46 protein-coding genes, 2 tRNA genes, 1 pseudogene and 1 riboswitch (2 of these 50 running past the window's edge) are annotated in these 57,671 nt (G+C 71.7%); of the genes and pseudogenes, 21 read left to right on the top strand and 28 right to left on the bottom strand.

Annotated features, from left to right (window positions below; translation table 11 throughout):
- Together ACSLTV_RS11990 and ACSLTV_RS11985 are read right to left on the bottom strand one after the other, a co-directional pair.
- Window positions 1-450, bottom strand: partial view of a Bax inhibitor-1/YccA family protein gene (locus tag ACSLTV_RS11990; protein ID WP_432135470.1) — the 5' portion only. The gene continues 417 nt to the left of window position 1, outside the view; only the first 450 of its 867 coding nucleotides appear in the window; the start codon lies at window positions 448-450; its stop codon lies off the left edge, out of view.
- Between the two features lie 288 nt (window positions 451-738).
- A tRNA-Leu gene (locus ACSLTV_RS11985) sits at window positions 739-822 on the bottom strand.
- A 382-nt stretch (window positions 823-1,204) separates the two neighbouring features.
- Here ACSLTV_RS11985 and ACSLTV_RS11980 point away from each other — a divergent pair.
- The gene (locus tag ACSLTV_RS11980) at window positions 1,205-1,978 is read left to right on the top strand and encodes an ABC transporter ATP-binding protein (protein WP_432135471.1); all 774 of its coding nucleotides are present in this window, start codon (window positions 1,205-1,207) and stop codon (window positions 1,976-1,978) included.
- Window positions 1,978-4,506 carry an ABC transporter permease gene (locus ACSLTV_RS11975; protein WP_435612087.1) on the top strand — a complete coding sequence of 843 codons (2,529 nt, stop codon included), beginning with the start codon at window positions 1,978-1,980 and terminating at the stop codon, window positions 4,504-4,506. Before ACSLTV_RS11980 ends, ACSLTV_RS11975 begins: the two co-directional genes overlap by 1 nt.
- A gap of 141 nt (window positions 4,507-4,647) precedes the next feature.
- On the opposite strand, the gene ACSLTV_RS11970 is transcribed toward ACSLTV_RS11975, so the two are convergent.
- From ACSLTV_RS11970 to ACSLTV_RS11960, 3 genes are all read right to left on the bottom strand, one after another.
- The gene (locus tag ACSLTV_RS11970) at window positions 4,648-5,937 is read right to left on the bottom strand and encodes a class I SAM-dependent methyltransferase (protein ID WP_432135473.1); all 1,290 of its coding nucleotides are present in this window, start codon (window positions 5,935-5,937) and stop codon (window positions 4,648-4,650) included.
- Between the two features lie 393 nt (window positions 5,938-6,330).
- Window positions 6,331-7,719 (bottom strand): NAD(P)/FAD-dependent oxidoreductase, encoded by a 1,389-nt coding sequence (locus ACSLTV_RS11965; protein ID WP_432135474.1) that lies wholly within the window; start codon window positions 7,717-7,719, stop codon window positions 6,331-6,333.
- 677 nt (window positions 7,720-8,396) lie between these two features.
- Entirely contained in the window at window positions 8,397-9,353 is a 957-nt protein-coding gene (locus ACSLTV_RS11960; RefSeq protein ID WP_432135475.1) for a PRC and DUF2382 domain-containing protein, read from the bottom strand.
- 217 nt (window positions 9,354-9,570) lie between these two features.
- Between ACSLTV_RS11960 and ACSLTV_RS11955 the strand changes: the two genes are divergently transcribed.
- Together ACSLTV_RS11955 and ACSLTV_RS11950 are read left to right on the top strand one after the other, a co-directional pair.
- Window positions 9,571-9,843, top strand: coding sequence for a type II toxin-antitoxin system Phd/YefM family antitoxin (locus tag ACSLTV_RS11955; RefSeq protein WP_432135476.1), 273 nt, complete (start codon window positions 9,571-9,573; stop codon window positions 9,841-9,843).
- On the top strand, window positions 9,840-10,109 hold the full coding sequence (locus ACSLTV_RS11950; protein ID WP_435612086.1) for a type II toxin-antitoxin system RelE family toxin: 270 nt from the start codon (window positions 9,840-9,842) through the stop codon (window positions 10,107-10,109). The genes ACSLTV_RS11955 and ACSLTV_RS11950 overlap by 4 nt, the downstream gene beginning before the upstream one ends.
- A 37-nt stretch (window positions 10,110-10,146) precedes the next feature.
- Here ACSLTV_RS11950 and ACSLTV_RS11945 read toward each other — a convergent pair whose 3' ends face one another.
- The 12 genes from ACSLTV_RS11945 to ACSLTV_RS11890 all read right to left on the bottom strand — a co-directional run bounded on the left by ACSLTV_RS11945 (window position 10,147) and on the right by ACSLTV_RS11890 (window position 24,725).
- Window positions 10,147-11,100 (bottom strand): Ppx/GppA phosphatase family protein, encoded by a 954-nt coding sequence (locus ACSLTV_RS11945; protein WP_432156925.1) that lies wholly within the window; start codon window positions 11,098-11,100, stop codon window positions 10,147-10,149.
- Complete coding sequence (locus ACSLTV_RS11940) at window positions 11,097-11,627, bottom strand: DUF501 domain-containing protein (protein ID WP_435612085.1); 531 nt, start codon at window positions 11,625-11,627, stop codon at window positions 11,097-11,099. Before ACSLTV_RS11940 ends, ACSLTV_RS11945 begins: the two co-directional genes overlap by 4 nt.
- Before the next feature lie 53 nt (window positions 11,628-11,680).
- Window positions 11,681-12,157, bottom strand: coding sequence for an FtsB family cell division protein (locus ACSLTV_RS11935; protein ID WP_435612084.1), 477 nt, complete (start codon window positions 12,155-12,157; stop codon window positions 11,681-11,683).
- Between the two features lie 208 nt (window positions 12,158-12,365).
- The gene (gene eno, locus ACSLTV_RS11930) at window positions 12,366-13,646 is read right to left on the bottom strand and encodes a phosphopyruvate hydratase (RefSeq protein WP_432135481.1); all 1,281 of its coding nucleotides are present in this window, start codon (window positions 13,644-13,646) and stop codon (window positions 12,366-12,368) included.
- A 291-nt stretch (window positions 13,647-13,937) separates the two neighbouring features.
- On the bottom strand, window positions 13,938-14,648 hold the full coding sequence (locus tag ACSLTV_RS11925; RefSeq protein ID WP_432135482.1) for a transglycosylase family protein: 711 nt from the start codon (window positions 14,646-14,648) through the stop codon (window positions 13,938-13,940).
- 4 nt (window positions 14,649-14,652) lie between these two features.
- Window positions 14,653-14,819, bottom strand: a riboswitch (cyclic di-AMP (ydaO/yuaA leader).
- A 195-nt stretch (window positions 14,820-15,014) separates the two neighbouring features.
- Entirely contained in the window at window positions 15,015-16,133 is a 1,119-nt protein-coding gene (locus tag ACSLTV_RS11920) for a transglycosylase family protein (RefSeq protein WP_435612110.1), read from the bottom strand.
- 194 nt (window positions 16,134-16,327) lie between these two features.
- Window positions 16,328-17,563: a cytochrome P450 family protein gene (locus ACSLTV_RS11915; RefSeq protein ID WP_432135484.1), complete on the bottom strand. Its 1,236-nt coding sequence runs from the start codon at window positions 17,561-17,563 to the stop codon at window positions 16,328-16,330.
- A 252-nt stretch (window positions 17,564-17,815) separates the two neighbouring features.
- Window positions 17,816-18,964: a nucleoside triphosphate pyrophosphohydrolase gene (locus tag ACSLTV_RS11910; protein WP_435612083.1), complete on the bottom strand. Its 1,149-nt coding sequence runs from the start codon at window positions 18,962-18,964 to the stop codon at window positions 17,816-17,818.
- Window positions 18,965-19,089: 125 nt separating this feature from the next.
- Entirely contained in the window at window positions 19,090-19,737 is a 648-nt protein-coding gene (locus ACSLTV_RS11905) for a SurA N-terminal domain-containing protein (protein ID WP_432135486.1), read from the bottom strand.
- A 502-nt stretch (window positions 19,738-20,239) separates the two neighbouring features.
- The gene (locus ACSLTV_RS11900; protein WP_432135566.1) at window positions 20,240-21,736 is read right to left on the bottom strand and encodes a protein kinase domain-containing protein; all 1,497 of its coding nucleotides are present in this window, start codon (window positions 21,734-21,736) and stop codon (window positions 20,240-20,242) included.
- A gap of 38 nt (window positions 21,737-21,774) precedes the next feature.
- Complete coding sequence (locus tag ACSLTV_RS11895; RefSeq protein ID WP_435612082.1) at window positions 21,775-22,431, bottom strand: hypothetical protein; 657 nt, start codon at window positions 22,429-22,431, stop codon at window positions 21,775-21,777.
- A gap of 188 nt (window positions 22,432-22,619) precedes the next feature.
- Window positions 22,620-24,725, bottom strand: coding sequence for an N-6 DNA methylase (locus ACSLTV_RS11890; protein WP_432135488.1), 2,106 nt, complete (start codon window positions 24,723-24,725; stop codon window positions 22,620-22,622).
- 244 nt (window positions 24,726-24,969) lie between these two features.
- Between ACSLTV_RS11890 and ACSLTV_RS11885 the strand changes: the two genes are divergently transcribed.
- Window positions 24,970-25,674, top strand: a complete 705-nt coding sequence (locus ACSLTV_RS11885; RefSeq protein ID WP_432135489.1) for a hypothetical protein — start codon at window positions 24,970-24,972, stop codon at window positions 25,672-25,674.
- Between the two features lie 215 nt (window positions 25,675-25,889).
- On the top strand, window positions 25,890-26,672 hold the full coding sequence (locus ACSLTV_RS11880; protein ID WP_435612081.1) for a hypothetical protein: 783 nt from the start codon (window positions 25,890-25,892) through the stop codon (window positions 26,670-26,672).
- Between the two features lie 268 nt (window positions 26,673-26,940).
- Here ACSLTV_RS11880 and ACSLTV_RS11875 read toward each other — a convergent pair whose 3' ends face one another.
- Window positions 26,941-27,669 (bottom strand): HNH endonuclease family protein, encoded by a 729-nt coding sequence (locus ACSLTV_RS11875; RefSeq protein ID WP_432135491.1) that lies wholly within the window; start codon window positions 27,667-27,669, stop codon window positions 26,941-26,943.
- Between the two features lie 194 nt (window positions 27,670-27,863).
- On the opposite strand from ACSLTV_RS11875, the gene ACSLTV_RS11870 reads away from it, so the two are divergent.
- Complete coding sequence (locus ACSLTV_RS11870; RefSeq protein ID WP_432135492.1) at window positions 27,864-28,049, top strand: antitoxin; 186 nt, start codon at window positions 27,864-27,866, stop codon at window positions 28,047-28,049.
- Window positions 28,050-28,300: 251 nt separating this feature from the next.
- On the opposite strand, the pseudogene ACSLTV_RS11865 reads toward ACSLTV_RS11870, so the two are convergent.
- Window positions 28,301-29,189: pseudogene (locus tag ACSLTV_RS11865) on the bottom strand (SCO6745 family protein).
- Between the two features lie 116 nt (window positions 29,190-29,305).
- Between ACSLTV_RS11865 and ACSLTV_RS11860 the strand changes: the two are divergent.
- On the top strand, window positions 29,306-29,995 hold the full coding sequence (locus ACSLTV_RS11860; protein WP_435612080.1) for a TetR/AcrR family transcriptional regulator: 690 nt from the start codon (window positions 29,306-29,308) through the stop codon (window positions 29,993-29,995).
- Window positions 29,996-30,231: 236 nt separating this feature from the next.
- On the opposite strand, the gene mfd is transcribed toward ACSLTV_RS11860, so the two are convergent.
- The 3 genes from mfd to ACSLTV_RS11845 form a co-directional block, all read right to left on the bottom strand.
- Complete coding sequence (mfd, locus tag ACSLTV_RS11855; RefSeq protein WP_435612079.1) at window positions 30,232-33,765, bottom strand: transcription-repair coupling factor; 3,534 nt, start codon at window positions 33,763-33,765, stop codon at window positions 30,232-30,234.
- A gap of 312 nt (window positions 33,766-34,077) precedes the next feature.
- On the bottom strand, window positions 34,078-36,657 hold the full coding sequence (locus ACSLTV_RS11850; RefSeq protein WP_432135496.1) for an ABC transporter permease: 2,580 nt from the start codon (window positions 36,655-36,657) through the stop codon (window positions 34,078-34,080).
- On the bottom strand, window positions 36,654-37,442 hold the full coding sequence (locus ACSLTV_RS11845; RefSeq protein WP_432135497.1) for an ABC transporter ATP-binding protein: 789 nt from the start codon (window positions 37,440-37,442) through the stop codon (window positions 36,654-36,656). Before ACSLTV_RS11845 ends, ACSLTV_RS11850 begins: the two co-directional genes overlap by 4 nt.
- 567 nt (window positions 37,443-38,009) lie before the next feature.
- Between ACSLTV_RS11845 and ACSLTV_RS11840 the strand changes: the two genes are divergently transcribed.
- From ACSLTV_RS11840 to ACSLTV_RS11830, 3 genes are all read left to right on the top strand, one after another.
- Window positions 38,010-39,695 carry an MFS transporter gene (locus tag ACSLTV_RS11840; RefSeq protein ID WP_435612078.1) on the top strand — a complete coding sequence of 562 codons (1,686 nt, stop codon included), beginning with the start codon at window positions 38,010-38,012 and terminating at the stop codon, window positions 39,693-39,695.
- Between the two features lie 192 nt (window positions 39,696-39,887).
- Complete coding sequence (locus ACSLTV_RS11835) at window positions 39,888-40,349, top strand: DUF485 domain-containing protein (RefSeq protein ID WP_435612077.1); 462 nt, start codon at window positions 39,888-39,890, stop codon at window positions 40,347-40,349.
- An 86-nt stretch (window positions 40,350-40,435) separates the two neighbouring features.
- Window positions 40,436-42,016: a cation acetate symporter gene (locus ACSLTV_RS11830; RefSeq protein WP_432135567.1), complete on the top strand. Its 1,581-nt coding sequence runs from the start codon at window positions 40,436-40,438 to the stop codon at window positions 42,014-42,016.
- 29 nt (window positions 42,017-42,045) lie between these two features.
- Here ACSLTV_RS11830 and ACSLTV_RS11825 read toward each other — a convergent pair whose 3' ends face one another.
- The 4 genes from ACSLTV_RS11825 to ACSLTV_RS11810 form a co-directional block, all read right to left on the bottom strand.
- Window positions 42,046-42,255 carry a hypothetical protein gene (locus ACSLTV_RS11825; protein WP_435612076.1) on the bottom strand — a complete coding sequence of 70 codons (210 nt, stop codon included), beginning with the start codon at window positions 42,253-42,255 and terminating at the stop codon, window positions 42,046-42,048.
- A 75-nt stretch (window positions 42,256-42,330) separates the two neighbouring features.
- Window positions 42,331-42,636 (bottom strand): hypothetical protein, encoded by a 306-nt coding sequence (locus ACSLTV_RS11820; protein WP_435612075.1) that lies wholly within the window; start codon window positions 42,634-42,636, stop codon window positions 42,331-42,333.
- Window positions 42,637-43,023: 387 nt separating this feature from the next.
- Window positions 43,024-46,287, bottom strand: coding sequence for an SUKH-4 family immunity protein (locus tag ACSLTV_RS11815; protein ID WP_435612074.1), 3,264 nt, complete (start codon window positions 46,285-46,287; stop codon window positions 43,024-43,026).
- A gap of 9 nt (window positions 46,288-46,296) precedes the next feature.
- Window positions 46,297-47,292 (bottom strand): SMI1/KNR4 family protein, encoded by a 996-nt coding sequence (locus ACSLTV_RS11810; RefSeq protein ID WP_432135503.1) that lies wholly within the window; start codon window positions 47,290-47,292, stop codon window positions 46,297-46,299.
- A 618-nt stretch (window positions 47,293-47,910) separates the two neighbouring features.
- Here ACSLTV_RS11810 and ACSLTV_RS11805 point away from each other — a divergent pair.
- Entirely contained in the window at window positions 47,911-48,375 is a 465-nt protein-coding gene (locus tag ACSLTV_RS11805; protein WP_432156972.1) for a YwqJ-related putative deaminase, read from the top strand.
- A gap of 225 nt (window positions 48,376-48,600) precedes the next feature.
- Window positions 48,601-49,095 (top strand): SUKH-3 domain-containing protein, encoded by a 495-nt coding sequence (locus tag ACSLTV_RS11800; RefSeq protein WP_432135504.1) that lies wholly within the window; start codon window positions 48,601-48,603, stop codon window positions 49,093-49,095.
- Between the two features lie 103 nt (window positions 49,096-49,198).
- Here ACSLTV_RS11800 and ACSLTV_RS11795 read toward each other — a convergent pair whose 3' ends face one another.
- Complete coding sequence (locus ACSLTV_RS11795; RefSeq protein ID WP_435612073.1) at window positions 49,199-50,587, bottom strand: sensor histidine kinase; 1,389 nt, start codon at window positions 50,585-50,587, stop codon at window positions 49,199-49,201.
- A gap of 177 nt (window positions 50,588-50,764) precedes the next feature.
- Between ACSLTV_RS11795 and ACSLTV_RS11790 the strand changes: the two genes are divergently transcribed.
- The 8 genes from ACSLTV_RS11790 (at window position 50,765) to ACSLTV_RS11755 (ending at window position 57,348) form a co-directional block, all read left to right on the top strand.
- A complete protein-coding gene (locus ACSLTV_RS11790; protein WP_435612072.1) occupies window positions 50,765-51,637 on the top strand; it encodes a hypothetical protein in 873 nt (290 codons plus the stop codon).
- Window positions 51,638-51,648: 11 nt separating this feature from the next.
- Window positions 51,649-51,719, top strand: a tRNA-Gln gene (locus ACSLTV_RS11785).
- 115 nt (window positions 51,720-51,834) lie between these two features.
- Entirely contained in the window at window positions 51,835-53,283 is a 1,449-nt protein-coding gene (gene glmU, locus ACSLTV_RS11780; RefSeq protein WP_432135507.1) for a bifunctional UDP-N-acetylglucosamine diphosphorylase/glucosamine-1-phosphate N-acetyltransferase GlmU, read from the top strand.
- Between the two features lie 133 nt (window positions 53,284-53,416).
- A complete protein-coding gene (locus ACSLTV_RS11775; protein ID WP_432135508.1) occupies window positions 53,417-54,397 on the top strand; it encodes a ribose-phosphate diphosphokinase in 981 nt (326 codons plus the stop codon).
- Window positions 54,398-54,585: 188 nt separating this feature from the next.
- Window positions 54,586-55,182 (top strand): 50S ribosomal protein L25/general stress protein Ctc, encoded by a 597-nt coding sequence (locus tag ACSLTV_RS11770; protein ID WP_432135509.1) that lies wholly within the window; start codon window positions 54,586-54,588, stop codon window positions 55,180-55,182.
- A 74-nt stretch (window positions 55,183-55,256) separates the two neighbouring features.
- A complete protein-coding gene (gene pth, locus ACSLTV_RS11765; protein ID WP_432135510.1) occupies window positions 55,257-55,859 on the top strand; it encodes an aminoacyl-tRNA hydrolase in 603 nt (200 codons plus the stop codon).
- A 72-nt stretch (window positions 55,860-55,931) separates the two neighbouring features.
- On the top strand, window positions 55,932-56,435 hold the full coding sequence (locus tag ACSLTV_RS11760) for a hypothetical protein (protein WP_432135511.1): 504 nt from the start codon (window positions 55,932-55,934) through the stop codon (window positions 56,433-56,435).
- A gap of 169 nt (window positions 56,436-56,604) precedes the next feature.
- Entirely contained in the window at window positions 56,605-57,348 is a 744-nt protein-coding gene (locus tag ACSLTV_RS11755) for an LPXTG cell wall anchor domain-containing protein (RefSeq protein WP_435612071.1), read from the top strand.
- 87 nt (window positions 57,349-57,435) lie between these two features.
- Here ACSLTV_RS11755 and ppc read toward each other — a convergent pair whose 3' ends face one another.
- Window positions 57,436-57,671 carry the 3' end of a phosphoenolpyruvate carboxylase gene (gene ppc, locus ACSLTV_RS11750; RefSeq protein WP_435612070.1) on the bottom strand. It continues 2,497 nt past the right edge of the window, so 236 of the gene's 2,733 nt are visible here — the last part of the coding sequence; its start codon lies beyond the right edge, outside the window; its stop codon occupies window positions 57,436-57,438.

The raw sequence follows: 57,671 nt of genomic DNA, 5'->3' as shown, positions 1-57,671 counted from the left end.
GCTGTTGAACATCTCGCTGATCACGCCGAGGAAGACGCCCTCGAAGGCGGCGTACGCCAGGATCAGCGCGGGGGACGCGGTCCGCTTGAAGGACTGCACCATCGCCAGGACGAACGCGACGATCGCGGAACCGATCGCCAGGCCGTAGCTGGTGGACGACACCGGCAGCAGGACCCACGCGAGGACGGCACCGAGGACGACGGTGCCGAGCGTGGAGGCCGAGCGCATGACGACGTCGTCCATCGTCATCCGGCCGGTGGTGGCCGGGGTCTGCGGCGGGGCGCCGTGCTGCTGGGCGTACGGGTTCTGCGCGTACGGGTTCCCCGCGGGCTGCGCGTACGGGTTGCCCTGGGTGCCGACAGTCCCGGCCTGCGGCGCGGTGCCGAAGCCCGCGTAGCCGTTGTCGCGGCTGAACCCCCGTCGCGAGAAGACCGGGTTGCTGCTCCTCATTTCACTCCTCCATGGCCGCACGTCGCGACCTTGGCTCAAGAGTAATGGAAAGGCAAAGGAATGACCCTACTACCTGCGGAGGATCTTTCCCTCGCCACGCTGGTCAACACGCTACGCGACCGGGTGATTCCCGCCACTGTCCCGCCCCACTCGTGACCGAACGGGAACCGCGCGGCGACATGGGAGGGGTCGGACCGGCCGGGAGGCAGCGAGGGTCGCGGGGAGTGAAGGGCGTGACCCCGGGCTCACCCCGCGCCGGGAGGAGGTGCGGGGCCGCCGGGGCGGGAGTGCCCAGAGCCGGACTTGAACCGGCACGCCCACGAAGGGGCAGCGAGGTTTAAGCTCGCCGTGTCTGCATTCCACCATCTGGGCAGGCCGAAGGCTCCGCATCGAGATCCCGAGCCTATCGGGAGGCGCTCCTCCAACAGCGGGGGGTAGACCCGATGTTGTCTTATTTTATTGGCGTCTGAGGGAGCATCAGCCTCCGGAACTCGCCATCCGCACTTGCCAACAGCCTTGCAAGTGACGGTCCCTCATGTATGCGGAATGACGGAATTTCACCGCTTGAACAAGGGTGGTCCACCGGTTCTGCGGTCAGGGGCGCGCGTCATCCCCAGGTATGACGGGGAGGCCTCCCGTGCGACCGGAGTCGCCCCCGGGAACCGGAACAGCGGCTGACTACATGCCGTGGTGCGGCCGGAACGATGGAGCACGTCCCCGATCCACACCGTCGTCCCGACAGGAGCACCCTCCCGTGACCACCAGCCCCCTCGCCGCCTCCCGGACCACCGCGGTGGCCGCCCACGCCCAGGAGCTGTCGAAGATCTACGGACAGGGCGAGACCCAGGTGGTCGCCCTGGACCGGGTCACCGTCGACTTCCGGCAGGCCGAATTCACCGCGATCATGGGCCCGTCGGGCTCCGGCAAGTCCACCCTGATGCACTGCGTGGCGGGCCTGGACACCTTCTCCTCCGGCTCCGTGCGCATCGGCGACACCGAGCTCGGCGCGCTGAAGGACAAGCAGCTCACCAGGTTGCGCCGCGACAAGATCGGCTTCATCTTCCAGGCGTTCAACCTGCTGCCGACGCTGACCGCGCTGGAGAACATCACCCTGCCCATGGACATCGCCGGCCGTAAGCCGGACCAGGGGTGGCTGGACACCGTCATCCGGATGGTCGGCCTGTCGGACCGACTCGGCCACCGCCCCTCGCAGCTCTCCGGCGGCCAGCAGCAGCGCGTGGCCGTCGCCCGCGCCCTCGCCTCCAAGCCGGACATCATCTTCGGCGACGAGCCGACCGGGAACCTCGACTCCCGTTCCGGCGCCGAGGTGCTGGGCTTCCTGCGCAACTCGGTGCGCGAACTCGGCCAGACGGTGGTGATGGTGACCCACGACCCGGTGGCCGCCGCCTACGCGGACCGCGTCGTCTTCCTCGCCGACGGACGCGTCGTCGACGAGATGACCCGTCCCACCGCGGACGGCGTACTGGACTTCATGAAGCAGTTCGACGCGAAGGGCCGCACCAGCTGATGTTCCGCACCGCCCTGCGCAATGTGAGCGCGCACAAGGCCCGGCTCCTGATGACCGTGCTCGCCGTGATGCTCGGCGTCGCCTTCGTGTCGGGAACCCTGGTCTTCACCAACACGATCACCGACGCCTACCAGAACAGCTCCGCCAAAGGCTTCGAGCAGGTGGACGTCGCCGTACAGCCCCGGTACCAGGAGAGCAGCGGCGACCGCGTCGGCCGGACGCCCGAACTGCCCGCGTCCCTGCTGGAGCGGACCGCCCGGGTGCCCGGCGCGGGCGACGCCATCGGTGTCGTCGGCGGCTTCACCGCCCTCGCCGACAAGGACGGCAAGCTGATCGGCGGCGGCTTCCAGTCCCGCGGCGGCAACTACTGGGGGACGAAGGACCCCCGCTACCCGTTGCGGGAGGGCAGGGCACCGCACGGCGCGGGCGAGGTCGCCATCGACGCCGAGACCGCGCGGCGCGCCGGCTACGCGGTCGGCGACACCGTGCGCCTCTCGGTCGACGGCCCCGTCCTCACCCCGACCGTCACCGGCGTCTTCACCACCGACGACGGCAACGTCGCCGCCGGCGGCAGCCTCGCCCTGTTCGACACCCCCACCGCCCAGCGGCTGTTCGGCAAGCCGGGCACCTACGACGAGATCGATGTGACGGCCGCGCCCGGCACCTCCCAGACGGCGCTGAAGGCCGCCCTGGACAAGGCGCTGCCCGCCGGCCTGGTGGAGACCACGACGGGCGAGCGGCTCGCCGACGAGCAGGCCGAGGCGATCTCCTCGCAGATGAGCGGGATGAAGCAGGGCCTGCTGGTGTTCGCGGGCATCGCGCTGTTCGTCGGCACCTTCATCATCGCCAACACCTTCACCATGCTGGTCGCCCAGCGCACCAGGGAACTGGCGCTGCTGCGGGCCGTGGGCGCCTCGCGCCGGCAGGTCACCCGGTCGGTGCTCGTCGAGGCGTTCGTGGTCGGCACCGTGGCCGGCCTGACCGGACTGGTGGCGGGGGTCGGCATCGGCGCCGGGATGCGCTCGCTGATGGGTGCGCTCGGCGCGACCGTCCCGGACGGGCCGCTGGTGATCTCACCGGGCACGGTCGCCACCGCGCTCGCCGTCGGGATCGTCATCACCATGCTGGCCGCGTGGCTGCCCGGCCGCCGGGCCGCGAAGATCCCGCCGGTGGCCGCGATGAGCAGCGTGCACGCCAAGGCCACCGCCCGCTCGCTGGTGCTCCGCAACACCCTCGGCGCGCTGCTCGCCGTGGCCGGCGTCACCGTCGTCCTCGCCGCGACCGGCATGGACGGCTCCACCGGGCAGGGCCCGATGGGGATCGGCGCGGTGCTGCTGATCATCGGTGTGTTCGTGCTGACGCCGCTGCTGTCGCGCCCGCTGATCGCGGCCGCCACACCCCTTCTCCGGCTGTTCGGCGTCTCCGGGAAGCTCGCCCGCCAGAACGCGCTGCGCAATCCGCGCCGCACGGCCGCCACCGCGTCGGCGCTGATGATCGGCCTCACCCTCATCACCGGCATGACGGTGATGGCGGGCAGCCTGCAGAAGTCGATCGACAAGATGGCGGCGGACGCCATCAGGGCGGACTACGTGGTGTCCATGGCCAACGGCAACGAGCTGTCCCCGGACGTCGAGAGGAAGATCGCCGCGACCGAGGGAGTCACCGCCAGCAGCGCGCTGCGCAACTCGCCCTCGCGCATCGGCGGGACGACGGAGTACCTGACGGGCGTCGACGCGTCCGCGTTCCCCCGGCTCACCGCGCTCACGTTCGACAGCGGTGCCTTCGAGGTCGGCGGCACTCACGTCGTGGTCGACGCGGACCGGGCGGAGGAGCACGGCTGGAAGACCGGCTCCGTGTTCACCGTGGCGTACGAGGACGGCGCGAAGCAGCGGCTCACCGTCTCCGGGATCTACCAGGGCAACGACCTGATCAGCGGCGTCATCGTGGACAACGCCACGCTCTCCCCGCACATCGCGGACCCCGCCGACATGTCGGTGATGGTCAGGACGGCCGACGGGGCGACCGGCACGATGAAGGACCGGCTGGAGAAGGCACTCGGCTCCAACCCGGCCATCCAGGTGCAGAGCAAGCAGGACATCTCGGACAAGATCGCGAGCATGTTCACCCTGATGCTCAACATGCTGTACGGCCTGCTCGCGATGGCCGTGATCGTGGCGGTCCTCGGGGTCATCAACACTCTGGCGATGTCGGTGTTCGAGCGCTCCCAGGAGATCGGCATGCTGCGCGCGGTCGGTCTGGACCGGCGCGGCGTGAAGCGGATGGTCCGGCTGGAGTCGCTGGTGATCTCCCTGTTCGGCGGGGTGCTCGGGATCGGGCTCGGGGTGTTCTTCGGCTGGGCGGCCGGCGAGTTGCTCGGCACGAGGATGCCGACGTACGAACTGGTGCTGCCGTGGGCCCGGATGGCCGTGTTCCTGCTGCTGGCCGGCGCGGTGGGCGTCCTGGCGGCGCTGTGGCCGGCGCGGCGCGCGGCCCGTCTGAACACGCTTCAGGCGATCAAGGCGGCGTAGGAGGCGCGGGAAGCGCGGGAAGCGCGGGAAGCGCGGGAAGCGCACGCAGGAGGCGCAGGAAGCGCCGGCCGGAGACGTGAAGGGTCCCCTCGTTCCGTATCCGTGGGCGAGGGGCCCCTTCGCGTGCGCGTCAGCTCCACGTCAGTTCCAGGTGCGGGTCCGCAGCGGCAGACCCGAGTCCCCCGATCCGGGGGTTCTCACGGCCAGCACCTGGTTGACGCCGAGACGGTTGCGTTCGAACGCCAGCGCGGAGGCGGCCATGTAGAGCAGCCAGACACGGGACCGCCCGGCACCGGCGAGCGCCACCGCCCGCTCCCAGCCCGCCTCCAGGTTGGCGACCCACTGGCGCAGGGTGAGCGCGTAGTGCTCGCGGATCGACTCCAGGTCGCGCACCTCGAAACCGGCCCGCTCCAGCTGGGTGACGGTGGTGCCGACGGGGGCCAGCTCCCCGTCGGGGAAGACGTAGGCGTCGATGAACGCGTCGACGTCGTACGCCGACTCGTCGCGTCGCGGGCGGCGGGCGATCTGGTGGTTGAGCAGCCGGCCGCCGGGTCCGAGCAGCCGGTGGAGGTGGCCGGCGTACTCCAGGTAGCGCTCGGAACCCACGTGTTCGGCCATGCCGATCGAGGAGACGGCGTCGTAGGGCCCGTCGGTGACGTCCCGGTAGTCCAGGACCCGGATCTCCACCCGGTCGGTCAGCCCCGCGTCGGCGACCCGCTTGCGGGCGTAGGCGGCCTGCTCCTGGGAGAGGGTGACGCCGACGGCGTGGACACCGTGTTCCCGGGCGGCGTGGATGACCAGTGAGCCCCAGCCGCAGCCGACGTCGAGCAGCCGCTGCCCCTGCGTCAGGGCGAGCTTGCGGCAGACCAGTTCCAGCTTGTCGCGCTGGGCGTCGGCCAGACCGGCGTCGGGCGAGGCCCAGTAGGCGCAGGAGTACACCATCGACGGGCCGAGGACGAGCGCGTAGAAGTCGTTGCCGACGTCGTAGTGGTGGCTGATGGCGCGCCGGTCGCTGCGGCGGGTGTGGAGATGGCGGGGGCGGCGGACCTCCTCGGGCGGCGGGGCGGGCGGCAAGGGCGGGCCGGCGAGCCGTAGCAGTCCCCGCACGGCGGCCCGTACGTGCGGCTCGCGCAGCGACCGCAGCAGGCCGGGGGCCTCCTCACCGCGCTCCCAGATCAGCGGGGAGACCAGGTCCAGCGCGGCGTACAGATCACCCTCGATCCCGACGTCACCGGCCACCCAGGCGCGGGCCAGACCGAGTTCGCCGGGCTTGAACAGCAGTCGGCGCACCGCGCGGCGGTTGCGGACCACCAGCGTCGGGGCGCCGGGCGGCCCAGCCTGCGAGCCGTCCCAGGCGCGGATACGGACCGGCAGCGGGGCTCCCAGCAGCTGTGCGAACAGGCCCTGCAGCCGCGACGCGGCGTCAGCCATGGCGTGCACCTCCGTGACAGGCGAACGTTGCGGATGTCCCGTGACCACGAAAGCACCGCAACGCGCGTCACAGTCCCGCATCGGGGTCATGGCAGCGCAAAATGACCGGCCGCTTACCACGCCCGGAGCAGTCGGCCGCTTTCCAAGGCCTCTCCCGGCCGTGCTCCCGCACCGCGCCGCCCTCGCCCCGGCGCAGTCTCGGCCTGACCCCGGCACCGCGTCGCTCTCGCCCCGGCACCGTGTCGCTCTCGCCGCGGGGCTGCCCGAGTGCGCGCCGGGACCGGCCGGGTGCGCGCCGGGACCGGCCGGGTGGGCGTCGGGACACGCCGAAGGGGCCGCCCGCACCACGGATGGCGGGCGGCCCCTTCGGGACGGAGTGACGGGGAGGGCCGGCTAGGAGGCCTTGGCCTTCTCCTCGGTCTTCACGACGGCCGGAGCGGGCTTCGGGGCCGGCTTGGCGGCCTCGTAGAACTCCTCGCGCGGGGTCTCCAGGGCGCCGAGGGAGACGACCTCGCGCTTGAGGAACATGCCGAGCGTCCAGTCGGCGAAGACCCGGATCTTGCGGTTCCAGGTCGGCATCGCCAGGCCGTGGTAGCCGCGGTGCATGTACCAGGCGAGACGGCCCTTGAGCTTGATCTTCATCTTGCCCATGACGATCATCGCGACGCCCTTGTGCAGGCCGAGGCCCGCGACCGCGCCCTTGTTGGCGTGGCTGTACTCCTTCTGCGGGAAGCCCCGCATGCCGGAGATCACGTTGTCGCCGAGGACCCTGGCCTGGCGCAGCGCGTGCTGGGCGTTGGGCGGGCACCAGGCGTTCTCGTTGCCCGCCTTGCGGCCGGCCAGGTCCGGGACCTGGGCGTTGTCGCCCGCGGCCCAGATGTAGTCGGTGCCCTTGACCTGGAGGGTCGGCTCGGTGTCCACGTGGCCGCGGGGGCCGAGGGGCAGGCCGTAGCGGGACAGCACCGGGTTGGGCTTGACGCCGGCCGTCCACACGATGGTGTTGGAGTCGACCTCCAGGCCGTTCTTGAGCACCACGTGGCCGTCGACGCAGGAGTCCATGGAGGTGGAGAGGTAGATCTCCACGCCACGGCTCTCCAGGTGCTCCTTGCCGTAGGCACCGAGCTTGGGGCCGACCTCGGGGAGGATCTTGTCGGCGGCGTCGACGAGGATGAAGCGCATGTCCTCGCGGGAGACGTTCTTGTAGTACTTGGCCGCGTCGCGGGCCATGTCCTCGACCTCACCGATGGTCTCCGCGCCGGCGAAGCCGCCGCCGATGAAGACGAAGGTGAGCGCCTTGCGGCGGATCTCCTCGTCGGTGGTGGAGTCGGCCTTGTCCAGCTGCTCCAGGACGTGGTTGCGCAGGCCGATGGCCTCCTCGATGCCCTTCATGCCGATGCCCTGCTCGGCGAGGCCGGGGATCGGGAAGGTGCGGGAGACCGCGCCGAGCGCGATGACCAGGTAGTCGAACGGCAGCTCGTACGACTCGCCGACCAGCGGGGCGATCGTCGCCACCTTGCGGTCCTGGTCGATGGTGGTGACCCGGCCGGTGAGGACCTCCGCCTTCGGCAGCACGCGTCGCAGCGGGACGACGACGTGGCGCGGGGAGATGTTGCCGGCGGCGGTTTCGGGAAGGAAGGGCTGGTAGGTCATGTACGACCGGGGGTCGACGACCGTGACGGTCGCCTCGCCGTAGCGCATCTTCTTCATGATGCGCCGAGCTGCGTACAGGCCTACGTACCCACCGCCTACTACGAGGATCCTGGGACGCTCCGTGGTGCTCATGCCATCGAGTATCCACCCGTTGCCGGGGGGTACTTCGTGCGCCCCTTCACAAGCTTCTGGGGAGTGTGTGCTATTCTCCGCGGCCCCCGTGATCCAGATCATGGACCGGGATGGGAACCAGCCCATCGGGCGACCCGTTGTCAATGCCGCGTGAGCTGCCTCTCCGGGCGTCGCAGACCCCTGTGAGGGGGCTAGGATCGGCGTACGGGGATCTCCGCGAGAGACCTTTGCCCCCAGCTTTTGAACATGTTCATACGGCGATCGCTCCCCCGAAAGGGCCAACCGGCCCCACTCCGGGGACCTAAGGCGCGGTTTTCCTTGTGAAGAACTTCACGAACTTTTCCGGCGGACCACTGGGGGGCGGTCCCGGGACCGCCCAGAAACGGCTCAGGACGCGCTCATGCGCCACCCCAGCCGCTCAGCGGAGGCCCGTTGACCGGCGAAGACCGGTACCGGCCGGTAGGGCCGTGGGAGGGGCGGTAGGGCGGGCTGCGGGGCCGTGGGCCGTGGCTGCCACCGGGCGACCTGTCGACCCTCCCCGCCCGAAGGGCGAGGGGCCAGAGCCGATAGCCGATAGCCGATAGCCGATAGCCGACGAGCGTCGACCGGGGGCGCACTCCGGTGCAACCCCCGGCCGGCGCCGGAGAACCAGCCCGGGCACGCTCCGGGCCAGGGGACTAGCCCGGGCGCTCCGTGCCGAAGCCGCCGGGCTCGTCGGACTCCTCGGCTTCGCCCTCGATGCGCTCCTTGCGGACCTGTCCGCGCACGGTCTCCTGCTCCGCCTCCTCGTCGACGGTCAGGCGCACCCGCTCCACCGGGACGGCCTCGGTCTCCACGACGGCACGCTCCTCGTGGAGCACCACCTCGTGCTCGGCCTCGGCGATCTCCGGCCCGGACAGCGCGGCATCCCGGTTCTCCTCGGTGATCGGCTCCCGTTCGACGCGCACCTCCTCGTGCCGGAGCGGAACGGTCCGCTCCTCCTCCTCGGTGACGACGTACTTGCGCAGCCTGGCCCGGCCTGCCTCGCGGCGCTCCACGCCGACGCGCATCCGCTCCTCGGAGCGCGTCATGGCGTCGTCGCCCGGCCCGGGCGCGCGGCCCTCACCGGTGTCGTACGCCCGGCCGGCGGCCCCGGCCATGCCGGCAGTCCCGGCGGCACCGGCCATGCCAGCGGCGTCGGCGGTACCGGCCATACCGGCGGTGTCGGCAGTTCCGGTGGTGCCTGCCGTGCCGGTGGTGCCTGCCGCTCCGGGGGCTTCGGCCTGGTAGGCCCAGCCGCCCTCGCCGGGCTGGTTGGCGCGGGACCAGGAGTCGTCCCAGTCGATGCCGTAGTGGGCGTAGAGGCGGTGCTCCTCGTCCTCGGACAGGTGGCCGCCGGCGTCGACGTCGACGTGCGGCGCGTCCTTGATCATGCCCCTGGAGTACGGAACCTCCGTGTGGTCTCTCACCATCGTGGCGTCACGGATGGGCACGAAGGACTCGCTGCTGCCGAACACGCCGGTCTTGACCGACACCCACTCGGGGCGCCCGGTCCGGTCGTCGAGGTAGATGTGCTTGGCGTCCCCGACCTTCTTCCCGCCCTCGTCGAGAACGGGACGGTCGAGTACGGCCGGGATCTGCTCTCTTGTGATCATGGTCCGTCTCAATCCTTCCGTCGTGGTGACCCCCTCACCGCTTGCACCACGACAAAACGGACGAAACGACTCAATCCTCACGTCGGCACCGAGACCACCGGGCCTCGACCCTCAGTCCGACTCACTCGCAGCGTAGTGAGCGATCCCGTCGAGCATCGCTCACGAACGCGACTCCCGACCGAGGTCGCGTGTACACGTGCGCGCGTACACTGTCCTCATGATTGAGAACACCGTGACCGTTCGGGAAGCCCGCGCACACCTCGCCGACCACATCAACCGGGCCGAGGAAGGCGTCCCGACCGTCATCACGCGCAACGGCGCCCCGGTGGCGGCGGTGGTACCGATCTCGGACTTCGAAGCATTGGAGAAATCCGCCGACGTGATGCTGGCGCGCGAGGCCGAAGCGGTGCTGGCCGAGGGAGGCAGCACCGTGACCATGGCGGAACTGCTGGCGGACCTGTTCACCGAGCGGGATGGCGAGGCGTCGTGAAGTACGCCTTCCGTTTCACCACGGCGGCGCAGCGGCAACTGCGGTTCATCAGCCGACCCGACGCCATGCGCATCCTGACCGCGCTGGCCTCGCTCGGTGACGACCCCTACCGCCAGGACGCCGACGTCAAGAAGCTCACCGGCCCGTCCGGGCTCTACCGGCTCCGGGTCGGAAGCTACCGGATCGCTTATCAGATCAACGACGGCGAACTCGTGGTCCTGGTCGTCAAGGTGGGCGACCGGCGGGACGTCTACCGCACCCTGTGACGCCCCGCCCGACCCCGAGGCCGCCGGGCACCGCCCCTCAACGCACCTCGCTCGCCGTGAAGTGAGCGATCCCGTCCAGGATGTCGTGCTCGCTCACGACGACCTCCGCCGCGCCGGTCCGCTCCATGATCGACAGCAGCACGAGCGCGCCCGCGCCGATCACGTCCACCCGGCCCGGGTGCATGGCGCCGATCGCCGCCCGCTCGGCGTGCGTGGAACGCAGCAGCCACTCGGTGATCTCACGGACGCGGCCGACGGGGATCCGGGAATGGTGGATCGCCGCGGAATCGTACTCGGGCAGTTCCTGCGCGATCGCGGAAAGGGTGGTGACGGAGCCCGCGAGACCCACCAGCGTGCGCGCCTCGCGCAGCGGGACGGTCTCCTCCGCGAGGTCGAGCGCTGCCGCGATGTCGGCGCGCATGGCCGCGATCTGCTCGGCGGACGGCGGATCGGTGACCGCCCCGTCGACCACCAGGTGCCGCTCGGTCATCCGCACGCAGCCGACGTCGACGGACCGGGCCGCCCGCACGTGGTCCTCGCCGACGACGAACTCGGTCGAGCCGCCGCCGATGTCCACGACCAGGTAGGGCTTTTCCAGGTGGTCGCGTCCGGCCAGCTCCCTGGTGGCCCCGGTGAAGGAGAACTCGGCCTCCTGCTCCCCGGTGATGACCTCCGGCTCGACACCCAGGATGTCCAGCACCCCGCGCACGAACACGTCGCGGTTCTCCGCGTCACGGGACGCCGAGGTGGCCACGAACCTGACCCGCTCCGCGCCGTGCTCCTTGATCACGGCCGCGTACTCCCGGCACGCGGCGAAGGTCCGCTCCAGCGCCTCGGGGGCGAGCCGTCCGGTCCGGTCGACCCCCTGGCCGAGCCGCACGATGGTCATCCGGCGGTCCAGGTCGACGAGTTCGCCGGTGCCGGGGGCGACGTCGGCGACCAGCAGCCGGATGGAGTTGGTGCCGCAGTCGATCGCAGCGACGCGGGTCACTTCTCGTCCTCCTTCGCCGGGTTGACGCAGGTGCCCTTGTCCCACCACTGCGGCAGCATCGCGAGCGCCTCGTCGCCGAGCGGGTTCACGCCCGGTCCGGCGGCCAGCGAGTGGGCCACCAGGACGTGCAGGCACTTCACCCGGTCCGGCATGCCGCCGGCGCTCGGGAAGCCGGTCAGCTCCTCGATCTCGTCCCGCCGCCGGATGTAGTCCTCGTGCGCGGCGCGGTAGGCCGCGGCCAGCTCCGGATCGCTCTCCAGACGGGCCGTCATCTCCTTCATCACGCCGTTCGCCTCCAGCGTGCCGATGGCGGAGTTCGCCTTCGGGCACGTCAGGTAGTACAGCGTCGGGAAGGGTGTGCCGTCGGGCAGGCGGGGGGCCGTCTCGACGACGTCCGGCTGACCGCACGGGCACCGGTGCGCGATGGCGCGCAGCCCGCGCGGCGGACGCCCGAGCTGCTGCTGGAAGGCCTCGACGTCGGCGTCGGTGGGCTCGGTGCGCGGTGTGGTCGGCGGGGGCGTGTGCATGCCTGTCTTTCTCTCGGTCGGTTCAGTGCCCGGTCAACGGGTGGGGAGGACCCCTAGCGGTTCGAGGCGTCGGCCTTGTCGACCCCGTCCCAGACGTTCGAGTACCAGGGACGGTCGGCGGCCCCCTGGTCGGCCCGGGCCCGCCGGGCCGCGTCCGGGTCGGTCATCACGAACCCGGTCTCGCCGGGCAGCACGTAGTGCAGCCGCAGCCGGATCTGCTGCTCGGCGTAGGCGTCGTCCTGCCAGCGCGCCTTGAGGTCGCGCAGCCGCTCCACCCGGTCCTCGGCCGCCTGCCGCTCGCGCTCCAGGTCGGCGATCTCGGCACGCTGGGAGACGTACTGGCGCATCGGGTACGCCAGGGCCACGATCAGCGAGCACAGCACCAGCGCGAGCAGCGCGGCCCGGCCGGTGAGCCGCGAGCGGCGGGCCTGCCGTCTGGTCTGGGAGCGGTAGACACGGGCCGCGGTCTGCTCGCCGAGCACCCGCAGCCTGGTCGCGGTGGAGAACCGGTCCCGGTCCTTCACGGCCATGTGCCCCGCCTCCGTTCACACGTGCGTACGTCCCCGCACACGGTACGGGACCGCGTACGGGGACGTACGGACGACGCTGCTCTCGGGGCGCTGGCGGTCCACGTGGACGCCGCCGGTCCGCGGGGGTGCCGTCAGCGCGCCACGCCCCGGAGTGCCGTCAGCGCGCCGCGCCCCGGGGTGGCCTCGACGCGCCGGGCGCCGGCGCCGCTCAGCCCTTGAAGCGCGGGAAGGCGCTGCGGCCGGCGTAGACCGCCGCGTCGTCGAGGATCTCCTCGATGCGCAGCAGCTGGTTGTACTTGGCGACGCGCTCGGAGCGGGCCGGGGCGCCGGTCTTGATCTGGCCGCAGTTGGTGGCGACGGCGAGGTCGGCGATGGTGACGTCCTCGGTCTCGCCGGAGCGGTGGGACATCATGCACTTGAAGCCGTTGCGCTGGGCCAGCTCGACCGCGTCCAGGGTCTCGGTGAGGGAACCGATCTGGTTGACCTTCACCAGCAGGGCGTTGGCGGCGCCCTCCTCGATGCCGCGGGCCAGGCGCTCGGGGTTGGTGACGAACAGGTCGTCGCCGACGAGCTGGACCTTGTCACCGAGCTTGGCGGTGATGGTCTTCCAGCCCTCCCAGTCGTCCTCGAACAGCGGGTCCTCGATGGAGACCAGCGGGTACGCCTCGACCAGCTCCGCGTAGTACTCCGTCATCTCGGTGGCGGAGCGCTCCTTGCCCTCGAAGGTGTAGGAGCCGTCCTTGTAGAACTCGGACGCGGCGACGTCCAGCGCCAGGGCGATCTGCTCGCCCGGGGTGTAGCCGGCCTCCTTGATCGCCTCCAGGATGAGGTCGAGGGCCTCGCGGTTGGAGCCGAGGTTCGGGGCGAAGCCGCCCTCGTCGCCGAGGCCGGTGGACAGGCCCTTGTTCTTCAGGACCTTCTTCAGGGTGTGGTAGACCTCGGTACCCCAGCGCAGGGCCTCGGAGAAGGACTCCGCGCCGATCGGGGCGATCATGAACTCCTGGATGTCCACGTTGGAGTCGGCGTGCGAGCCGCCGTTCAGGATGTTCATCATCGGCACCGGCAGCAGGTGCGCGTTCGGACCGCCCAGGTAGCGGAAGAGCGGCAGGTCGCTGGCCTCGGAGGCGGCGTGGGCGACGGCGAGCGAGACACCGAGGATGGCGTTGGCGCCGAGCGAGCCCTTGTTGTCGGTGGCGTCCAGGTCGAACATCGCCTGGTCGATCAGGCGCTGCTCGGTGGCGTCGTAGCCGACGAGCTCCGGGCCGATCTGCTCGATGACCGCCAGGACGGCCTTCTCGACGCCCTTGCCCTGGTAGCGGTTGGGGTCACCGTCGCGCAGCTCGATGGCCTCGAAGGCACCGGTGGAGGCGCCGGACGGGACGGCGGCACGACCCGTGCTGCCGTCGTCGAGGCCGACCTCGACCTCGACCGTGGGGTTGCCTCGGGAGTCCAGGATTTCCCGGGCTACGACGACGTCGATGGACGGCACGAGCATCTCCTTCTTGGGATGTGACGCTGAAAGTGCGGGGCCACGTGGGCCGTGCGACTAGAGCCTAACCGTCTCCGGGCCATCGGCCAGCCGACCGACCGTCCCGTGGACAAGGTCTGACGGTACCCATTGTTCCCACCCGGAACAAAGGGGGGGTGAACAGGGAGTCAAATAGGAGGGTGAGCCGGGGCGAGGGGCGGGCGCGCAAAACCCCGCCCCGGCGCGTACGGGGGATGACGCGCCGGGGCGGGGAGCCGGGACGAGGTGCGGGGCCGCCCGGGCGGCCGCTCGTCACTTCAGGTGGAGCTGCTGACCCGGGTAGATCAGGTCGGCGTCCTCGACGATGTCCTTGTTCAGCTGGAACAGCTTCTGCCAGCCGCCCTCGACGTGGTGCTTCGCGGCGATGCTGCTGAGGGTGTCACCCTTGACGACCTTGTACTCGCCGTCGCCCTTCTGGACCTTCTTGCCGGTCGGGGTGGTGACCGTCTTGTGGCTCTTCTGGGTCTTGGGGGCGCTCTTGGGCTTCGGCGCGGGGCGCTCGGCGGAGCGGGAGGTGCCCTGCTCGCCGGTGGAGCGGGTGGTGCCCGCGCTGCTGCCGGTGCCCGAGCCGGAGTCGCCGGTGTAGGAGGCACCGGACAGGCCGACGCCGCAGACCGGCCAGGCGCCCTTACCCTGGCCCGCGAGGACCTTCTCGGCGACGGCTATCTGCTGGGACTTGGTGGCGAGATCGGCACGCGGGGCGTACTGCGTGCCGCCGTACGCGGCCCAGGTGGAGGAGGCGAACTGCAGGCCGCCGTAGTACCCGTTCCCGGTGTTGATGGACCAGTTGCCGCCGGACTCGCACTGGGCGACGGCGTCCCACTCGGAGGCGGTGGCGGCGGAGGCGCTGCCGGCCGCCATCAGCGGGGCGGCCACGGCGGCGGCGCCGGTGACGCCGACGACGGCGATGGCACGAGCGGTCTTGGACGGACGGCGGTGCTTGCCCTTGCCGGAAAACAGCATGGATCGATCCCCTCACCGACGCCTGCGAGGTGAGCTGTCGGGTTCGGGCCGGTTGAGTTGCCCGGCCGGGCCTCCTGGGAGGCTCGGCTCCACCCCTAGCCGCTCCGGCGCAACTGCCGGGCACGGCGCTTACCTTGGGTCCCCCGCTCCTGCCTGCGGCGCTTGACGCGACGACTGTTCCCGGGCAGCCGCTGGCAGGATTCGGCGTTGCGACGGCCGGGGCTCGGGTTGCCGAGCGGTCACGACCGTAGACAGGCGCTCGGCGGAATTTCAAAGACGATCAGCACTTCTGAGACTCATCCCACACTTTCACCAAACCGGACATTATGGAGTGAAGTGGGGCGTGAACTCCCTTGCGTTTTCGCCCTATTCGCTACCGACAGACAGGGTCTGACCGGGGACGATGTGACTCGGGTCGGGCCCGATGACGTCCCTGTTGCCGTCATAGAGCGCATGCCATCCGCCGGTGACCTCAAGGGAGTCGGCGATGGAGGCGAGCGTGTCGCCGTCGCGGACCACGTACGAGGATCCGTCCGCGGCGCCTTCGCCGGACTCCCGGGCGGCGCCCTGTACGGACTCCTCGGCGGGGACGCCGCGATGCCGCCCGGTGCCGATCGAGCCGGTGTCGACAAGGCTCCAGGTGCCCGCGTACTGCCCCGAGTTGTCCGGGTCGCCCCCATCCGGCGCGATCGAGGACGAGCCGTCGGACGCACGCCCGCCAGCGGCCCCGGGTTCACCAGAGGCGGACACATCGGACTCCGGGGAGTTTTCCGCCGTACCGGACGAAGAGCCCGAAGGTGCCCCATTGTCAGCGGAGGGGCCGGCCGACGAACCGGCAGCCGGGCCGTCGGACGGTGACCCCGACCCGTCGCCGGACACCCCGGCGGAGGTGGAGGAACCGGAGGAGCTGGATGAACCGGGCGTACCGGTCGAGCCGCTGGAAGGAGATGAAGCAGACGAACCGGATGAATGGACTGAGCCATCGGCATTCGATGACTTGCCTGATGAGCCAGACGAACCGGGCGAACCGGGCGAACTCTTACCGGAGTCCGACAGGCCGCCGGTCGAGGAGTCCGCGGCCACGCCGGTGTCCACGGAGACCGCGCCGTTCTGCTGGGTGAGCCCGGAGGTCAGTCCACAGGTGCCCCAGGCGCCGATCCCCTCGGCGGCGAGCAGCTTCTGCGCGACCGCGATCTGCTGGCTGCGGCTGGCCATGTCGGCGCTGGGCGCGTAGGCCAGACCGCCGTACGCCTCCCAGTCGTCCTGGGTGAGGCTGAGTCCGCCGTACTCGCCGTTGCCCTCGTCGGCACTCCACGAGCCGCCGGTCTCACACTCCGCCACCTTGTCCCACACCGTGCCGTCGGCCGCGCTGGCGCCGGAGGCGCCGAGCAACGGGATGGCGATGGCGGACCCGGTCACCCCGGCCGCGACGAGGAGGGCCGGAGCCTGGCGGGGGCGACGGTGACGACCGTTCCCGGAGAGCATGCGAAGGCCTTTCTCAAGACAGCGGTGACCCACGCGGCGGGTGCGCTGCCTACCCCGTCGCATTGACGAGTGAACGTATAGGCAGACGATCACTTGTCACAAGTTCATGCCGCGCAGATCACGTGAAGATCACAGCGGTGAGGGGGCGTCACGCTTGCGGACGCACCGGTACGGGCCCCTACGGTGACGTCCACTCAGATCTGAGGCGGCGTGAACCGCACCGGCAGTGTGCGCAGTCCCCGCATGATGAGCCCGCCGCGCCACCGCAGCTCCGCCGGGTCGGCGTCCAGTCGCAGGTCGGGCAGGCGGGTGAACAGGGTGGCCAGCGCCGTCTGGCCCTCCAACCGGGCGAGCGGAGCGCCGAGGCAGTAGTGGATGCCATGCCCGTAACCGAGGTGCTGGTTGTCGCGGCGGGACAGGTCCAGAGTGTCGGGGCCGGTGAAGCGGTCCGGGTCGCGGTCTGCCGCGGCCAGCACCACGAGAACCGGATCGCCGGGCGCGATGTCCTGCCCGCCGAGGGTCAGCGGCTCGGTGGCGAACCGCCAGGTGGCCATCTCCACCGGACCGTCGTAGCGCAGCAGCTCCTCCACGCCCGTCTCCAGCAGGGCGGTCTCCTGCCGCGCCAGTGACGCCTGCAGTTGGGCACGCTGCCCGGGGTGGGTGAGCAGGGCGTAGGTGCCGTTGCCGATGAGGTTGACGGTCGTCTCGAACCCGGCGAAGAGGAGGATGAACGCCATCGCCGCCGCCTCGTTCTCGGTGAGGTGCTCACCGTGGTCCGAGGCGCGGATCAGACCGGAGATCAGGTCCTCGCCCGGCCCCGGCTCAGCGGGCAGCGCGGCGCGCTTGCGGTGGATCAGGTCGGACAGGTATCCGCGCATCATCTTCACCGACCGCGCGACCCCGCCGCGCGGGCCCCCGCCGTGCCGGATCATCATGCCCGCCCAGTCCCGGAAGTCGTCCTGGTCCTCCCGGGGCACGCCCAGCAGGTCGCAGATCGCGTAGATGGGCAGCGGGAAGGCGAACTCGTGAATGAGGTCGGCGCTTCCCCGCGCCGCGAACCGGCCGATGAGCTCGTCGGTCAGCTCCCGCACCCGCGGCTCGAACTCGGCCACGCGACGCGGCGTGAACGCCTTGCTCACCAGCCGGCGCAACCGGGTGTGGTCCGGCGGGTCGATGTTGAGCAGATGCGTCATCAGCTCGGCCTTGCGCTCCCCCGGGATCCCGGTCTTGCCCTTGGCGTGCGCCGGCTCGTCATGGTGCGCCGGGTTCTTCGACAACCGCTGGTCCGCGAGCGCCTGCCGGGCGTCGGCATACCGGGTGACCAGCCACGCCTCCACACCGCTGGGCAGAGTGGTCCGGCGCACGGGCGCGTGCTCGCGCAGCCAGGCGTAGGCGGGGTACGGGTCGGCCGCGAACTCCCAACTGAACAACTCGGGTGCGGGGGCCGGGGGGTCCTGGGGGGCGCGGGTGGGGCCGCCGGGGGGAGGGGTGGGTCCAGGCCCGCCAGGGGTGGGGGCGGAAGCGGGGCCAGAGCCGCCAGGGGTGGAGGCGGAAGCGGGGCCAGGGCTGGGGGCGGGGTGGGGCTGGTCGGTCACGCCTTGACGTTATCGGGGCGGGTGGGAGGTCGTAGGTGGGTGGTGGCGACAGGGCAGGTGGTCGTGGTGGTGGGAGGCGCTCCCCGATCAGCGGGGACGGTCGAGGTCAGAAGCCGGTGGAACACTCCGGTCAGCGGGAGCGGGCGGGGTCGCGGACTGCTCGGCGGTCCGTATGGCGTCTCGGTAGGCGCGGGCGGCGGCGCGCAGGGCGGCCTCCGGGTCGATGCCCTCGGACTCGGCGCGGGCGGCCAGGGACAGCAGCTCGTAGCCGACTCCGGTGGCGGCCGGCAGCGCGACGTCGAGGCCGGCCGTCCGGACCCGGGAGGCCAGCTTGGCCGCGAGGGCCAGGCCCGGCTGCTGGAGCGGGATGCCCTCCGTCACCGAGGTGCGCCGCTTCTCGGCGGCCTTGCTGCGCAGCCAGTGCTCCTTGACCTCCTCCGGAGTGGTGGCCGTCGCGTCGCCGAAGACATGCGGGTGGCGGTGGATCAGCTTGTCCACGATGGTGCCCGCCACGTCGTCCACGGAGAACGGGGACTCCGTGTCCTCCTCCGCTATCCGCGCGTGGAAGACGACTTGGAGCAGGACATCGCCCAGTTCCTCGCGCAACTCGTCGCGGTCCCCGTCCTCGATCGCCTCGACCAGCTCATAGGACTCCTCGACCGCGTACTTCGCCAGGCCCTGGTGGGTCTGGCGCGACGACCACGGGCACTCGGCGCGGATTCGGTCCATGACCTGGACCAGGTCGAGGAGACGGGCGCCCGGCAGGTCGTAGGAGGCGGGAAGGAGCTCAAGCTCGGGCATGGCCACCCGGCCGGAGCCGGCCAGCCGGGCCAGGCCGTCGGTGAGGGCCGGCTCGCCCTCACCGGTCGCCACGACCACCACGGTCCGCCCGTCGGCGCATCGGGCGACCAGTTCCTCGGCCGTGGGGGACGCCTCCGTCACGGCTGTCCCCGCCTCCCGCAGATACGGCAGCTGCGGGTGGGCGCCGTCGGCGCACAGCACCTGGTCCGCCTCGCGCAGCGCCTGCCAGGCGGGCCAGGACAGCAGGCCGGGAGCGACACGGTGACTGGTGGTGAGCAGGATGATCCGACCGGCGGCGGGGGCGTCGGGAGCGGTGCCGGGGTGGGCCGGGGAAGCGGGCGCGGAGCCGGGGCGAGCGAGGTCGGAGCCGGAGCGGGCAGGTTCGGAGCCGGGGCCCGTGCCGGTGGAGCCGTTGGGTGGGGTCACGTCGTTCACATCTCGAACGTAACGCACTCCCGCCGCCGGGCCCGTGGGTTATCCACAGGCCCGGATGCGCGGTCGTATTTTCAGATCGAATATGAGGTGCGGGCCCTGTCCGGCTGTCCGCAGGACCTCGTGGATCAGGCCGTCTGCTGGGTCCCGGCGGCGGTGACCTCGCGTACCCACGGCGTCGGCGCGTCGACCCGGCCGACCTTTTGCACGTCCCAGTTGCCGTAGCGGGGGTTGAGGTCGACGCCGAGTTCCTGCGACGCCTCGGACAGGGCGGTCCAGAACTCGGGCCGGTTCGTGTCGGTACCGAGTGCCTGCGCGAGCTTACGTGCCTGCAGCTGGAGGCGGAGGTTCTCGTCGAGGCGCTGCGGCGGGACGCCGTACTGCTGCAGCCAGGCCATCTCCAGCCCCTTGGCACCGCCCGCCTGCTGTTCCAGACCGGCCCGCATCTGCTGGATCTCCTTGCGGCTGACCGTCACCCCCGCGTCGTCGGCGGCCCGCTGCAGCACCTGATCGAGGACCATGCCGTGCAGGGTGTCCCGGGTGAGGCTGCCGGTCTGGGCGACGGCCTGCGCGTACTGGGCGTCGTCCGTGACGGCCGAGCGCTGCGCCGCGCGCACCTCGTTGACCCGGCTCTCCAGCTGCGCGACGGTGATCCGCTCGTCGCCGACGACGGCCGCCGCGCCGGGATGCGCATCGTTTCCGCAGGCGGTGAGGAGGGGCCCGGCCGCGACAATCGCGGCGGACAGCAGAAGCGCGGTGCGGCGACGGCGGTGCAAGGGAGCCTCCCGAGGAGATTGTGCGGCGGTGCACAAAGTCTTGCGGTGATCGATGGTAGGCAGTGGGGCGCCTGTGGCCAACCCATTCGACCAACGATTCATCTCGACTTCGGGCATCGCCGCGCCCGCCGGGCAGAGAGGCGGGGCCACGGCAACCGCAGCAGCCGCTTGCGACGCACCATTCGGGACGCTCGCACCGGCCGCCGCTCTCGGGTCGTCCTGGGCGCCCTCGCTGTCAGCCCCGCAGCGTCCCACGGGGAGAGCCCGAGCTGCCCGGCGCGGAGGAATCGTCTCCGGGCCTCAGGCTGCCCACCCCACAGGGGTCGTCGCCTCGGACGGGCGCGGCGGCGACCCTCGGGAGTCACTCTCCTCGGCTCGGACGGGCGCGCCGCCGGCCCGCGGGAGTCACGCTCGTCGCCTCGGACAGGCGCGCCGCCGACCCCGCAGGAGACACTCCCGCCGCCTGCCGGCCCGCTCGGGTGTGAGCGCGACGCGAGGCGTCCTACCCGCGCACCTGTCCCAGCCACTGCAGCGTTCTGCGGACCTCCACCGCCAGGGGGTGGGCCGGGCCCTGGAAACGCTCGACGTCGTGCAGGAGCCGGACGAGGGTGTCGTGGGCAGCGGCGCGGTCCCCGACGGCGAGCAGCAGCTGGCCGATGCGCCGGCGCACGTCGTGGGCGAGCGCCGGGTCGCCGGAGACGTACTGGTTCTCGTAGTACGGCAGCAGCGCACGGTACTCGGCGAGCGCTGCCGCCGGTTCGCCGAGCTGCTCCAGGCATTGCGCGATGTCGTAGCGGAACCGCAGCGACTGAGGGTCGGCCTGGCCGGCCTCGGTAGCGCGTTCGTCGGCGAGGCGGCGCAGTTCCGGCAGCGCGCGCCGGTACTGGCCGTCGTCCATGAGCGTGGCCGCGTACTGCTTGCGGAGGGTGCGGACGACCGGGGAGTGCTCGCCGTGCTGTTCGGCGGCGGCCGGCAGGATCGCGCTGAGGATGTCGACGGCCTGGGTGATGCGGCCTGCGCCGAGGAGGCGCTTGACCTCGTCCACCGCGTCGGCGACGTCGGGTTTCCCGGCGCGGCCGGGCACGGGGGTGGCGGAGGCGGCGGGCTGGGGCGCGGGCGTGCGCGCCCGGTCCGGCCAGGGGGCGTGGGGCCGCGCGAAGGGGCGCGTCGGGTCGAGAGGCGCCCCCGTGGGCGCCCCGCGCGCGGGCAGGAGCAGCGCCAGGTCCTCGTACACCTCCTGCGCGGACCCGGGCCGGTGCTGTGGATCCTTCGCGAGCAGGCGCAGCACCAGGGACTCCAGCGCCTCCGGCACCTCGGGGCGGAGGCGGCGCACCGGCACCGGGGGCTCGTACAGATGCCGGTGGAGCACGCCGAGCGCCGTGGACCCGGAGAAGGGGACGTCGCCGCTGAGCAGTTCGTGGATGAGCACGCCGAGCGCGTACAGGTCGGTGTACGGACCGACCGCGCCACCCATCGCCTGCTCGGGCGCCATGTAGGCGGGGGAACCGATGGGGGACCCGGTGTGGGTGAGGCGCGTGGTGTCGCTGTCCATGACGGAGGCGACGCCGAGGTCGAGAACCGTGACCGTGCCGTCCTGCTTCACCATCACGTTCCGTGGCTTGAGGTCGCGGTGGACGATCGGCACGGCGTGCACGGCGCTCAGCACGGCGCACAGTTGCGCGGCGACCGCGACGGCCCACTGCCACGGGTAGGGGTCGTGTTCGGCGAGGTGGTCGGACAGGTCCGCGCCGTCGACGTACTGCATGACGAGGAAGAGTTCCTCGCCCTCGCTGCCCGCGTCGTGCACGGTGACCAGCCCGGGGTGGTCGACCTGGGCGGTCACCCGGCACTCGCGCAGGAAGCGGCGGCGCAGCTCGTCGGCCTCCGCGCCGGCCACCTTGTCCGGGCGCAGCAGCTTGACGGCCACGCGCCGGTCGAGCCGGCGGTCGTAGGCCGTCCAGACCTGGCCCATGCCGCCCTGGCCGATGAGGGTGGCCAGTTCGTACCGGTCGGCGATGACGCGCCCCTGCGCCACGGTCACCTACCGCTCTCGTGGTCGCCCTCGGAACGTCCCTCCTGCTTGCGCAGGAAGTCGCTGAGTTCGTCGAGTTCGGCCCGCACCTGGTCGATGCGCGCGGGCGCCGGGCGCTGCGTCGGCGGGACGGGGCCCGGCGGCGTCGGGTGGGCGGGCGGCGGCCCGGGGACGGGCGTGTGCGAGCCGGAGCCGATGGTCGTCCGGTACGGGGATGCCGGCGGTGTCGGGTGCATCGGCTGGGCGGGCTGCGCCACGGGCGGGTAGCCGTAGGGCTGCTGCACGGGCGGCGGAGCGGGGGCGGCCGCCTGGGGCGGGGCGTAACCGGCGGGCTGGCGCCGTCGGCCGCCGAGCTGAACGTCCACGGTCAGGAAGTAGGCGGCGCTCGCGGCGCCGAGGATCAGCACCGTCGCCAGGGCCACGTCCCCGCGCGCGTCGTCCTCGGGTACCGAACCGACCACCGCCAGCGCGATGATCGACAACGGCAGGCTCACCCAGGCCGCCGCCCAGTCGTACCACCGGCCGCGCAGGTGGGCGACTCTGAACAGCGGTACGCACGCGAGCAGTCCGCACGACAGGAAGCCGGCGGCGGCGAACAGCACGCGCAAGGTGATGACGGTTCCCTCATTGCGGGAGGGCGGCACCGCGCCGTGGCCGTACATGACTGCTCCTGGACCGGGTGAGTTCTGACTGGCGGATCGAGCGTATAGGCCGACAAGGACAACCGGTCCGGGTTGTACCGAACCGTTGCCGCACTGATCGCTTTCCGCGGCGTGGCAGCGCTGCCGGAGACGGGACGCCCGGTGGGTGCGGGGCACCCGGGGGGTGCACTTCGCGCCGGGGTGACGGGTCAGTCCGGGGCCACCGTGCCGTCGGCCAGGCCGTCGTACATGCCGCGCACGAGTTGGTCGCCGAGCCGGCTCGCATGCCTGAGCGCCCGCTCGAACTCGTCGAGTGCGCGGAATCGCGCGCCGTAGCGCCGTTGTTCGTCGAGCGGGAGCCGGGGGAGCTGCAGTCGGCGCACGTCCAGCCGCGTGGCCGTGGACGCGTAGCTGCTGGCCTGGCGGGTGTTGGCGGTACCGCGCAGGAACCCGGCGAGGAACCACGGGTCGAGCGCCGCGGGATCGGGGCGCAGGAGAACCAGGTTGCGCCCCAGGGCGGCGCCTCCCGTCGCCTCGTCGATCACCCGCGCCATCGCGCCCCCGCCGAGCACCGGCACGACGATGTCGCCCGGCTCGGTGAGCACGGCCTCCTCATCGCTCTCGGGAAGCGTGCCGGAGGGCGCCGCGCCGGCGAGCACGTCGTGATCGGTGAGCACGGGCACGCGCGCGGGTCCGCCGCTTCCGCCGGTGCGAAGGGTGAGCGCGCCCCCGCGTGCGAGTTCCCCGACGGTGGTGAGGGGCCATCGCACGGGCTGTGCGGAGGCGGCAGGCGGGGGCGTGAGCCGGGTGGTCAGGCGCAGGGTCTCGTCCAGGCGCGCACGCACCGACGCGAGCGCCTCCGCGCCGTCGGCCACCGCCGGGGGCGGCAGATGGCGGGCGGGGGCCAGGTCCACGTCGTCGTCGAGGAGTTCGACGACGGGCACGGTGCGGGCCAGGCCGGGCCGTTCGTCGAGGGCGCCGGTGCGGTCATAGGTCCGCCAGGCGCCCAGGGCAGCCTCGCGCACGGCCTCCCAGTCGGGGCCGCCGCGCCCCTCCCCCGCGTACTGGCCCGTGTCGGCGAGCAGCACCTCGGCCCGGGACGGCGCCGTGCCGGGCCGGCGCAGCACCCAGAGGTGGAGAGCGATGTTGTTCGGGGGTGCCGCGCCGACCGGCAGCGCGATCACCGCGCGCAGCGCGCCCCGGCGCAGCAGGTCGGCGCGGATCCGGCGCCCGGAGCGCCGGGACGCGGAGGCGGGAGGCATGAGGACGACGGCGGTGCCGCCCTCGCTCAGCCGGGCCAGCGCGTGCTGCACCCAGGCCAGCTCGGACTCGGTGCGCGGGGGGAAGCCGTACTCCCAGCGGGCGTCGTAGGCGAGTTCGTCGTGGCCCCAGTTCCGCTCGTTGAAGGGGGGATGGCACAGGACGACGTCGGCGCGCAGTTCCGGGTGCGCGTCGGCGCGCAGGGTGTCGCCGACGGCGCCGTGCACGGCGGCCCGGGAGTGCAGGGCGAGCCGCAGCGAGGTGAGCGCGGCCAGTGCCGCTGAGCTGTCCTGCGCGTAGAACTCCTGGCCGGCGCTGGGGGCAACGGCGCGCAACAGGGCGCCTGTGCCGCATGCCGGGTCCACGACGGTGCGGGCGGGGCCGGCCAGCTCGGCCATGAGACGGGCGAGTTCGGCGGGGGTGAGCGTGTACTGGCGCGGGTTGGCGTCCAGGTGCCGCCCGAGGAGGAACTCGAAGGTCTGGCGCGCGCCCAGGTCAGCGGCGAGTTCGGCGACGCCGCGCAGCAGCGGGACGGAGGGCAGCAACTGCTCGTCGGTGGGCGCGTGAACGGCACAGGCTCCGGCGTCCGGGGTCCCGGCTTCTGCGGTCCCGGCGTGCGGAACCCTGGCGTGCGCCCCCCCGGCCGGCTCCTGGGCGCTCTTACCGAACCGCGGCGCGAGCACTGCCGCCAGTGCCGTGGGCAGCCGCTCCGCGAGACGCTCGTCCGGGTCCGCGCTCAGCTCCAGCCAGACCGTCGGCCGGTCGTGGATGAGCAGCAGAACGAAGCCCGCGTGGGTGAGCGCGGCGACCGGGCCCTCGGGGTGGCCTGCGAGTTGCTGCCAGACCCGTTCACGCAACGGCACCTCGGCGAGTTTGCCCTGCTTGCGCAGCCAGCCCTCCACCTCCATGAGGGCGAAGGAGGGGCTGGTCTCGGTGCCGCCGACCGGCTTGGGGAAGTCGGCGTGCCGACGGCGCCAGTTACTGACGGCGGCCCGGCCCACCCCCGCCATCCGGGCAATGCCGGCGGCGGTCACCTCTGTCGCGTTGTCCTGCACTCGCCCGCTCCCCTCGTCCGCCTCGTACCGAGGCCGCACACCCGCCAGGCCGACACGCACCCTGTGATGCCGAGCTGTGACGCCGAGCATACCGAGGCTCGCAAGAGCACCCGCTTCACGGCCGTGTACTCGACGACTTCCGTGAACAATGTTGACTCGGTTCACAGGCCATGCTCTGATTGACCCAGCGGAACGGCGGCGGCCACAGAGAGGCCGTCACCACGCACGGGGAGGGAATCCAGCCATGGGCATGAAGACGAAGATCGCGGTGGGGGCCGTCGTCGGGGCCGTCGTCATCGGAGTCGTCTCGGCGACCGCCGGCGACGACGGCGACGGCAGCAAGGACAGCGCCGGCAAAGGCACCACGTCCTCCGCGGCTCCGACGCCCGGCAAGAAGAAGGACGCGGACGGCGACGGCAAGAGCGCCGGCCAGGACAAGACCGGGACCGCGCTCTCCGGGGACGGCGACTACGAGGTCGGCATGGACATCAAGCCCGGCACGTACCGCTCCACCGGCAACACCGACGACCTCTGCTACTGGGAGCGAGCCAAGGACTCCTCCGGCGAGGCGGACTCGATCCTGGCCAACGACAACGTCACCGGCACCAGCTACGTGACGATCAAGCCCACCGACAAGCTGTTCAAGACCAGCGACTGCTCGGACTGGGAGGCCGTCGACCCCAAGGTCAAGGGCACCGGCAACCCGGCGACGAAGATGGCCGGCGAGGGCGGCATGTTCAAAGTGGGCGTCGACATCGCCCCGGGCACCTACAAGTCCACCGGGAACAGCGACGACTCCTGCTACTGGGAGCGGTCCAAGGACGCCGAGTACGGGGACGAGTCGATCATTGCGAACGACAATGTGAACGGCTCCGCCGTCGTCACCCTCAGCGCGTCGGACGGCTACTTCACCACGTCCGGCTGCCAGGACTGGGTCAAGACCGGCTGACCAACCCACCGGCCCCGGCCGGCCGAGGGGCTCAACGTCACCCATGCCGGGGGCCGAGCGTCTCTCACACCGGGGTGAGCGCCCTTGACCTTCAGCGCTCACCCCGTCCTCACACCGTCCTCATCCCGCTCACCCCCGCACCGCCGGGCCCCCGCGCCCCCCGCACCGCTCGACTCACCCACAGCACAAGATCACACCCCCATTCGAGGAACCCCATGCGCCGTACCGCACTCGCCGCTCTCTGCGTCGCCGCCGCGACCGCCACCACGCTGACCGCCTGCCAGTCCGACAAGGGCGACACCGTCAGCACCTCGGACAAGTCCACCGGCGCCACCGCCTCGGCCACCACCACACCGGAGAGGGACCCGTTCGCCGGGCTCAGCGGTGGCGAGATCGCCGACCGCGCGCTGACCGCCACCAAGGGCACCTCGTCGCTCCGCGTCAAGGGCGACATTCCCGACGATGAGACCGGCGACGTCATCACCATCGACATGGCTCTGAACAAGAAGGGCGAGTGTGCGGGCACCCTGAGCATGGGCGGTGGCAAGACCGACCTGATCCGGACCGGCGACACCGTGTACATGAAGTACAACGAGGCGTTCCTGCGCGCGCAGAGCAAGGGCGAGTCGCCGGACGAGGCCGATTCGATCGTGACCATGCTCGCGGGCAAGTGGACGAAGACCACCGCCACGGGCGAGGACGCGATGGACCTCTCCGAGTTCTGCGACCTGAACTCCCTGCTCGACGACACCGACGAAGGCCGCCCGGTGGCCACCCGGGGCAAGACGACCACCGTCGACGGCACGCCCGCCGTCACCGTCACCGAGAAGGACGGCAAGGACGTCTACACGGTGTACGTCGCCACCGAGGGCAAGCCGTACGTGCTGCGCATCGACAGCACCTCCGCCGAGGACCCGGGCACCATCTCCTTCAGCGACTTCGACAAGCCGGTGCAGGCCCGGAAGCCCAGCGGCGACATCATCGACCTGGACAGCTGACCGGGGCGGCAACGGTCATCGGGGCGGGCGCGATCCGCTCGCCCCGTCGCCCCGGTAGGGGCACGCAGACGCAGTCACGGATGGCACGCAAGTCACGGGTGGCACGGCAGCCGGTCCGACCGCGCGTGGCGGGTCAGCCGCATCGGGCGGATGGCCCCCGCCGGTACGGCCTCATCGGCGCGGACGGCTCCCTGCGGCCCGGGCAGGATCTCCTCAGCCGACGACGCCCCGGCCGGTCCGGTCGCCCCGGTTGCCCCCGTCGGTCCGGTCAGTCCGCATGGAAGCGCTCCGGTGCCCGTGTCGGGTTGCCGCCCGACGGGAGCTTCTGCTCCGGACAGGCGGACAGCACCTTCACCATCGCGGCCTTCTCGGCCGCCGTCACCCACAGCCCGTACTTCTTCTTCACCGCGACCTGCGCGGCAACGTAGGGACAGCGGTACGACTTGTTCGGCGGGAGCCAGGTCGCCGTGTCGCCGTCCCCCTTGGAGCGGTTGGTGCTCGCGTCCACGGCCAGCAGGTTGAGCGGGTCGTTGGCAAGGGCTATGCGCTTGCTGCCGTCCCAATACTTGGCGCCCTTCTGCCAGGCGTCCGAGAGGGCGACGACATGGTCGACGTCGACCTGGCTGCGACCCCGCCGGTAGGTGACCGCCTTGCCCGAGTAAGGGTCCGACTCCAGCACTCCGTAGGACACCTTGCAGTCACCGCCGGTGAACTTCACCCGCTCCAGGTCGCGCTTGAGGATGTCGTCGCGGGTGTCGCAGCCGTTGGAGTCCGTGTCGGCCCACGGTGTGCCGAACCTGTCGCGGTCGTACCCCGTCTTGGGCGCCCGCCCCTTGACCGTCAGCTCCTTCGCGGCGGTCAGAGCGGCGCCTCCGGCGGCGGCGGAGGAGGGGTTCGTTCCTGGGGTTCCGGGGCCGGTGACGCCGTCCGTGCACCCCGCCGTCACAGCGCATATCAGTGCCGCGCCGACCGCCGCCCCGCCCTTCAGCCGCTTCACGTCTGCCCACCCCTCGGTCTGACTCCCGTTACCGTTCCGCCCAGGGCGGTCTTCCCCCGGCGGATGCGCCTACACCGTAACGAGGGGGCGCACAGTGGCTGTCGGGAGGTTCGGGCGGCACCTCCCTCCAGGTGGGCATTCTTCTTGATTCCGACATATGGTCGATGGTGAGTCGTCTCCGGAAGGAGCTCTGGATGGGCATCTTCGACAGGTTCAAGAGCAACCGCCACATGCAGGACAAGGGCAGGGACATGTCCGACGCGGCGGAACGGAAGGCCAACGAGAGGACCGACAGCAAGTACGAGGATCAGGTCGACGCTGCGCAGCAGAAGATGGAGGACCGGCTCGGCATGGACCGCGACCGGCCGGAGCAACCATAGGACTTCACCGCTGCCCAGCCCGGCCCGCGGCCCGTCACAGACGACTCACGGACACCGCCGCGGAACGGAGCCGCCCGCGGATCACCTGCCGCGGGCGACTCCGCGCGTTCCGCGCCACTCGTCCGGCCCTGCTGTGCGCCCTCCGCTGACGACCCGCTCTACCGCCCGGCTCTGACGCTTCGGAAGCCCCCGCCTCTCGCCTTCCGGCACCCGGCGCCCGCCGGGTTGCCCCTCTGCCCCGTCGGCCGAGTTCAGACCTTGCCTATCCCCAAGGTCGTCTCCGATGGCAGCAGGCCTGAGCCGATCACCGCCACCCAGTAGTCACCGAGGAGGTCAGAGAGGCGGTCCGCGGCATCCTTGCCGAGGGTCTGCCAAGGCCCCAGGGCGAGGCGGTCGGTGTCCTGCTCGACACGGCGGCGCAGGTCACGGCCGGCCTGCGTCGCCGCGCCGTCCCGCTCGTCCACCAGGCCGCGGTCCGCCAGGCGGGCTCGGGCGGCCGCCCACTCGTCGGCGGTCCAGCCCCGGCTCTCGAATCGGCGCTCCGAGGCCGCGCCCGTCACAGCGAACGACACCAGGGCCTCCACCGGGTCCAGTCCGGCGAGGAGCAGGGCGGCGAGATGACCGTCGCCGCGGTGCTCCCGCAGGATCGTGGCCGCCTGCCAGAGCTGGAGATGGGGCTGCTCCGGCCACGCCAGTGCGGCGTTGGCCGCGGCCAACGGCCGGCCGGCCGGATCCGCCGCCTCGGCGGCCCGTCGAGTCAGGGCGGCGGCCTCCGCCAGTTCGGAGCTGTTCACTCGGTCACCGAAGAGCGCGCGGTACGCACGGTCCACCCCCCCGCAGTCGCGCCGCCAGCACCTCCTCCGGACTCGCGGTCTCCCACGCCCCGGCCATGCAGGTGGCGACCATGACGGGACTGAAACTGTAGAACGCCGAGGCGACGACACCATCGGCGACCGGACCCAGCGGCGCGGAACGCAGCGGGAAATAGCTCAGCCATCGCTCCCGCGTGTCGTAGCCGAGCCCGGCCGCCTCTTCGAAGACCTCCGGCGCGAAATACAGCACCGAGTGCAGTGGCTCCAGCAGATGCCAGAGCCGGCGCGCCCGGCCCGGCTCGACCGTCTCCTCGTTCACCTCGGACATGCGCATCCCCCTCGTCACGGTCAGCCCGCACGGCCGCCTCAGTAACTAGTCACTGACAAGATTGCACCGACCCCATCGAACTTGTCAATGCCTAGATCTGGCGTACGCTGCTGTCCATGAGTGCAGAACCCCCCGCCGTGCCTTCCCTCGACGCCTCCCGCCGCCCGTACCACCACGGTGATCTCCGGCGGGCGATCCTCTCCGCCGCGCTCGACGTCATCGCCGCCGACGGGCCGTCCGCCCTCAGCCTGCGCGACCTGGCCCGCCGCGCCGGCGTCTCCCACGCGGCACCCGCCCACCACTTCAAGGACCGCACCGGCCTGCTCACCGCCATCGCGGCCGAGGGACATGGGCTGCTCGCCCAGACGATCGCCCAGGCGACGGACCTGCGGGACGCCGGAGTGCGCTACGTCCGCTTCGCACGTCGGCACCCCGCGCACTTCCAGGTGATGTTCGCTCCCGAGTTGCTCCGCGCCGACGACCTCGAACTGATCACCGCCCGCGCCCTCTCGGCCGCCGCGCTCACCGACGCGATCGCCGCCCGGGACTCCGACGGCTCGACCAGCCCGGACGCCGGTCTCGGCCGCGAGCCGGGTTCCGTTCCCGGGCACGAGCCGGGTTCCGTTCCCGGCGCGGACCACGCCGGGTCTCCCGCCGACCCCCGCCTCTCCCGCGTCGCCGTCTGGTCACTCGCTCACGGTTTCGCCACTCTCCTCCTCAGCCACAACCTCGACACCCTCATCGGCGAGGACGACCCAGAGGACGTGCTCCGTGCACTGCCTTTCACCCTGTTCCCGGCGCGCTGACAACGCGACACCGCCGTCCGGCGCGACGAGGAGCGGGCACGTCGCTCAGGGCCGGCATCACCGAAGACGACGGCTCCCGGCAACTCCCACCGCACGACGTACCGGCGCTACACGCCCGACTGGTACTACGACGCCCTGAACCGCGCCACTGCGCGCCCGCCGCACCGCCCTCACGCCCGCCGAGCCACCGCTCCCCCGTCGAACCGCGGCCCGGCGCGCCGAACCGCGGCGCCGCCCTACGACCCCAGCACGGACGCCAGGAACTCTCCGACCCAGCCGAGCAGTTCCCGCCCGACCAGTGGCTTTCCGCCGACCTTCGCGGTCTTCGGCCGCGGCACGAGCACCTGGTGGACGGCCGGCTTGATGACCGTCCCCGGGTAGAGACGCTTCAGGCGCAGCTCCTGGGACTCCCGCAGCTCCACGGGCGCGAAGCGAATGTTGGTGCCCTGGAGGACGATCTCGCCGACGCCGCACGCGCGGGCCAGCATCCGCAGGCCGGCCACCAGGAGCAGGTTCTCCACCGGCTCGGGCAGCTTGCCGTAGCGGTCGGTGAGTTCCTCCCGTACGGCCTTGATGTCCTGCTCGGTGTTGGCGGAAGCGATCGAGCGGTACGCCTGCAGGCGCAGGCGCTCGCCGGGGGCGTAGTCGTGCGGGACGTGCGCGTCGACGGGCAGCTCGATCTTGACCTCGAGCGGCGGCTCCTCCTGGATCTCGCCGGTCTCCAGCTGCCGTCGGTAGTCCGCGACGGCCTCGCCGACCATGCGCACGTACAGGTCGAAGCCGACGCCCGCGATATGGCCCGACTGCTCGCCGCCGAGGAGGTTGCCCGCGCCGCGGATCTCCAGGTCCTTCATCGCCACGTACATGCCCGCGCCCATCTCCGTGTGCTGGGCGATGGTGGCGAGCCGCTCGTGTGCCGTCTCCGTCAGGGGCTTCTCCGGCGGGTACAGGAAGTACGCGTACCCGCGCTCGCGTCCTCGTCCGACACGACCGCGCAGCTGGTGCAGCTGGGACAGACCGAAGGTGTCGCCGCGCTCCACGATCAACGTGTTCGCGTTGGAGATGTCGATCCCGGACTCGACGATGGTCGTCGAGACGAGCACGTCGAACTTCTTCTCCCAGAAGTCGACGACGACCTGCTCCAACGCCGTCTCCGACATCTGCCCGTGCGCTGTGGCGATGCGGGCCTCGGGGACGATCTCACGCAGTCGCGCGGCCGCGCGGTCGATGGACTCGACCCGGTTGTGGATGTAGAAGACCTGGCCCTCGCGCAGCAGCTCGCGGCGGACGGCGGCGCCGATCTGCTTCTCCTCGTAGGGGCCGACGAAGGTCAGCACCGGGTGGCGCTCCTCCGGCGGGGTGGTGATCGTGGACATCTCGCGGATGCCGGTGACCGCCATCTCCAGGGTGCGGGGGATGGGTGTCGCGGACATCGTCAGGACGTCGACGTTGGCGCGCAGCTTCTTCAGCTGCTCCTTGTGCTCGACGCCGAAGCGCTGTTCCTCGTCGACGATGACCAGGCCGAGGTCCTTGAACTTCGTCTCCGAGGAGAACAGCCGGTGGGTGCCGATGACCACGTCCACCGAGCCCTCGCGCAGGCCCTCCAGGACCGCCTTGGCCTCGCCTTCGGACTGGAAGCGGGACAGTGCCTTCACGCTCACCGGGAACTGCGAGTAGCGCTCGGAGAACGTGCCGAAGTGCTGCTGCACCAGGAGCGTCGTCGGTACCAGCACGGCGACCTGCTTGCCGTCCTGGACGGCCTTGAAGGCCGCGCGGACCGCGATCTCCGTCTTGCCGTAGCCGACATCGCCGCAGATCAGCCGGTCCATGGGGACCGACTTCTCCATGTCGTCCTTGACCTCGGCGATGGTGGTCAGCTGGTCGGGGGTCTCCGCGTACGGGAACGCGTCCTCGAGCTCGCGCTGCCAGGGCGTGTCGGTGCCGAAGGCGTGGCCGGGGGCCGCCATCCGCGCGCTGTACAGCTTGATCAGGTCGGCCGCGATCTCCTTGACGGCCTTCTTGGCGCGCGCCTTGGTCTTGGTCCAGTCCGCGCCGCCCAGGCGGTGCAGGGTGGGTGCCTCGCCGCCGACGTACTTGGTGATCTGCTCCAGCTGGTCGGTGGGAATGTACAAGCGGTCGCCGGGCTGGCCGCGCTTCGCGGGCGCGTACTCCACGACCAGGTATTCGCGCGTGGCGCCCTGGACGGTGCGCTGCACCATCTCGATGTAGCGGCCGACGCCGTGCTGCTCGTGGACGATGTAGTCGCCGGCCTCCAGGGTGAGCGGGTCGATGGTCTTGCGGCGGCGGGCCGGCATCCGGGTGCCGTCACGGCCGGCGGCCTTCTGGCCGGTCAGGTCGGTCTCGGTGAGGACGGCGACCTTGAGGGCCGGGTCGACGAAGCCGTGGTCGATCGATCCGCACGCCACGTGCACGACCGACGGGCTCAGCTCGCCGAGGTCGGTGTGCAGGCGGGCGGCGATGCCCTCGCCGCCGAGCACCTCCACGGTGCGGGCAGCCGGGCCGTGGCCCTCGGTGACGAACACGGTGCGCCAGCCGTCGGCCAGCCAGCCCTTGGTGTCGGCGAGCGCCCGCGCGGTGTCGCCGCGGTACGTCTCGGGCGCGTGCATGCCGAGCTTCAGCGTGTCCGCTTCCAGCTCCAGGTCCGCGGCGAACGGCGACACCGACCACCACATCATGTCGAGTTCGCGCGCGCGGTCGCGGACGTCGGCGATGGACCACAGGGAGGCCGCGCCGACGTCGATGGGCGCCTCGCCGCCGCCCGCCGTGGCCGCCCAGGACGCCTGGAGGAACTCCTGGCTCGTCGCCACGAGATCGGCCGCACGCGTGCGCACCCGCTCCGGGTCGCACACGACGGCCATGGCGCCCTTGGGCAGCACGTCGAGCAGCAGCTCCATGTCGTCGACGAGGACCGGCGCCAGGGACTCCATGCCCTCGACGGCGATGCCCTCGGCGATCTTGCCGAGCAGTTCGCCCAGCTCCGGGTGGTCCTCGGCGAGGGCACGCGCGCGCGTACGGACGTCGTCGGTCAGGAGCAGCTCGCGGCAGGGCGGCGCCCACAGGCCGTGCTCGGCGACCTCGAGGGAGCGCTGGTCGGCGACCTTGAAGTAGCGGATCTCCTCCACGTCGTCGCCCCAGAACTCGACGCGCAGGGGGTGCTCCTCGGTGGGCGGGAACACATCGAGGATGCCGCCGCGCACGGCGAACTCGCCGCGCTTCTCGACGAGCTCCACGCGCGCGTACGCCGCCGCGGCGAGGGCTTCGACGACCTCGTTCAGGTCGGCCGTCGAGCCGGACCTCAGGGCCACCGGTTCCAGGTCACCGAGCCCCTTGACCTGCGGCTGCAGCACCGAGCGGACGGGCGCCACGACGACCGAGACGGGCCCGGTCTCCGGGTCCTCCTCCCTGGGGTGGGCGAGTCGGCGCAGCACGGCCAGGCGGCGGCCCACGGTGTCGCTGCGGGGGCTGAGGCGCTCGTGCGGCAGGGTCTCCCAGGCCGGGTACTCCACGACGCCGGCCGGGGGCAGCAGCGAGCGCAGCGCTGCGGCCAGGTCCTCGGCCTCACGTCCGGTCGCCGTGACCGCGAGGACCGGCCGGGCCGACTCGCGGGCCAGCGCGGCGATCGCGAACGGGCGGGCCGCCGGCGGGCCGACCAGGTCGAGGTGCATGCGGTTGCCGTCAGCGGCCGCCTTGATCGCTTCCGCGAGGGCGGTGTCCTTGACGACGGCGTCGAGCAGACCGTGCAGGCTCATGGAGCGGCTTTCTCCAGGTGTGGGAAAGGTGTGGGCAACACGAAGGGCCCGACGCGGAACCCGCCGGGGGTGTCCAGCGTACGACTTGCCCGCGCGGCGTGCCGGGGCTGTGGACAACCCCGGGCCGCGGCGGGCACCGCGCCGGGCGGGCGGGTACGCGCGTTCGGAGGAAGCGATCCGCCACGCCGACGCACCCGGCGCCGGCGAGCCCCTGGGACTCGCCGGCGCCGGGTTCTTCCCCCGCAACCCCCGTGTGCGGTGGTCCTGCCCTCCGGGCGACCGTGTGCGCCGTGGTCTGCCCGCGGGACTCGCTCAGTCGGTCGCGATGGCGTTCAGGACGTTCATGCGGCCCGCGCGGAAGGCCGGGACCAGGGCGGCGAGCAGGCCCACGAAGGCCGAGCCGACGAACACGTAGGTGATCGTGGGCCAAGGGATGTCCAGGACATTCAGGCCCTCCAGGGCGAGGAGCTTCTGGGCGGTGGCGCCCCAGCCCATGCCCAGGCCCAGGCCGAGGAGGGCACCGAACAGGGCGATCACCACCGACTCCATCCGGATCATGCGGCGCAGTTGGCGGCGGGAGAGGCCGATGGCGCGCATCAGGCCGATCTCACGGGTCCGCTCGACGACCGACAGGGCCAGCGTGTTCACCACTCCGAGGACGGCGACGATGATCGCGAGGGCGAGCAGGCCGTAGATCAGGTTCAGCAGTTGGCCGATCTGGTCCTTCAGCGCCTGCTTGTAGTCGGTCTGGTCCCGCACGGTGTACTGGGGGAAGTCGTGCAGCGCCGACTTCAGACCCGCGTATGCCGCGTCCTGCTGCCCCTCCTTCGCCGAGGCGAAGACCATCTGGTCGAGCGGCATCCTGCCGGCGGGGACGTACTTGGCCATCGTCTCGATGGACATGTACATCGCACCCTGGTCGATGACGACGTCGCTGCTGGTGATCGCCCGGACGGTGAGGTCGGCCGTCCGGCCGTCCCTGAAATCGACCTTCACGGTGGAGCCCAGCTCGACCCCGTGGTCCTGGGCGAACTCCTCGTCGACCGACATCGAGTCGGGCCGGTAGGCGTCCGCGAGCTTGCCGGCGACCGTCTCGGTGCGCAGGTCCGTCGCGTAGGTCGGGTCGGCGGCGGTGACCGCTGTGCCCAGGGTCTCGCCGTCCGGAGTGGTGAGGTCGGCCTTGCTCCACTTGTACTCGGTGACGTGCGCCAGGCCGGGTGTCTTCCTGACGGCCTCGACAGCCTGCGGGGTGATCTTCTGCCTGCCGTTGTCCGACTGGATGATGAAGTCGGTGCCGACGCTCTTGTCGAGCTGGTCGGTCGCCGAGGCCACCATGGAGGAGCCGACCACCGACAGGCAGGCGACCAGCGCGAGGCCGATCATCAGGGCGGCACCGGTGGCACCCGTACGGCGCGGGTTGCGCAGCGCGTTGCGCTCGGCCATCCGGCCGACGGGACCGAAGACGCGCAGCAGGAGGGCGCCCAGGACGCGCACCACGCCGGCGGCGAGGAGCGGGCCGATGACGACGAAGCCGATGAGGGTGAGCACCACGCCCAGCCCCAGCCACCCGGAGCCCGTCTTGGCCTTGTCGGCGCTGCCGGCCAGGTAGAGGGCATAACCGCCCGCACCGGTCAGCAGCAGGCCGAGCCCGGCGCGGACGAGGCCCGCCCTGGCGTCGGCGGGAGCACCGGCGTCGCGCAGCGCGGCCATCGGGGAGACCTTGCCGGCCCGCCGGGCGGGCAGGTAGGCGGCCAGCAGCGTGACGACGACGCCGAGGATCATGCCGATCACCGGGGTCGTCCAGGCGACGGTCAGATCGTCGGTGGACAGGTTCATGCCCATCTGGCCCATGAGCTTCATCAGGCCGATCGCGATGCCGACGCCCGCGCCGACGCCGAGGACCGAGCCCACGAAGCCCAGGAGCAGCGCCTCGACGAGAACGGACCGGTTGACCTGCTTGCGACTGGAGCCGATGGCCCGCATCAGACCGATCTCACGGGTGCGCTGCGCCACCAGCATGGAGAAGGTGTTGATGATCAGGAAGATGCCGACCAGGAAGGCGATCCCGGCGAAGCCCAGCATCGCGTACTTCATCACGTTCAGGAACTCGCCGACGTCCTCACGGTTGGCGTCCGCGGTCTCCTTGGCCGTCTGCACCTTGTAGTCGCCGCCGAGCGCGGCCGTCACGTTCTTCTTGAGCTGGTCGTCGCTGACGCCGCTCGCCGCGGTGACGTTGACGTTCGTGTAGACACCGGTCTCGCCGACCAGGGTCTCCTGGGCGGTCCTGGTGTCCAGGTAGAAGATGGCGGCACCGGGGTTGGTGACCTCGAAGGTGGCGATGCCGGAGATCTTGGCGGTGTGCGTGCCCACCGCGGTGATCACACCGAGCTGGTCGCCGATCCCGAGACCGTGCTTGTCGGCGGTGTCCGCGTCGACGACGATCTGGTCCGGGCCCTCGGGTGCCGCGCCGGGGGAGATCGTCATGGTGCGCGCATCGTTGGCGTTCCAGTTGCCGACGATGGTCGGCCCGCCGTTGGACGGCGACAGGCTGTCCTTGTCGGCGTCCACGACGGTCACGGACGTCGAGAAGACGGTTCCCTCCGCCGCCTGCACGCCCTGGGCGCCCTTCACCTTGTCGAGGACGGCGGCGGGCATGACCGGCGGCTTGCCGTTGTCGGCCGTGGTCTCACCGGTGTCCGAGGCGCCCTTGGCACTCACCGTCACATCGGACGAGGTGGCTTCGAAGAGCTTGTCGAAGGTCGTGTTCATGGTGTCGGTGAACACCAGGGTCCCGCAGACGAAGGCCACCGACAGCAGGACCGCCACAGCCGACAGGGCCATGCGTCCCTTGTGCGCGAAGAAGTTGCGCAATGACGTCTTCAGGACGGTCATGACGTGCGCCCCCGGGCGTCGAAGTCCTTCATGCGGTCCAGGACCTGCTCGGCGGTCGGATTGGACATCTCGTCCACGATCCGGCCGTCGGCGAGGTACAGCACGCGGTCCGCGTACGACGCCGCCACCGGGTCGTGCGTGACCATCACGATGGTCTGACCGAGCTCGTCGACCGAGCGGCGCAGGAAGCCGAGGACCTCGGCGCCGGCCCGCGAGTCGAGGTTTCCGGTGGGCTCGTCCCCGAAGATGATCTCCGGGCGGGCGGCCAGGGCGCGCGCCACGGCGACCCGCTGCTGCTGACCGCCGGAGAGCTGGGTCGGGCGGTGCTTCAGCCGCCCGGCGAGACCGACGGTCTCCACGACCCGGTCCAGCCACGCCTGGTCCGGCTTGCGGCCGGCGATGTCCATGGGCAGCGTGATGTTCTCGATGGCGTTGAGTGTCGGTAGCAGGTTGAAGGCCTGGAAGATGAATCCGATCCGGTCCCGGCGCAGCCGGGTCAGCTTCTTGTCCTTCAGGCCGGTGATCTCGGTCTCGTCCAGGTAGATCTGACCGCTCGTCACGGTGTCGAGACCGGCGAGGCAGTGCATCAGGGTGGACTTGCCGGAACCCGAGGGGCCCATGATCGCGGTGAACTGACCGCGGGCGATGTCCACGTCGACGTGGTCGAGGGCGACGACCCGGGTCTCCCCGGACCCGTACGCCTTGACGACCTGCCGCGCCCGCGCGGCAACGGCCGTACGCCCTCCAGTGCCCCCGTGCCTGGGAATGGTCACAGCCGATGTCACGGTAAGTCTCCTATGTCGGTCAGCGAAACGGCACGCGCCCGGGCGGGCGGTGGTGCCTGGTGGTCGGCACCGTTGCCGGTGCCCGGTGCCTGGTCCGCGGTACGTCCGCGGGTTCGTGCGCTCTCGCGGTCGCGCGTCGAGCGGTGGTGCGTCCGTGCGGTGGTGCTGTGGTGCTGTGGTGCGTCGCGCTCGGTACGTCGTCCAGTCTTCCGGCCGGACCGGGTGCGGCGCGCTGGTGCTCGGCACCGTCTTCTCCGGGGGTTAACCCCACCCCCGAGAGGTGGGGTTGTCCGCCCCGCCGCCCCCCGACGACGTGGAACCAGGTTAGGGACGACGGTGGTCCCCCCTCCTCCTCCGACGGTACGAACCCTCCCCGAGCCGTAGTACGGAGGCACCCCTAAGGGGAGTCCCCCCTGAGGTGGATCCCCTCTCGGGGTCCTCCCGCACCTCGGCCCCGTCAGCCTCCCTCCTCACGTGGGGTGAGGAGCAACTCTCCCCCCGCGCCGGTGCCCGGGATGGGAAGCTGTCCCCGGCGGATGGCTGCAAGGGGCACGGGAGGGCTGCGGGGTGGGCGGTACGAGTCCTGCGGTGCGCGACGAGGCCGCCCCGCACATCGGCACCGAGCGGCGGGGCGCGGTCGTCGCCGCCCTGATGCTCGCCATGGCACTGGCCGCCCTCGACGCGACCATCGTCTCCACCGCCGTACCGCAGATCGTCGGGGATCTGGGCGGGTTCTCGGTGTTCTCCTGGCTGTTCAGCGGATACCTGCTCGCCGTCACGGTCTCCCTGCCGGTCTACGGCAAGCTCTCCGACACCTTCGGCCGCAAGCCCGTTCTGGTGGCCGGGGCCTCCGTGTTCCTGCTGGGTTCACTGCTGTGCGCCGCGTCGTGGAACATGGGGGCGCTCATCGCCTTCCGAGTCGTGCAGGGGCTGGGTGGCGGGGCGCTGCAGGGCACGGTGCAGACGCTCGCCGCCGATCTGTACCCGTTGGAGCAACGGCCGAAGATCCAGGCGAAGCTGTCGACCGTGTGGGCGGTGTCGGCGGTCGCCGGGCCGGCCGTGGGCGGGGTGCTGGCGGCGTACGCCGACTGGCGCTGGATCTTCCTCGTCAACCTGCCGATCGGCACGGTGGCGGTGTGGCTGATCGCCCGGCACCTGCACGAGCCGCAGCGGACGGCGAAGCCGGCCGCGGATCAGGGGGACACCTCGAGGCTCGCGTGCAAGGGGGATGTCTTCAGGCGCGGCCAGGAGGCGGAAGCACCGGTACGCGCGCGAAGAGGCCGTTTCCCCGGACGCAGACGGGGAGGCCGTTCGTCCGTACGCGCGCGTGCGGGCTGTTCGCGCGTACCCGCGCGTGACGGGCGGGCGTCCGTACGCGCGCGCGTGGACTGGGGTGGAGCGCTGGCCGTGTTCGCGTGCGGTGGCGTGCTGCTGACGGCGCTGGTGCAGGGCGGGGTGGCGTGGCCGTGGCTGTCGGCACCCTCGCTGGCGCTGTTCGGCGCGGGGCTGGTCCTGGTGGCGGTCGTGGTGCTCGTGGAACGCAGGGCGGCGGAGCCGATCATCCCCGGGTGGGTGTGGCGGCGCCGCACGATCGTGGCGGTGAACCTGGCACTGGGCGCGTTGGGCCTGCTGATGGTCGCGCCGACGGTCTTCCTGCCGACGTACGCGCAGGCCGTGCTGGGGCTGGGTCCGGTGACCGCCGGGTTCGTGCTGTCCGTGTGGACGCTCAGCTGGCCGGTGTCGGCCGCGTTCAGCCAGCACGTCTACCGGCGCATCGGCTTCCGCGACACCGCGCTGCTCGGCATCGGCGCGGCCGCGCTGATCCTGCTGGCGTTCCCCTTCCTGCCGTACCCCGGCACGCCCTGGCAGCCGACGCTGCTGATGCTGCTGCTCGGGGGCGCGCTGGGCCTGTTCCAGCTACCGCTCATCGTGGGTGTGCAGTCGACGGTCGGCTGGTCGGAGCGGGGCACTACGACCGCCTCTGTGCTGTTCTGCCGACAGAGTGGGCAGACGGTCGGCGCGGCCGTGTTCGGCGCGGTCGCCAACGGCGTCCTGGCCGGTCGGCTCGGCGGGGCCGGCAGCCTGGATGCCGTCGCGCACGGCCTGGACACCGGCACGGCGTCCGAGACCACCCGGCGCGCCGTCGCCGACGCCGTGCGCGCCGTCTATCTGTGCGCGTCCTGCGCGGCCGCCCTGGCCTTCGTCGCACTGCTGGTGCTCGCCCCGCGCCGGTTTCCGGTCCGAGGGGAGTGACAGCGGCGGGAGGCCGGTCGGTTAACGCCGGCAACACCGCAGGTCACACCCCGCCTCGCACAGTAAGCGCATACCGACCGGCCAGTTCGGTGAAAACTCTTCGCGTCCGGCCTACCAGCAAGTAACGTGCGGGCTCGCCCCCCACTCCCTGCGGTCCACCGCCCAGGACCCGAGCCACGCAAGGAGCACGGGATGTCCTACGACCCCTCGTCGTACCCGTCGTACCCGCCGTACCGACCACCGCACCCGACGTCGTACCGAGCGCCGCACCAACAGCCGACGTACCCCTGGCAGCCGCCCGCGCCACCAGCGCACGCGCCGGCGCACCGGACCGAGGCCCACGCCCCCCTCGGGCACCACAGCGACCTTCGGGAACTGCGCACCGCCTACCGCCGGCAGCGCCGCGTCGCCACCCTGACCGCGCTCGGCTACTTCACGGTCTTCCTGCTGCTGTCGGCGTACGCACCGGGCCTGATGACCGCCCGTGTCGCCGACGGGCTGCCCGCCGGGCTGCTGCTGGCGCTCGTCCAACTGCCCGTCACCTGGCTGGCGATCGCGCTCTACGAGCACACCGCACGCCGCCAGGTCGACCCCCTCGCCCAGCTCATCCGCCGCCAGGCCGAGGTCGACGCGAAGCGTGAGGCACGCCGGTGAACCCCTCACACGCACTCAACGCACTGCAGACCCAGGCGCAGAGCGACGGCGGCCTCCCGCTGCGGCTCGGCGGCACCGCGCAGACCATGTCCCTGGTCGCCTTCACCGCCGTCGCCACCATCACCCTCCTGCTGTGCGTGATGACCGGCCCGGACCGCGACGACCTCGACGAGTTCTACACCGGCTACCGCTCCCTCTCCCCCCTGCGCAACGGTCTGGCCATCGCAGGCGACTACATCTCGGCGGCCACCGTGCTCGGCACGACCGGCGTGATCGCGCTGTGCGGTTACGACGGGATCGTCCTCGCCCTCAGTACGGCGCTGTCGCTGATGCTGCTGATGTTCCTGCTCGCCGAACCACTGCGCAACGCGGGCCGGTTCACCATGGGCGACGCGCTCGCCCGCCGGATGCCGGGGCGCGCGGTACGGATCACGGCGTGCGCGGTGACGCTCGCGGCGCTGGTGCCGATGATGCTCGTCCAACTCGCCGGCACCGGCCAGCTCATCGCCTTCATCCTCGGCTTCTCGGGCGACTCGCTGAAGACGGGATGCGTCATCGGCATGGGCGTCCTGATGATCAGTTACGCGGCGATCGGCGGCATGAAGGGCACCGCCCTCATCCAGATGCTGAAGATCGTGATGCTGCTCGGCTCGGGCGCGGTCGTCGCCGTCGTGGTGCTGGCCCGCTTCGACGGCAACCCCGGCGCCCTGTTCGACGCGGCGGCGCAGGGCAGCGGGGTGGGGGACGCCTTCCTGCGCTCCGGCCTGGAGTTCGCCGGCAGCCCGTACCCGCGCCTGGACATGATCACTGCCCAACTGGCGGTCGTCCTGGGCGGTGCCTGCCTGCCGCACATCACCATGCGCATGTACACGGCGTCCAGCGCCCGGCAGGTGCGGCGCTCCCTGTCCTGGGCGGTGTCGTGCGTGGCGCTGTTCGTGGTGGTGCTGACCGTCGTCGGGTTCGGCGCGACGGCCCTGATCGGCCGGGCCGTGATCGCCGAGGCGGACCCGCAGGGCAACACCGCCTATCTACTGGGCTCCCGGGCCGCCTTCGGCTCGGAGATCTCCACTGGCGAGACACTGCTGCTGACCACGGTCACGACCGCGATCTTCCTCACCGTCCTCGCCTCCGTTGCCGGCATGATCCTCGCCTGCGCCAACTCCCTCGCCCACGACGTCTTCGCCGCCCACGTCCGCGACATCTCCCCGCGCCGCGAGATGCTCCTGGCCCGGCTCTCCGCCCTGGCGGTCGGCGTACCGACGGTGCTGCTGGCGGCGCAGGTCCAGCACCGCAGCCTGCAGCCGCTCGTCACCCTCGGCTTCTGCCTCGGCGCCTCGGCGCTCGCGCCCGCCCTGGTCTACAGCCTCTTCTGGCGCCGCTACACGCGGACCGGCCTGCTCACCACGCTGATCGGCGGCACCGTGTCGGTGCTGCTGCTGATGCCGGGCACCAATCTGGTCTCCGGGTCACCCGTCTCCGCCTTCCCGGAGGCCGACTTCAACTGGTTCCCGTTCACCACCACCGGCATCGTCACCATCCCGCTCGGCTTCGCCCTGGGCTGGCTCGGGACGGTGCTCTCCGGCCGCCGCGACGCGGAGGAACAGCGCCGGCGGTACGAGTCGGTCGAGAGCTGGATCCTGGCGGGGGCCGCACGGAGGGATGCCTAGCGGCAGCCTGCCCGGCGCCGCATCGGCCATCAGTGGGCCGGCCGGCAGCGGGCAGCCTGGGCCCGGCTCACCCGCAGGGGTTCGTCGTCCCAGTCGGGCAGCGTCGTCGTGCCGGTCCGCCAGTCCCGGCGGAGGATCGCGTAGCCGACCGCGTCGCACACCGTTCCGTCCTCCGTCGGCCAGGCCTGCCGGTAGTGCGCCTCCTCGACGTATCCGCAGGCCCGGAAGACGCGGCGCATGGCCACGTTGTCCTGACGTGTCGTGCCTTCGATCCGCGTGACGTGCGGGAACGTGTCGAACAGATACGCCGTCAGTCACGTCACCGCCCGGCTGCCGACACCCCGCCCCCGGTCCCGGGAGCGGAGCCGCAGGTCGAACAAGGGGGTAGCGTCCTCCAGGTCCATGAGGCGGACCAGGCCCAGGACTTCCTCGCCCGCGCCGATCCAGAATGTCCTGGTGCCGTCGCCGTCGAAGTCACCGCCCGCGACCCGCTGACGCGTGCCCTCCTCGTCGACCACCGCCTGCCCGTGGAACGGCCAGGTGTCCGAGGTGAGAAAGCCGACCGGCGCGTCGACGTCGGTGGCGTCGGCAGGGTCGAAACGCCGGTAGGTCAGCTCCACGGCGCAACCGTAGAGGCGCCTGTACCGGGCCGGGAAACGCTTTTCGCGGGGCGCCCGGGGAGCGTCGGGTGGTGTGGTGGGGGCGGGCACACCCGGGCGTTTGCCCCGCCCCTGCACTCGCGCCCCCCCCCTGCGCGCCCCGCGCCCTCACGCCCTCACGCCCCCGCGCCCAGAAAGGTGTCGCGCTCGTCTCGGGATCGGACGCAGGGTTCATGACACGGCGCGGCGAGGAGGCCGCGAGCGGGCACGAGTGTCACCCGCCTGTGGGTTCACCCGGCGAGCGGCACGGCACGGCACGGAGGTGAACACCGAAAGGCCGGGCCCGCTCAGGTACGACCGGGCCCGGCCCTCGGGGACACCGCCTTCAGTGCGGCGTCCGCGTCCTCGCTACAAGAGGCCGTCCCACATCTGCTCCAGCAGCACCGACCACCAGCTCTCCGGCGAGCCCAGCGCGGCCGGGTCGAGGGCGGCCAACTGGGCCTGGAAATCGACGGTCCAGCGGCCGGCCTGCTCCTGGTTCAGACCGAACCGCAGCCGCCACATCCGGCCGAGCAACGCCAGGCAGCGCTGGAACTCCGGCAGCCCCGTGTTCACGAACTGCGGCGCCACCGGCGCACCGCCCGGCCCCGCCTCCACCGGCACCGCGACGATGTTCGCCGTGCCGTACTGCACGCAGACGGCCCTGCCGAAGTCGCTTCCCATGACCAGGTACGACCCGGCATCCGACGCCGGCTGCACCCCGCGTTCCTGGGCCAGCTCGGCGAGCGTCGGCACCGGGCGGCCCGGCTGGGCCTGCGCCCAGAAGAACGGGCCCATGTCCGTCGGCAGCCCCGCCACCACCAGGGTGTGCGCCACCACCGGCGGCACTCCCTGCCGGGACACCGCAGCCTGTTCGAACCGGAAGATCCCCGGCCCGAAAGCCGCTGCCAGCTCCTGCGCGATCGCCTCCGGCGGAAGCGGCGGCGCCGGCTGCACCGGCGGCAGCGGCGCCCGCACCGGCGCCGGACGCGCGGGGCCGTCAGCCACCTGGTGCAACTCGCCCTGGTGCGCGAGCAACTGCCGCATGCCCTGCTGACGGCTGGCGTGGTCCGTGCCGTACGGCGCGATGCTCGTGATGCGCGCCTGCGGCCACTGTTCCCGGATCATCCGCGCGCAGTAGGCACCGGGCAGTTCACACGACTCCAACTCGGTGTGCAGCTCCAGCACCTGGTTCGGCGGCACGTTCATCGCCCGCAGCTCGTGGAAGATCTGCCACTCGGGGTGCGGTGTGCCCGGCGCCGAACGCCGGATCACCTGCTGCTCCGAGCCGTCCTGCGCCCGGTACCGCAGTACGGCCTGGTAGCCCGGGCCCACGGTCGGCTGACCGGTCGGCTGCTGCGGATACCCGTACGACGGCGGCCGGCCCGGCCCCGGCACGCCCGGCGGCGTCGGCTGCGGGGCGCCCGGCACCGTACCGGGGGCGCCCGGAGCTCCAGGTGCGCCCGGCGGAGGCGGCGGCGCGCCGGGGCCGCCCACCGGGGGCGCGGCGAGCACCGTTTCCGCATGGTGCACCGCGCCCCGACCGCCGCCCGGGGCGGCGGGGGCCGCGGGGGCGCCCGGCACATTCGGCACGCCCGGCGGCTGCGCGGCCGCGGGGGCGCCCGGCACTCCCGGCACGCCGGGCGCATGCGGAGCACCTGGGGCGGCAGGGGGCTGAGGGGCGCCCGGCGCGTTCGGCGCACCCGGGGCACCCGGGGCACCAGGAGGCTGAGGAGCGCCTCCACCCACGCCCCCACCCGCGCCGGCACCCGCTCCCATCTGGGAAGGATCGGCGAGCACCGTCGCGGCATGGTGGACGCCGCCCGGGGGGGTACCGCCAGGCGTGTTCGACTCGCTGGGGGCGCTCGGAGGTTGCGGCGCGCCGGGTGCACCCGGCGTACCCGGAGCGCCCGGAGCATCTGGTGCGCCCTCAGGCCCGTCAGGCCCCAGGGCCGACACGAGCTGAGTCGGCACATACCCACCCGCCGACCCTCCCGGCACCCCCGGCGCGGACGACGGAGGGGGCGTACCACCGGGCCGCGCGCCCGGCGCGCCCGGCGCTGACGGAGGTGGCGGAGGCGTCCCGCCGCGCCCCCGACGCGGTGGAGGCGCCGCCTTGCTGGTCGCGGCGTCGGCGATGTCACCGGCGTTCGGCGCGAGCGGCCGGCCGGGCGCCGGCATGTCCTGCGGAGCGCCCGCCGGCGGAGTTCCCGGTGCGCCGGCGCCCTGCGGATAGCCGTACGACGGCGCAGCCGGAGGCGCGGGTGGCGGCGTGTGCGTCTGGGGGGCGCCGGGAACTGCCGGCACACCTGCGCCCGGCGCTCCCGGGTAACCGTACGCAGGAGGTGACGGAGGAGGCGTGTGCCCCGGCACGTACACCGCGCCCGCGCCCTGCGAGCCGTGCGCCCCTGGAGCACCAGTCCCGCCAGACGCCCCCGCACCTCCGGCCCCGCCAGGCGCACCGGCCGTCCCCGCGCCGGGCGCACCCGGCACACCACCCGGCGCACCAACGCCCGAAGGCGCCCCCGAAGGGCCCGCCGTACCCGGCTGGTCGAAGTCCCGCAGCGCCGGCGCCACCGCGGTCGGCGGAAGCTGGCTGCCGCCCGACATCAGCGCCGTCTTGGCATCGGCCGGGGCGACGGGCGGCGCCCCCTCGTCGTCGGAGCCACTCAGCGGCGGGGCGAAGACGGTGGCCGGCAGGGGGACGGAACGGTCGTCGGCCGCGTCGGCGTTCGTGTCCGTACCCGTCCACGGCGTCGCGCCAGGCGGCACGGCGGGAGCACCCGGCACCGAGGCGCCCGCCGCCGGAGCACCCGGCGCACCGGAGGCGGCACCACCGGCACTCGGACCCGCACCACTGGCACCCGGACCCGCGTCACCGGCACTCGGACCCGCATCACCGGCACTCGGCCAGGCGGAACCGTCACCGACGGCACTCCCGGCCCCGGACCCGGCCCGCGTCTCCGCAGGCCCACTCCCCGGCACCCCCGCCTGCGTCTGCGGCAGCGACGGATCCGGCGCCACACCACCCGTGCCACCGGCAGCGCCCGCCCCATCCCCAGACGCCCCACCCCCGGAAACCCCACCACCGGAAACCCCGGCACCAGAGCCCCCGCCCCCAGTCGCCCCGAGCCCAGTCGCCCCGGCTCCGGACGGCCCGGCCGCAACCCCAGCCGCCCCAGCCGTCAAACCCCCAGCCACAGAACCCCCGGTCCCGGTCCCGGCGCCGTCCCCCCCGGCCTCACCCCGCCGATCCGGGATCCCCAGCTTGTCCGCCGCCTCCTGCAACCACTCCGGCGGCGACAAGAGGAACGACGTCTGGTTGAGGTCGACCCGGGCAGGAGGCGACGGCGGTGCCGGGACCGCGTCCTGGGGAGCGCCGTACTCCTCCTCGTAGCGCCGGATCACCTCGCCCACCGGCAGCGCGGGCCACAGCGTGGCCTCCCCGCTGTCGCGGGCGATCACCAGCCGCTGCGCGCCCCCGTCCGAGCGCGGTCCCTCGGGCCGGTCCTCGGCCCACACCACGAACCCCAGCTCGAACTCCCGCACCCGCACCTCGCGGTGCAGATAGGCCGGAACGTCACCGTTGACCCACTCTTCCGCGCGCTCCTGCGCCTGCGCGAACGTCACCATCGCTTCAGCTCACTCCCCGCCCACGGAAGAAGAAACCGGGACGACGCGTGCGAAACCGCCGTCCACCATGAGATTGGCCACCGTCTCCAACTCCGGCGGGTTGCCGGCCAGTCGGGACAGGAAGACGTCGAAGTCCTCACCGCACGGCAGCAGCAGCCGCTCCACGCGCTCCGCCGGCGACCACGCCGGATCCACGTCGCGCGCGTCGTCGTACGCGCAGAACCACACGGAACCGATCCGCTCGCCCTTCACCTTCACGGCGAGCAGCCCGCCCTGCACGAAACCGACCCCGAGGTAGTCCTTGGTGAGGTGGTCGCGCAGACACTTGTTGACGTACACCAGGTCGTTGACGGCCGCCTCGTCCCGCACCGTGAAGAACGGCTGGTCCACCAGCAGGCCCAGCTCCGCGTCCAGCGCCGCCCCGGCGGGCGCACAACCGCCCGCCGCCTTCAGGAACGCCCGGTAGGCGCCCGGCAGCCGGTAGCCGAGTTCCTCCTCGACGCCCTGCACCTGGGACTCCGTCACCGCCACACCCGACTTGGGCAGCCGGAAGTGGACCGGACGCGTCTCCTGCAGTGGCCGGGTACCGCGCTTGGTCTGGTCGACGTTCGCGGTCGCGATGCCTCCGTGGTGCCGCAGCAGCGCCTTCACCTCGACCGGGACGAGTTCGAGCCGCCTCGAACCGCGCACGTGATGCCACGTCCAGCCGTGCGGCGTCGCCACGGCGGGCACCGTGTCCCAGAGGTCATGGCCGGAAGCCGCCAGCGCCGCGTTCGCCGACACGTAGTCCGTCAGCCGCAGTTCGTCGACGCCGAACCCCTCCGGCGGATCGGCGATCTCGGCCGTCGCCCGGGCGTACGGCGCGAAATCGGGGTAACCCCGTTCGTCCACCCGCACCCCTCTCGGGTGACGTGCGGCACGCACCGGATCCGGGAAGTGCACGACCTGCCCGGCATACGCCGCGTTCGGCGGCGCGGCCTGCTCCCCGAGCCGACCTGTCGTCATGGCGGTTGCCCCCTGCGGCACTCTGTACGACCCCCGGCCGACCGGTTCCGCTTCTCGGCCCCGGCCCGCCACGGCCCGTATTCGACTGTCTCCAACGGCACCGACGCGCGTTGACCGCACTGTCGCGGTGCCGACAGCCTATGCGGTGCGGCGGCACCGGTCACCGGGCCTCCGTTCGAGCGCGCTCGGCCATCCTGTTCGACAGGCACAGCCCCCTTCCGGTTCCGTGACCGGCCGTCACCCCGCCGTGACAGCCGGCCCCGACCTGGGCGTGTCGCACCGCCCCAGCTTCCGCAGCAGCCACGCGATTTGGCACTCTGGGTCCGCCGGGGGGATGCTCAGGAGGGGATAACGATCATGAGCGCGACACAGACAGGACCGCAGACAGGACCGCAGACGGGACCACAGGCAGCCCAGCGGACGGGACCGCAGACCGGTGTTCAGGCCGGCCCGCAGCACGGCCCCCGCGCCGGACAGCACCCCACCTCCCCGCCCCTCGGGCCCGCGGCCCCCCACACCGATCCCCAAGCCGCCCCCACACCCACACCAGCCGCCGCCCCCCGCACCGCCCCCTCCGGCTCACCCGCCCCTCGCACCACCCCCTCCGGAGACCCCCGTATCGGCTGGAGCAGCGCCGAGACCCCCCACACCCCCACCCTGCGCCACCGCCGCGACGGCATCCTGCCCACCGTCGCCGCCGCCCTCTCCGTCCGCGGCACCACCCTCACCGGCACCGCCGCCCGCGGCGACCGGCCACCCGCCCTGCACCCCCTGGTACAGGACTTCCTCGACACCCTCACCAGTACCCAGCGCGACCGTTTCACCGGCCGCTGCGCCGAGACCCTCCTCATCTCCCGCCACCTCGCCGCCGCCGACGCCGCCCGCAGCAAACGTGCCGCCCGCAAACCCATGACCAACGGTGAAGCCCGCAAAGCCCTCAAACAGGCCAAACTCACCGCCCGCCGCATCCGGGAGGACGGCGACCCCCTGCACGGCAGCTTCGCCGCCCCCTGCCGCGCCTGCACCGCCCTCAGCGCGCACTTCGGCGTCCGCGTCGTCGACCCCACCGCGACCGACGCCTGACCCCCACCCCCCGCGCCGCCCCCTCGGCCTCCCCACCCCTCGACCTCCCCCTGCCCCACCACCCGACGAAGCCGCAGAACACCACCCGGCCGAGCCCCACCACGCCACCCGACGAAGCCGCAGAACACCACACGACGAAGCCGCACCACGCCGCCACACGACGCCGCCGCCACGCACGCACCGACCCCCGCGCGCCGAACGCCGCACAACCACGAACAAGGGCAGATGCACACCGACCGCACCTCCACCACCCGCTTCCCCGTCCCCGTCGACGCCGCCCTGCGCACCGCCGGCTGGCAACCCGGACGCTGGGACATCAAGCAGGCGGAAATCTGGGCCGACGCACTGCGCGAACACACCTCACCCGCCGGCCACCGCCACGCGGTCTTCCCGGCCGCGGTCGAAGCCTGGGCCGAGTTCGGCGGACTCCGCATCACCCCCACCGGCCCCGGCCGCCAGGTCGCCCCGGCCGCCCTGCACCTCGACCCCCTCCACGGCCTCCACCTCGCCCGCACCCTCGGCGACCTCGGCCGCGCCCTGGACACCGAACTCAGCCCCCTCGGCACCGAGACCGACACCGAGGCACTCCTCGCGATCGACGCCGAGGGCCGTGTCTACGTCCTCGACCACACCGGCGACTGGTATCTCGGCCCCGACATCGACCACGCCCTCGGCACCCTCGTCTCCGGCACCGAACCGACCCGCCTCACCACCGGCTGAACCCACCCCGCCAAGCCCCCCGGCGCGCCCTGCACCCGGATGCCCACCGTCACCCCCTACGCCACACCCTCACTCCACACCACCACCCCCCACCCGCAAGCCCCTACGACGCACAAGGAATAACCGCCGAAACCCGGAATCCCCCCGCATCCGTAGGCCCCGACACGAACACCCCGCCCAGCCCCACCACCCGCTCCCGCATCCCCAGCAGACCGTTGCCGCCGGACGGCAACCGCGCCGAGGACGCCGACGCCACCTCCGGCGGTGGCCCGTTCTCCACCTGCATGGCGATCTCCGTCACCCGGTGCGCCAACCGCACGTACGTCTTCGCGCCCGCCGCGTGCTTGTGCACGTTCGTCAGCGCCTCCTGCACCACCCGGTACGCCGTCTGCTCGATCTCCGGCGCATACGACCGCGCCGGGCCCTCGACCGACAGGTCCACCACCATCCCCGCCGCCGCCGACTGCCCCACCAACTCGTCCACGTCCGACAGGCACGGCCCCTGACCCGCACCCTCGTCCGGCGCCGCCCCCTCGTCGGCCGCCACCCGTGACGCCGCCACCGCCTCGCCCACCGCGGCCAGCGGCACCGTTCCCGGCCCCGCCCCCGCCCGCGCCCCGGGCGCGGACACCGCCCCCGACGCCGCCGCCGACCGTTCGCGCCGCGGACCCTCGCCGCTGCGCAGCACCCCCAGCATCTCCCGGAGCTCCGTCAGCGCCTGCCGGCCCATGTCGCCCACCAACGCCGCGTTCCGCACCGCCTTCTCCGGGTCCTTCCGCGCCACCGCCTGCAACGCCGCCGCGTGCACCACCATCAGACTCACCCGGTGCGCCACCACGTCGTGCATCTCCCGCGCGATGCGCGTGCGCTCCTCGCCCCGCGCCCACTCGGCCCGCTCCTCGGCCCGCTCCGCGAGCAACTGCAACTCCCGCTCCAGGCTGTCCGCCCGCTCCCGCAGACTCTCCATCAGCCGGCGCCGCGCCCCCACATACAGACCCAGCAGCACCGGCGGCGCGGTCAGCCCCAGCGACGCCGTGATCGACGCGAAGGGCACGAACCACTCCCCCAGCGTGACGCCGCCCCCGCTCGGCTCCGGCGGCCGCATCCGCACGAACATCACGATCAGCGTCCCCACCAGGGACATCCCCGCCAGCGACGCGATGATCCGGCGCGGCAGCTCCGACGCCGCCAGGGTGTACAGCCCGACGATCGTCATCAGGTAGCCCATCTGGGCCGGCGTCACCGCGATCGCCACCAGCACCACCGGGATCGGCCACTGCCGCCGGACGAGCAGCACCGAACCGGCGAGCAGCCCGAACACCATGCCCGCCGCCACCGGAATCCCCGCGTCCCCCGCGAACCGGTACCCCTCGGCCGCACACTCCGCCGCCGACGCCGCCGTCAGACTCCAGTCCAGCAGCGCGCTGCGCCACCTGGCCCACCACCACGGCCCTGACCGGGCCGCCTCGTGGTCTTCCCCCGTCATGGTCATGGCTCCAGCCTAAGGGCGTCCACCCCGGCTTTTCCGGCGAGTTTCCTCCACTGACCTACACCCGACCTGCACCACACTCCGTAATCGAATAGCTACGAAACCACCCACTATCACTCGAACCGATGAACCTCCACCGTTCGAACCCGGAACCCCACATTCCGGCCGGATGGTATGTCCGTGGCACATACCCCTGGCAAGTACGCCGACTTCGAGACCCTGCGGGAGCAGGCGGTGGCACTGCGCCGCCGCGGCTACAGCCTCCGGCAGATCCGCGACGAGTTGAAGATCTTCAACAACGACATCCTCAACCGCCTGGTGAAGGGGGAACCGCCGCCGGAGTGGACCAGGCGCCCGAACACGAAGGACGACCTGAGGGCCAGGGCGAGGGAACTCCGCCTCCAGGGCTGGACCTACGACCGGATCGAAGCGGAACTCGGCTGTTCCAGGAGCTCAGTGTCGTTGTGGGTGCGAGACCTGCCCCGACCGGAGCGAAAGCGCAGCGCCGAGGAAGCGGCGGCCATCGCACGGAGGGGCTGGGAGGCGAAGCTGCGGATCCGGGAGGAGGAGCGGCAACAGACCAAGGATGAGGCCAGGCAGTCGATCGGCAACCTCTCCCCGCGCGAGCTGTTCCTGGTCGGCGTGGGCCTCTACTGGGCCGAGGGCGGCAAGGACAAGCCGTACGACCGCCGCGAGAACGTCGCCTTCGTCAACAGCGACCCGCACATGATCCAGGTCTACCTCGCATGGCTCGACCTGGTCGGCGTCGAGCGCGAGCGCCTTCGATTCACGGTCATGATCCACGAGAACGCGGATGTGGCAGGTGCCGAGCAATATTGGGCCGACCTCGTCGGTGCCGACCGCACCACCTTCAACAAGACGACGATCAAGAAGCACAACCCGAAGACGATCCGGAAGAACATCGGCGACTCCTATCGCGGCTGCCTGGTCGTCAAAGTCCTGAAAGGAGCCGACTTGTACCGTCGCATCGAAGGCTCCTGGTACGGCATAGTGGAGTCCGTGCGCGAGGCCGATCAACAGAATCGGACATAGGGCGCAAGCCATCCCGGATCGTCTAAAGGTAGGACAAACGGTTTTGGTCCGTTGAATGAGGGTTCGAGTCCTTCTCCGGGAGCCGAGAACCTCGGGCCCTGACCCCCCGGTCAGGGCCCGCAGTCATGTCCCCCAAGAAACGCCCCGGTATCCTGCGGGTGTCCACCCCCTCCCCTCCACAGCCGAAGGGCAACCCCGTGAGCGCCATTCGCCCGGCAGCCGTAGTCGTTCTCGCAGCGGGTGAGGGCACCCGTATGAAGTCGGCCACACCGAAGGTTCTGCACGAGATCTGCGGTCGCAGTCTCGTCGGTCATGTGCTGGCCGCGGCCCGTGAGTTGGACCCCGAGAACCTGGTCGTCGTGGTCGGGCACGCGCGGGAGAAGGTCGCGGCGCACCTCGCCGAGGTGGACCCCGGCGTACGGACGGCCGTGCAGGAGGAGCAGAACGGTACGGGTCACGCCGTGCGGATGGGCCTGGAGCAGCTGGGCGGTGCCGTCGACGGGACGGTCGTGGTCGTCTGTGGTGACACGCCGCTGCTGACCGGTGCGACCCTGTCGGCGCTGGCCACGACGCACGCGGCGGACGGCAACGCCGTGACGGTCCTGACCGCGGAGGTGCCGGACGCGACCGGGTACGGCCGGATCGTGCGGGACGGGGCGACGGGTGCCGTGACGGCGATCGTGGAGCACAAGGACGCGTCGGAGGAGCAGCGGGCGATCCGGGAGATCAACTCGGGTGTGTTCGCGTTCGACGGGCAGCTGCTGGCGAAGGCGCTGAAGCAGGTGCGGACGGACAACAGTCAGGGCGAGGAGTACCTGACGGACGTGCTGGGGATCCTGCGGGAGGCCGGCCACCGGGTGGGTGCGTCGGTCGCGGCGGACCATCGCGAGATCGCGGGGATCAACAACCGGGTGCAGTTGTCGGAGGCCCGGCGGATCATGAACGACCGGCTGCTGACGTCGGCGATGCTGTCGGGTGTGACGGTGGTGGACCCGGCGACGACGTGGGTCGATGTCACGGTGACGTTCGAGCAGGACGCGGTGGTGCACCCCGGGACGCAGTTGCGGGGGGCGACGCATCTGGGCGAGGGCGCGGAGGTCGGTCCGAACAGCCGGCTGACGGACACGCGGGTGGGTGCGGGTGCGCGGGTGGACAACACGGTGTCGGACGGGGCCGAGGTCGGTCCGCAGGCGTCGGTGGGACCGTTCGCGTATCTCCGGCCCGGCACCCGTCTGGGGGTGAAGTCGAAGATCGGTACGTACGTCGAGACGAAGAACGCGCGGATCGGCGAGGGCACGAAGGTGCCGCATCTGTCGTACGTCGGGGACGCGACGATCGGCGAGTACTCGAACATCGGGGCCGCGAGCGTCTTCGTGAACTACGACGGGCAGGAGAAGCATCACACCACCGTCGGGTCGCACTGCCGGACGGGTTCGGACAACATGTTTGTGGCTCCTGTCACGGTCGGGGACGGTGCGTACACCGCTGCCGGCTCCGTGATCACGAAGGATGTGCCCCCCGGTTCGCTGGCCGTGGCCCGTGGCCAGCAGCGCAATATCGAGGGCTGGGTGGCTCGTAAGCGTCCGGGCAGCGCGGCGGCGAAGGCGGCCGAGGCGGCGTCCCGTGCGGGCGCGGGCGAGGACTGACCGGGAACGACCGCGTCGAACACGGCGTACCGTGATAGGTGCACAACCGCACCCACCAGCTGAGACGCCTCCCGCACCCAGCCGGGAGGGCTTGCACGACGCCCAGCTGCGACACCTCTGAGGAGACAGTGCTGTGACCGGGATCAAGACGACCGGCGAGAAGAAGATGATGTTCTTCTCCGGCCGCGCCCACCCCGAGCTTGCCGAGGAGGTCGCCCACCAGCTGGGTGTCGGGGTCGTCCCGACGAAGGCCTTCGACTTCGCCAACGGTGAGATCTACGTCCGCTACCAGGAGTCGGCGCGCGGTGCGGACTGTTTCGTGATCCAGAGCCACACCGCTCCGATCAACCAGTGGATCATGGAGCAGTTGATCATGATCGACGCGCTGAAGCGCGCGTCGGCCCGTTCGATCACGGTGATCGTGCCGTTCTACGGGTATGCGCGGCAGGACAAGAAGCACCGCGGCCGTGAGCCGATCTCGGCGCGGCTGATCGCGGATCTGATGAAGACGGCGGGTGCGGACCGCATTCTCACGGTGGATCTGCACACGGACCAGATCCAGGGGTTCTTCGACGGTCCGGTGGATCACCTGTTCGCGCTGCCGCTGCTGGCGGACTACGTCGGCAAGAAGGTGGACCGGGACAAGCTGACGGTGGTGTCGCCGGACGCCGGCCGGGTGCGGGTGGCGGACCGCTGGTGTGACCGTCTGGGTGCGCCGCTGGCGATCGTGCACAAGCGCCGGGACAAGGACGTGGCGAACCAGGTGACCGTCCACGAGGTGGTGGGCGAGGTCGAGGGCCGGGTGTGCGTGCTGGTCGACGACATGATCGACACGGGTGGCACCATCTGTGCGGCGGCGGACGCGCTGTTCGCGCACGGTGCGGAGGACGTCATCGTGACGGCGACGCACGGTGTGCTGTCGGGTCCGGCGGCGGACCGGCTGAAGAACTCCCGGGTGAGTGAGTTCGTGTTCACGAACACGCTGCCGACGCCGACGGAGCTGAGCGACGACCTGGACAAGATCACGGTGCTGTCGATCGCGCCGACGATCGCGAGTGCGGTGCGCGAGGTGTTCGAGGACGGGTCGGTGACCAGCCTGTTCGACGAGCAGTAGGCGTAAACGCTTCTGCATGATCGATTTTTCTGCGGCCTCCCTGGCCGAGTAGACTGCTCCAGTTGCTCGGCGAGGGAGGCCGTCCTCGTGTGGAGGTTCGGCTGTCCGTTATCGACGCGCTCTTCGTAGCAGGCCGTTCGTGGCCGGGTGACCCCGTCCGTTTCCGCTTCCTACGAGGAGTGATCGTCATGTCCGAGGTGAAGCTCACCGCCGAGACCCGCACCGAGTTCGGCAAGGGTGCCGCGCGTCGTATCCGCCGTGACAACAAGGTTCCGGGTGTGCTCTACGGGCACGGCTCCCAGCCGCTGCACCTGACGTTCCCGGGTCACGACCTGCTGCTGGCGCTGCGTACGCCGAACGTTCTGATCGCGCTGGACATCGACGGCAAGTCCAACGAGCTGGCCATCCCGAAGGCCGTGCAGCGCGACCCGCTGAAGGGCTTCCTGGAGCACGTCGACCTGCTGCTGGTCAAGCGCGGCGAGAAGGTCAACGTGGAGATCCCGGTGCAGACCGAGGGCGAGCTGGCGGCGGGTGGCAACCTGCTGGAGCACGTCCTGAACGCGCTGCCGGTCGAGGCCGAGGCCACGCACATCCCCGAGTCCGTGACGGTGTCGGTGGAGGGTCTGCAGGCCGGTGCCTCGGTCCTCGCCAAGGACATCACCCTGCCGAACGGCGTCTCCCTCGCGGTCGAGGAGGACGCGGTGGTGCTGCAGGTCCTGGCCGCGCAGGCCGAGGAGGCCGGCGAGGGTGCCGAGGGTGAGGGCGAAGAGGCCGCCGAGGCCTGATCCCCGCTGTCGTCGTTCGTGGTCAGCCGCTGTCCCCTGTTCCGGGGGCGGCGGCTGGCGCGTATCAAGGAGACATGGACGTGACCACCCCTGCCAACGCCCCCTGGCTCGTCGTCGGGTTGGGCAACCCCGGGCCGGAGTACGCCGGTAACCGGCACAACGTCGGTTTCATGGTGGCCGATCTGCTGGCGGAGCGGATCGGAGGCCGGTTCAAGCGTGCGGGCAAGGCGCAGGCGCAGGTCGTGGAGGGACGGATCGGGCCGCCGGGGCCGGCGAACCGCCGGGTGATCCTGGCGAAGCCGATGTCGTACATGAACCTGTCGGGCGGGCCGGTGACCGCGCTGCGCGACTTCTACAAGGTGCCGGTGGCGAACATCGTCGCCGTGCACGACGAGCTGGACATCGACTACGGGACGCTGCGGCTGAAGCTGGGCGGTGGCGACAACGGGCACAACGGGCTGAAGTCGATGACGAAGGCGATGGGCGCGGACTACCACCGGGTGCGGTTCGGGATCGGGCGGCCGCCGGGTCGTATGCAGGTGGCCGATTTCGTACTGCGGGACTTCTCGTCCGCGGAGCGCAAGGAGCTGGACTACTTCGTGGACCGTGCGGCGGACGCGGTGGAGTGCCTGGTGATCGAGGGGCTGGAGCGGGCGCAGAGCTCGTACAACTCCTGACCCGGTTCCGTTTGCATCTCTGCTCCGCCGCTCTCGCGCTCGTGGAGTTGACCGTCGAGGCGGGCATGGCCAATGATCCCGGCCATGCCCGCCTCTGCTGTGTCCCCTCGCCAGGCCTCGCTCGTCGCCCTCCGGTTCGGGCGGCTGACGGCGATGGGCGTCCTCGCCGTGGTGATTCTGGTCGCCGGGGTGTGGGCGTCGTGGGGCTCGGCGCAGCACGTGATGCTGACGAAGGGGCGGGAGCGGGGCACGGTCGCGGTGGCGCGGTGTGCGGACGGCGTCTGTACGGGGCGGTACACGCCGTCGTCGGAGTGGTCGCGGGCCCGCGCGCGGGTGGAGATCGAGGACTCGGTGGCGGTGCGGGCGGGGCGGACGTACACGGTGGTGGTGAAGCCGGGCGGTGGTGAGGTGGTGCGGTCGGGGCCGGCCGGGATCCTGTACGCGTGGGTTCCGCTGGGCGGGGCGCTGCTGCTGGCGTCGGTGGTCGTGGCGGGTGGGCTGCGGCGGACGCGGATGGCGTGGGTGATGGCGGGGGCGGGGTGTGCGCTGTTGACGGGGGCGTTTCTCGTGATCTGACGGCCCGTATCCGGAGATAGGGGGATGGAACGTTTCTTTTCGCAGCCCGGGTGCCTTGTGAGTTCCCACAGTGTTGCCCGTTCGTGATTGACCGGGTTTCAGCCATGGCAGGATGCTGAGCTGCCCCCTCCACATCTTCCCTTTCGTCACTCCGAAGATGGATTGCCACATGCGTACCCTCACCCGCGTCGGCGTCGTCGTCGCCGCGTCTTCGGCGGCGCTGCTGCTGAGCCCCGTCGCCCACGCCGCGACGAACGACACGTACACCGTTCCGCTGCACCAGGCGAAGGACCTCCCGCTGACCGCCACGTCCTGGACCGGTGACAAGGAGGAGGACTGCGGCAGCGTTCCCTCGGACCAGGACGGCTGGCACTTCGTGCTGCCGGGCAACAGCACCGACTTCGTCAAGCTGACGGTCACCTTCAAGGAGGGCGGCGAGCAGGTCATCGAGACCTTCGGTCCGCCGTCCGACAAGCACGCCTTCGCCGCGTCCGCGCCCGGTGACGAGCTGCTGTCCGCGTCGGCCGAGGTCAAGGGCGGCGAGGTGGACTGGTTCAACCTGTCGCACACCTGCCCGGCGGACGACGAGACCGAGCCGACGGACGACACCACGCCCACCGACGACACCACGCCCACCGACGACACCACGCCGACCGACGACACCACGCCCACGGACGACACCACGCCGACCGACCAGGCCACCACGCCGGGCGGTGACGACACGGCGGCTCCGACCCCGTCCGAGTCGTCCGCCGTGGCGCCGACGTCCGCTCCGTCCGCGCAGGGCACCGTGGGCGACCTGGCCGAGACCGGCAACGGTGCCCCGGTGGGCGCCCTGTCGGCCGTCGCGGCCGTGCTGGTCGCCGCGGGCGGCTTCCTGGTGTTCCGCCGCCGCAAGGCCCAGCAGGGCTGACGCGGCCGCCGTGCAGGCGTGAAAGAGGGGGGTGCCCCCGAGTCCGTACGGGCTCGGGGGCGCCCCCCTTTTTTCTGCCGGGCGGGATCAGCCGGTGTTGCGCAGGCCCGCCGCGACGCCGTTGACGGTCAGCAGGAGCGCCCGGGAGAGCAGCGGGTCGGGTTCCGTGCCGGCGGCCACCGCGTCGCGCTGGCGCTTGAGCAGGGTCACCTGGAGGTAGGAGATCGGGTCCAGGTAGGCGTCGCGGATGGCGAACGTCTGCTTCAGCACGGGCTGGCGGTCCAGGAGGCCCTGCTCGCCGGTGATCTTCAGTACCTCGGCAA

Source organism: Streptomyces sp. bgisy159, assembly GCF_965341775.1.
Taxonomy (GTDB): Bacteria; Actinomycetota; Actinomycetes; order Streptomycetales; family Streptomycetaceae; genus Streptomyces.
Note: the sequence above shows the minus strand (reverse complement) of the source record. Positions and strands in the feature narration are given on the sequence as shown.

What these genes read in the sequence shown, in the direction of transcription:
- ACSLTV_RS11975 (WP_435612087.1), top strand. Translation starts at nt 1,978, where the DNA reads ATGTTCCGCACCGCCCTGCGCAATGTGAGCGCGCACAAGGCCCGGCTC.
- ACSLTV_RS11970 (WP_432135473.1), bottom strand. Translation starts at nt 5,937, where the DNA reads ATGGCTGACGCCGCGTCGCGGCTGCAGGGCCTGTTCGCACAGCTGCTG.
- ACSLTV_RS11965 (WP_432135474.1), bottom strand. Translation starts at nt 7,719, where the DNA reads ATGAGCACCACGGAGCGTCCCAGGATCCTCGTAGTAGGCGGTGGGTAC.
- ACSLTV_RS11960 (WP_432135475.1), bottom strand. Translation starts at nt 9,353, where the DNA reads ATGATCACAAGAGAGCAGATCCCGGCCGTACTCGACCGTCCCGTTCTC.
- ACSLTV_RS11955 (WP_432135476.1), top strand. Translation starts at nt 9,571, where the DNA reads ATGATTGAGAACACCGTGACCGTTCGGGAAGCCCGCGCACACCTCGCC.
- ACSLTV_RS11940 (WP_435612085.1), bottom strand. Translation starts at nt 11,627, where the DNA reads ATGCACACGCCCCCGCCGACCACACCGCGCACCGAGCCCACCGACGCC.
- ACSLTV_RS11935 (WP_435612084.1), bottom strand. Translation starts at nt 12,157, where the DNA reads ATGGCCGTGAAGGACCGGGACCGGTTCTCCACCGCGACCAGGCTGCGG.
- ACSLTV_RS11925 (WP_432135482.1), bottom strand. Translation starts at nt 14,648, where the DNA reads ATGCTGTTTTCCGGCAAGGGCAAGCACCGCCGTCCGTCCAAGACCGCT.
- ACSLTV_RS11920 (WP_435612110.1), bottom strand. Translation starts at nt 16,133, where the DNA reads ATGCTCTCCGGGAACGGTCGTCACCGTCGCCCCCGCCAGGCTCCGGCC.
- ACSLTV_RS11895 (WP_435612082.1), bottom strand. Translation starts at nt 22,431, where the DNA reads ATGTACGGCCACGGCGCGGTGCCGCCCTCCCGCAATGAGGGAACCGTC.
- ACSLTV_RS11885 (WP_432135489.1), top strand. Translation starts at nt 24,970, where the DNA reads ATGGGCATGAAGACGAAGATCGCGGTGGGGGCCGTCGTCGGGGCCGTC.
- ACSLTV_RS11880 (WP_435612081.1), top strand. Translation starts at nt 25,890, where the DNA reads ATGCGCCGTACCGCACTCGCCGCTCTCTGCGTCGCCGCCGCGACCGCC.
- ACSLTV_RS11870 (WP_432135492.1), top strand. Translation starts at nt 27,864, where the DNA reads ATGGGCATCTTCGACAGGTTCAAGAGCAACCGCCACATGCAGGACAAG.
- ACSLTV_RS11860 (WP_435612080.1), top strand. Translation starts at nt 29,306, where the DNA reads ATGAGTGCAGAACCCCCCGCCGTGCCTTCCCTCGACGCCTCCCGCCGC.
- mfd (WP_435612079.1), bottom strand. Translation starts at nt 33,765, where the DNA reads ATGAGCCTGCACGGTCTGCTCGACGCCGTCGTCAAGGACACCGCCCTC.
- ACSLTV_RS11850 (WP_432135496.1), bottom strand. Translation starts at nt 36,657, where the DNA reads ATGACCGTCCTGAAGACGTCATTGCGCAACTTCTTCGCGCACAAGGGA.
- ACSLTV_RS11835 (WP_435612077.1), top strand. Translation starts at nt 39,888, where the DNA reads ATGTCCTACGACCCCTCGTCGTACCCGTCGTACCCGCCGTACCGACCA.
- ACSLTV_RS11830 (WP_432135567.1), top strand. Translation starts at nt 40,436, where the DNA reads ATGTCCCTGGTCGCCTTCACCGCCGTCGCCACCATCACCCTCCTGCTG.
- ACSLTV_RS11825 (WP_435612076.1), bottom strand. Translation starts at nt 42,255, where the DNA reads ATGCGCCGCGTCTTCCGGGCCTGCGGATACGTCGAGGAGGCGCACTAC.
- ACSLTV_RS11815 (WP_435612074.1), bottom strand. Translation starts at nt 46,287, where the DNA reads ATGGTGACGTTCGCGCAGGCGCAGGAGCGCGCGGAAGAGTGGGTCAAC.
- ACSLTV_RS11810 (WP_432135503.1), bottom strand. Translation starts at nt 47,292, where the DNA reads ATGACGACAGGTCGGCTCGGGGAGCAGGCCGCGCCGCCGAACGCGGCG.
- ACSLTV_RS11800 (WP_432135504.1), top strand. Translation starts at nt 48,601, where the DNA reads ATGCACACCGACCGCACCTCCACCACCCGCTTCCCCGTCCCCGTCGAC.
- ACSLTV_RS11795 (WP_435612073.1), bottom strand. Translation starts at nt 50,587, where the DNA reads ATGACCATGACGGGGGAAGACCACGAGGCGGCCCGGTCAGGGCCGTGG.
- ACSLTV_RS11770 (WP_432135509.1), top strand. Translation starts at nt 54,586, where the DNA reads ATGTCCGAGGTGAAGCTCACCGCCGAGACCCGCACCGAGTTCGGCAAG.
- pth (WP_432135510.1), top strand. Translation starts at nt 55,257, where the DNA reads ATGGACGTGACCACCCCTGCCAACGCCCCCTGGCTCGTCGTCGGGTTG.
- ACSLTV_RS11760 (WP_432135511.1), top strand. Translation starts at nt 55,932, where the DNA reads ATGATCCCGGCCATGCCCGCCTCTGCTGTGTCCCCTCGCCAGGCCTCG.
- ACSLTV_RS11755 (WP_435612071.1), top strand. Translation starts at nt 56,605, where the DNA reads ATGCGTACCCTCACCCGCGTCGGCGTCGTCGTCGCCGCGTCTTCGGCG.